Annotated in this window: 43 protein-coding genes and 3 tRNA genes (2 of these 46 running past the window's edge); 22 read left to right on the plus strand and 24 right to left on the minus strand. The window is 49.0% G+C overall.

Features of this window, described 5'->3' with window-relative positions; all coding sequences use genetic code 11:
• On the minus strand, nucleotides 1-474 hold the start of the coding sequence (locus BM202_RS27215; protein ID WP_093832163.1) for an aldo/keto reductase. 495 nt of this gene lie to the left of the window's left edge; 474 of the gene's 969 nt are visible here — the first part of the coding sequence; its start codon is at nucleotides 472-474; its stop codon lies off the left edge, out of view.
• Nucleotides 475-564: 90 nt separating this feature from the next.
• Between BM202_RS27215 and BM202_RS27220 the strand changes: the two genes are divergently transcribed.
• A complete protein-coding gene (locus BM202_RS27220) occupies nucleotides 565-909 on the plus strand; it encodes a winged helix-turn-helix transcriptional regulator (RefSeq protein ID WP_093832165.1) in 345 nt (114 codons plus the stop codon).
• A gap of 5 nt (nucleotides 910-914) precedes the next feature.
• On the opposite strand, the gene BM202_RS27225 is transcribed toward BM202_RS27220, so the two are convergent.
• The 4 genes from BM202_RS27225 to BM202_RS27240 form a co-directional block, all read right to left on the minus strand.
• Nucleotides 915-3,338, minus strand: coding sequence for a TonB-dependent receptor (locus tag BM202_RS27225; RefSeq protein ID WP_093832167.1), 2,424 nt, complete (start codon nucleotides 3,336-3,338; stop codon nucleotides 915-917).
• Complete coding sequence (locus BM202_RS27230; protein ID WP_093832169.1) at nucleotides 3,316-4,665, minus strand: HTTM domain-containing protein; 1,350 nt, start codon at nucleotides 4,663-4,665, stop codon at nucleotides 3,316-3,318. Before BM202_RS27230 ends, BM202_RS27225 begins: the two co-directional genes overlap by 23 nt.
• 124 nt (nucleotides 4,666-4,789) lie before the next feature.
• Nucleotides 4,790-5,950, minus strand: a complete 1,161-nt coding sequence (locus BM202_RS27235) for an imelysin family protein (protein WP_093832171.1) — start codon at nucleotides 5,948-5,950, stop codon at nucleotides 4,790-4,792.
• 111 nt (nucleotides 5,951-6,061) lie between these two features.
• Complete coding sequence (locus tag BM202_RS27240) at nucleotides 6,062-7,225, minus strand: DUF4856 domain-containing protein (RefSeq protein WP_093832173.1); 1,164 nt, start codon at nucleotides 7,223-7,225, stop codon at nucleotides 6,062-6,064.
• A gap of 418 nt (nucleotides 7,226-7,643) precedes the next feature.
• On the opposite strand from BM202_RS27240, the gene BM202_RS27245 reads away from it, so the two are divergent.
• The 4 genes from BM202_RS27245 (at nucleotide 7,644) to BM202_RS27260 (ending at nucleotide 12,091) form a co-directional block, all read left to right on the plus strand.
• Nucleotides 7,644-8,081 carry a response regulator gene (locus BM202_RS27245; protein ID WP_093832175.1) on the plus strand — a complete coding sequence of 146 codons (438 nt, stop codon included), beginning with the start codon at nucleotides 7,644-7,646 and terminating at the stop codon, nucleotides 8,079-8,081.
• Between the two features lie 100 nt (nucleotides 8,082-8,181).
• Nucleotides 8,182-9,258 (plus strand): alpha/beta hydrolase, encoded by a 1,077-nt coding sequence (locus tag BM202_RS27250; RefSeq protein WP_093832177.1) that lies wholly within the window; start codon nucleotides 8,182-8,184, stop codon nucleotides 9,256-9,258.
• 7 nt (nucleotides 9,259-9,265) lie between these two features.
• Nucleotides 9,266-10,741: a leucyl aminopeptidase family protein gene (locus BM202_RS27255; RefSeq protein WP_093832179.1), complete on the plus strand. Its 1,476-nt coding sequence runs from the start codon at nucleotides 9,266-9,268 to the stop codon at nucleotides 10,739-10,741.
• A 138-nt stretch (nucleotides 10,742-10,879) separates the two neighbouring features.
• Nucleotides 10,880-12,091, plus strand: coding sequence for an ATP-grasp domain-containing protein (locus tag BM202_RS27260; protein WP_093832181.1), 1,212 nt, complete (start codon nucleotides 10,880-10,882; stop codon nucleotides 12,089-12,091).
• 49 nt (nucleotides 12,092-12,140) lie between these two features.
• On the opposite strand, the gene BM202_RS27265 is transcribed toward BM202_RS27260, so the two are convergent.
• The 3 genes from BM202_RS27265 to BM202_RS27275 all read right to left on the minus strand — a co-directional run bounded on the left by BM202_RS27265 (nucleotide 12,141) and on the right by BM202_RS27275 (nucleotide 16,636).
• Nucleotides 12,141-12,419: a hypothetical protein gene (locus BM202_RS27265; RefSeq protein ID WP_093832183.1), complete on the minus strand. Its 279-nt coding sequence runs from the start codon at nucleotides 12,417-12,419 to the stop codon at nucleotides 12,141-12,143.
• A gap of 98 nt (nucleotides 12,420-12,517) precedes the next feature.
• Nucleotides 12,518-15,100 (minus strand): bifunctional glycoside hydrolase family 9 protein/polysaccharide deacetylase, encoded by a 2,583-nt coding sequence (locus tag BM202_RS27270; RefSeq protein ID WP_093832260.1) that lies wholly within the window; start codon nucleotides 15,098-15,100, stop codon nucleotides 12,518-12,520.
• Nucleotides 15,101-15,265: 165 nt separating this feature from the next.
• The gene (locus BM202_RS27275) at nucleotides 15,266-16,636 is read right to left on the minus strand and encodes a neutral/alkaline non-lysosomal ceramidase N-terminal domain-containing protein (protein ID WP_093832184.1); all 1,371 of its coding nucleotides are present in this window, start codon (nucleotides 16,634-16,636) and stop codon (nucleotides 15,266-15,268) included.
• A 522-nt stretch (nucleotides 16,637-17,158) separates the two neighbouring features.
• Between BM202_RS27275 and BM202_RS27280 the strand changes: the two genes are divergently transcribed.
• The 5 genes from BM202_RS27280 to BM202_RS27300 all read left to right on the plus strand — a co-directional run bounded on the left by BM202_RS27280 (nucleotide 17,159) and on the right by BM202_RS27300 (nucleotide 23,869).
• Nucleotides 17,159-17,653: a DUF4126 family protein gene (locus BM202_RS27280; RefSeq protein ID WP_093832262.1), complete on the plus strand. Its 495-nt coding sequence runs from the start codon at nucleotides 17,159-17,161 to the stop codon at nucleotides 17,651-17,653.
• A 210-nt stretch (nucleotides 17,654-17,863) separates the two neighbouring features.
• Nucleotides 17,864-20,320 (plus strand): bifunctional aspartate kinase/homoserine dehydrogenase I, encoded by a 2,457-nt coding sequence (thrA, locus tag BM202_RS27285; protein ID WP_093832186.1) that lies wholly within the window; start codon nucleotides 17,864-17,866, stop codon nucleotides 20,318-20,320.
• A gap of 27 nt (nucleotides 20,321-20,347) precedes the next feature.
• Entirely contained in the window at nucleotides 20,348-21,022 is a 675-nt protein-coding gene (locus BM202_RS27290) for a putative polyvalent protein kinase domain-containing protein (protein WP_093832188.1), read from the plus strand.
• Nucleotides 21,023-21,136: 114 nt separating this feature from the next.
• Nucleotides 21,137-22,741: an McrB family protein gene (locus BM202_RS27295; RefSeq protein ID WP_093832190.1), complete on the plus strand. Its 1,605-nt coding sequence runs from the start codon at nucleotides 21,137-21,139 to the stop codon at nucleotides 22,739-22,741.
• A 96-nt stretch (nucleotides 22,742-22,837) separates the two neighbouring features.
• Complete coding sequence (locus tag BM202_RS27300; protein WP_093832264.1) at nucleotides 22,838-23,869, plus strand: galactitol-1-phosphate 5-dehydrogenase; 1,032 nt, start codon at nucleotides 22,838-22,840, stop codon at nucleotides 23,867-23,869.
• Here BM202_RS27300 and BM202_RS27305 read toward each other — a convergent pair whose 3' ends face one another.
• Both BM202_RS27305 and BM202_RS36790 read right to left on the minus strand, forming a co-directional pair.
• Nucleotides 23,870-25,252: a DUF4932 domain-containing protein gene (locus BM202_RS27305; protein WP_245776799.1), complete on the minus strand. Its 1,383-nt coding sequence runs from the start codon at nucleotides 25,250-25,252 to the stop codon at nucleotides 23,870-23,872.
• Nucleotides 25,253-25,814: 562 nt separating this feature from the next.
• Nucleotides 25,815-26,183, minus strand: coding sequence for a hypothetical protein (locus BM202_RS36790; RefSeq protein ID WP_143100769.1), 369 nt, complete (start codon nucleotides 26,181-26,183; stop codon nucleotides 25,815-25,817).
• Nucleotides 26,184-26,339: 156 nt separating this feature from the next.
• Here BM202_RS36790 and BM202_RS27310 point away from each other — a divergent pair, with 156 nt between their 5' ends.
• Nucleotides 26,340-27,416 carry a Gfo/Idh/MocA family protein gene (locus BM202_RS27310; protein ID WP_093832192.1) on the plus strand — a complete coding sequence of 359 codons (1,077 nt, stop codon included), beginning with the start codon at nucleotides 26,340-26,342 and terminating at the stop codon, nucleotides 27,414-27,416.
• A 101-nt stretch (nucleotides 27,417-27,517) separates the two neighbouring features.
• On the opposite strand, the gene BM202_RS27315 is transcribed toward BM202_RS27310, so the two are convergent.
• Nucleotides 27,518-28,828, minus strand: coding sequence for a RagB/SusD family nutrient uptake outer membrane protein (locus tag BM202_RS27315; RefSeq protein ID WP_093832194.1), 1,311 nt, complete (start codon nucleotides 28,826-28,828; stop codon nucleotides 27,518-27,520).
• Nucleotides 28,829-28,919: 91 nt separating this feature from the next.
• Nucleotides 28,920-32,060, minus strand: a complete 3,141-nt coding sequence (locus BM202_RS27320) for a SusC/RagA family TonB-linked outer membrane protein (RefSeq protein ID WP_093832196.1) — start codon at nucleotides 32,058-32,060, stop codon at nucleotides 28,920-28,922.
• Between the two features lie 213 nt (nucleotides 32,061-32,273).
• On the opposite strand from BM202_RS27320, the gene BM202_RS27325 reads away from it, so the two are divergent.
• Nucleotides 32,274-34,499: a S9 family peptidase gene (locus BM202_RS27325; RefSeq protein ID WP_093832198.1), complete on the plus strand. Its 2,226-nt coding sequence runs from the start codon at nucleotides 32,274-32,276 to the stop codon at nucleotides 34,497-34,499.
• 45 nt (nucleotides 34,500-34,544) lie between these two features.
• Here the strand turns inward: BM202_RS27325 and ruvA are convergent, their stop codons facing one another.
• The 5 genes from ruvA to BM202_RS27350 form a co-directional block, all read right to left on the minus strand.
• Nucleotides 34,545-35,135, minus strand: a complete 591-nt coding sequence (gene ruvA, locus BM202_RS27330; RefSeq protein WP_093832200.1) for a Holliday junction branch migration protein RuvA — start codon at nucleotides 35,133-35,135, stop codon at nucleotides 34,545-34,547.
• A gap of 123 nt (nucleotides 35,136-35,258) precedes the next feature.
• Nucleotides 35,259-36,878 (minus strand): lytic transglycosylase domain-containing protein, encoded by a 1,620-nt coding sequence (locus BM202_RS27335; RefSeq protein WP_093832202.1) that lies wholly within the window; start codon nucleotides 36,876-36,878, stop codon nucleotides 35,259-35,261.
• 76 nt (nucleotides 36,879-36,954) lie between these two features.
• Nucleotides 36,955-38,379, minus strand: coding sequence for an Asp-tRNA(Asn)/Glu-tRNA(Gln) amidotransferase subunit GatA (gene gatA / locus BM202_RS27340; RefSeq protein ID WP_093832204.1), 1,425 nt, complete (start codon nucleotides 38,377-38,379; stop codon nucleotides 36,955-36,957).
• Nucleotides 38,380-38,517: 138 nt separating this feature from the next.
• Nucleotides 38,518-38,724, minus strand: a complete 207-nt coding sequence (locus tag BM202_RS27345; RefSeq protein WP_093832206.1) for a Sec-independent protein translocase subunit TatA/TatB — start codon at nucleotides 38,722-38,724, stop codon at nucleotides 38,518-38,520.
• Between the two features lie 173 nt (nucleotides 38,725-38,897).
• The gene (locus tag BM202_RS27350; protein WP_093832268.1) at nucleotides 38,898-39,359 is read right to left on the minus strand and encodes a YkvA family protein; all 462 of its coding nucleotides are present in this window, start codon (nucleotides 39,357-39,359) and stop codon (nucleotides 38,898-38,900) included.
• A gap of 193 nt (nucleotides 39,360-39,552) precedes the next feature.
• On the opposite strand from BM202_RS27350, the gene mdh reads away from it, so the two are divergent.
• Nucleotides 39,553-40,494 carry a malate dehydrogenase gene (gene mdh / locus BM202_RS27355; RefSeq protein WP_093832208.1) on the plus strand — a complete coding sequence of 314 codons (942 nt, stop codon included), beginning with the start codon at nucleotides 39,553-39,555 and terminating at the stop codon, nucleotides 40,492-40,494.
• Between the two features lie 141 nt (nucleotides 40,495-40,635).
• The gene (locus tag BM202_RS27360; protein ID WP_093832210.1) at nucleotides 40,636-41,082 is read left to right on the plus strand and encodes a DUF2846 domain-containing protein; all 447 of its coding nucleotides are present in this window, start codon (nucleotides 40,636-40,638) and stop codon (nucleotides 41,080-41,082) included.
• A 71-nt stretch (nucleotides 41,083-41,153) separates the two neighbouring features.
• Here the strand turns inward: BM202_RS27360 and BM202_RS27365 are convergent, their stop codons facing one another.
• The 7 genes from BM202_RS27365 to BM202_RS27395 form a co-directional block, all read right to left on the minus strand.
• Nucleotides 41,154-42,572 (minus strand): hypothetical protein, encoded by a 1,419-nt coding sequence (locus BM202_RS27365; RefSeq protein ID WP_093832212.1) that lies wholly within the window; start codon nucleotides 42,570-42,572, stop codon nucleotides 41,154-41,156.
• A gap of 231 nt (nucleotides 42,573-42,803) precedes the next feature.
• The gene (locus BM202_RS27370) at nucleotides 42,804-45,953 is read right to left on the minus strand and encodes an efflux RND transporter permease subunit (RefSeq protein ID WP_093832214.1); all 3,150 of its coding nucleotides are present in this window, start codon (nucleotides 45,951-45,953) and stop codon (nucleotides 42,804-42,806) included.
• A gap of 102 nt (nucleotides 45,954-46,055) precedes the next feature.
• The gene (locus BM202_RS27375; RefSeq protein ID WP_093832216.1) at nucleotides 46,056-47,159 is read right to left on the minus strand and encodes an efflux RND transporter periplasmic adaptor subunit; all 1,104 of its coding nucleotides are present in this window, start codon (nucleotides 47,157-47,159) and stop codon (nucleotides 46,056-46,058) included.
• A gap of 9 nt (nucleotides 47,160-47,168) precedes the next feature.
• Nucleotides 47,169-48,536 (minus strand): TolC family protein, encoded by a 1,368-nt coding sequence (locus BM202_RS27380; RefSeq protein ID WP_093832218.1) that lies wholly within the window; start codon nucleotides 48,534-48,536, stop codon nucleotides 47,169-47,171.
• Between the two features lie 40 nt (nucleotides 48,537-48,576).
• A complete protein-coding gene (locus tag BM202_RS27385; protein WP_093832220.1) occupies nucleotides 48,577-49,206 on the minus strand; it encodes a TetR/AcrR family transcriptional regulator in 630 nt (209 codons plus the stop codon).
• A gap of 163 nt (nucleotides 49,207-49,369) precedes the next feature.
• Complete coding sequence (locus BM202_RS27390; RefSeq protein ID WP_093832222.1) at nucleotides 49,370-51,847, minus strand: zinc-dependent metalloprotease; 2,478 nt, start codon at nucleotides 51,845-51,847, stop codon at nucleotides 49,370-49,372.
• A gap of 138 nt (nucleotides 51,848-51,985) precedes the next feature.
• A complete protein-coding gene (locus tag BM202_RS27395; RefSeq protein ID WP_093832224.1) occupies nucleotides 51,986-52,495 on the minus strand; it encodes a DUF4293 domain-containing protein in 510 nt (169 codons plus the stop codon).
• 93 nt (nucleotides 52,496-52,588) lie between these two features.
• Here BM202_RS27395 and mnmD point away from each other — a divergent pair, with 93 nt between their 5' ends.
• The 8 genes from mnmD to tuf form a co-directional block, all read left to right on the plus strand.
• Nucleotides 52,589-53,254, plus strand: coding sequence for a tRNA (5-methylaminomethyl-2-thiouridine)(34)-methyltransferase MnmC2 (gene mnmD / locus BM202_RS27400; protein ID WP_093832226.1), 666 nt, complete (start codon nucleotides 52,589-52,591; stop codon nucleotides 53,252-53,254).
• Nucleotides 53,255-53,367: 113 nt separating this feature from the next.
• Nucleotides 53,368-53,961 carry a thioredoxin family protein gene (locus BM202_RS27405; RefSeq protein WP_093832228.1) on the plus strand — a complete coding sequence of 198 codons (594 nt, stop codon included), beginning with the start codon at nucleotides 53,368-53,370 and terminating at the stop codon, nucleotides 53,959-53,961.
• Nucleotides 53,962-54,078: 117 nt separating this feature from the next.
• Nucleotides 54,079-56,100: a M13 family metallopeptidase gene (locus BM202_RS27410; RefSeq protein WP_093832230.1), complete on the plus strand. Its 2,022-nt coding sequence runs from the start codon at nucleotides 54,079-54,081 to the stop codon at nucleotides 56,098-56,100.
• 153 nt (nucleotides 56,101-56,253) lie between these two features.
• Entirely contained in the window at nucleotides 56,254-56,787 is a 534-nt protein-coding gene (locus tag BM202_RS27415; RefSeq protein ID WP_093832232.1) for a hypothetical protein, read from the plus strand.
• Nucleotides 56,788-57,006: 219 nt separating this feature from the next.
• Nucleotides 57,007-57,089: transfer RNA gene (locus tag BM202_RS27420), tRNA-Tyr, on the plus strand.
• Nucleotides 57,090-57,163: 74 nt separating this feature from the next.
• A tRNA-Gly gene (locus tag BM202_RS27425) sits at nucleotides 57,164-57,236 on the plus strand.
• Nucleotides 57,237-57,310: 74 nt separating this feature from the next.
• Nucleotides 57,311-57,382, plus strand: a tRNA-Thr gene (locus tag BM202_RS27430).
• A 138-nt stretch (nucleotides 57,383-57,520) separates the two neighbouring features.
• Nucleotides 57,521-57,671: the start of an elongation factor Tu gene (gene tuf / locus BM202_RS27435; protein ID WP_093832234.1), read on the plus strand. Its footprint extends 1,037 nt past the window's final position; only the first 151 of its 1,188 coding nucleotides appear in the window; the start codon lies at nucleotides 57,521-57,523; its stop codon lies off the right edge, out of view.

Genomic DNA, 57,671 nt, shown 5'->3' on the forward strand with positions numbered 1-57,671 from the left:
AAAATTGGCTAAACCTGTGTATAGAACTTTGCCCGCTGTAACTACATCTTCCAGACCACGAACGGTTTCTTCTAATGGCGTCACACCGTCATCAAAATGCGGGATATACAGGTCGATGTAATCCGTCTTCAGGCGTTTTAAGCTGCCCTCTATTGCCTGGCGCATGGCTTTGCGGTGGTTACCGGCATTGGCTAGCGACGGAGTAGCTTGGCTGCTGCGGGTGTACTTGGTACAAATAATAAAATCGTGTCGTTTGTGCTCCGTAAATCTGCCAATAGTTTCTTCCGCTTCGCCAAATTGGTACTGGTCAGATACGTCGATAAAGTTTCCACCGGCATCTGCATAAGCCGAGAGTATCTGGAGTGCGTCATGGGCGGCAGTGCCATAACCCCGACGGTCGCCCAACTGCGAACCGCCCATTATCAGCTCACTAGCTGGTAAACCGGTCTGTGTTCCGAATAATTTATAGTTCATAGTACAAAGGACAGCAGTAAGCTATGCCTAGTCAAGTACGGCTAAATTCAGCCGTATCTGATAGACGTTCAGATAACCTATCTTTGTCGAATGTACGAGAGAAAGTTACCCGTCAACCTCGACTGCGGCCTCCACCTGTTTATGGAAGTGATGAATGGGAAGTGGAAGATCAATCTCATTTGGTGCATTCATTCGGGCATCAGGCGGCCCGGCGAATTACAGCGCAAAATTCCTAAAGCATCGCGGAGATTGTTAGATACCCAATTAAACCAGCTGGTCGAGCATGGTATCCTTTTCAAAAGTCGTTTTGATCAATTGCCTTTAAAGGTAGAATACACGCTTACGCCACTGGGCCAAACCCTGATACCCATCATTGAGTTGACAGCCCAATGGGGGGAAGACCATCGTGGTGTACTAGAGCCGCTGTTTACCTAGGCATTTCACAACTTTACCTGCACTGTCAGATAAACGCTACGTCCGTCGGAGGGGAGGATGCCGGGACCGGGGTAACCGGTGGCGCGTCGGGTGAAATAAGGGGTGTTCGCGAGGTTGTTCAGACTACCTTCCAGCCGAAAGCGTGAGAATTGGTAGGAGAGACTGGCGTCCAAAATCGTGTAGGCCGGAATCAGACCGATAACCGCCGAAACTCCGCCATCCGTCGCGTTGCTGGCGTCGGAAAACTGATTCGACAGATACGTGTATTGAAACGATGCTTTCAGGTTTTTGTAGCCTAGCCGGACGCCACTTTTCAGATTTATATTCGGTACAAATTCGACCTGATTGCCTACGACTCCGGCAATTTCGCTGGCTTTGTAGGTGGAATGAATTAAGGCTACGTTGGCAAACAGGACACCGCTCAGGTTGGTGTTTAGTGGATTCGCCAGTCGCAGAAAATCGGCCTCTGCGTAGGATTCCAGACCCATAATGACAGCCTGCCCAATGTTGCCCCGACGCCGGAGAACGCGGTCGTTCACATCGTAAAATTGTACTTCGCCAATGCGGTTGTTGTAGTTGAGGTAAAAGGCGCTGACGTCGAAATTATACAGTGTGGTTTGCGTGCTACGTATCCCCAGGTCGATGGAATACCCTTTTTCATCCTGCAAATTCGGGTCGATCACCGACGATGGGTTGGCAATCCGCATATCGCTGAACGTAATGGAGCGGTAATTCTGCGAAATATTGCCGTAAACATCCAACTGCGTCGTCGGTTTGTAGCTGATGCCTAATCCACCCAGAACAAACTGACGCCCGTTGGTGCGGTACTCGTTGGTCCGGATGGAATTGATAATATTTCCGGCCAGGTCGCGCGTAATGGTGCCGTAGAAACCATCGGCTGTTGTGTGAATGTACTCGAAGCGGACACCGGGCGTGAAGGACAGTTTATCGCCAACGTAGAGAATATTCTCGGCAAACAGTGATACGTTCCGGTTCGGGAACTGATAGTCGGACGCTATGGCTTGAGCGTCGTCGATGAAATTGAAATCAGCGTCTTTTCCCGTGCTCCCCAGACCCTGTATACTGTGGTTGTAGCCATGATAATAGCGACCACCAACCAGCAAAACAGCCTGTTGTTTGCCAATCGAATAGCGTTTCAAATACCGGGCTTCGGCACCGTAGTTCTGAAAGTCGCCTTTAATCAGGTCTCGCTCGCTATTGTCATCGATACTGGCTACGCGGTTGGGCCGGAAACCCAGCGAATACCGATATGCATACAGCCCAAACACCCGCAGATTGAACTCATTATTGGCGTTGAATTTATGATCGAAATGCAGGGCGGGCATCGTCCAGTTCACCTTGAACCAGTTTCGTTCCCGATTGCTCTGCCGGGGATCTTCCCGAAACATGGCATCAGTTAGGCCACCCGGTTGCTGGGCCAGGTAGCTCATCTGGGTTATGTCGAATCCCAGCGTTGTATTTTCCGAGAAACGGTAGTCAATATCGGCGAAGGCCGTGTAATTGGTAAAGTGCGAATTGGGTCGCCAGCCGTCACCTTTTTTGTACTGAAAGAACGTGTAGTAGCTCAACTTGCCCACCGTGCCACTTGCGCTGGTGAACGCATTGTAAAAACCAAATGACCCGACGGTTTGCCGGGCAATGAGTTCAAACTTGCGATTGGCTACGGGCTTCTTCATGACAAAGTTGAGCAATCCACCAAACTGCGTACCGTACTGGAGCGAGGCCGCACCCCGCACAATCTGAATCCGGCCAACGGCTTCGGTAGGTGGCGTGTAATAACTTTCGGGGTAGCCTAAGGCGTCGGCACTGATGTCATAACCGTTTTGTCGCACGTTGAAGTTTGACGAGCGGTTGGGGTCGAGGCCGCGCCCGCCAATGCTGAGTTGCAGGCCAGCGCCTTCATTTTCCCAGATATTCAGACCCGCGACACGAGCGTAAATCTGGCGGGCATTGTTGGTCGATAGGTTTGCCACCAACTGGTCGGGAATAATCACTTCTGATTTTTTACCCTCGTAAATTCCCATACTTTCAACTCCCCGCATCCGGGTGAAGCCAAAATCAGACTGTTTATCTGTAACGGTTACTTCATCCAGCGTTTCGAGCCGACCCGCTAACCGAAGCACTACGTATTGATCGCGTCCTGAAACAGTTGTTGTGTACTTTGCTGCCTTGAAATCGGGCGAACTCGTATGCAATACGTATTGTCCATCGGGCAGATTAGCAAACACGAACTTACCCAGGCTATCGGTTGTAGCGGTACGCTTTCCATCGTTCAAATAGACGGTGCAGCCCTTCACGGCCGCGCTGTCATGACGAGCCTGCACGGTGCCCGAAAGCTGATGTTGCGCTGAAATCGCCGTTGAGAAAAGGCAAAAAAGAAAAAGACTAAAAACCGTAAATTTTGTCATCGAAAGAGGTGATCCATGTTTTGGGCGCAAACGATTCCTGTTCACTCGCCAGATTAATGTCAGGAGAAATTAAGGGTTTCCCCAGCCGACCATTGAGCGCTACGTACGAATCGACATACACCTCCGGATTGTGATACCCATGCTGAGCATAGTAATCCCGGAGTAAGTGCGCATATTGAAGCAGCATATCGGGCTGTGTCGACATCATTTTTTCCTGCAATGGGGTCAGGAATTCGGTGTTGTTGACAATGGTCCGGTGTCCCAGATTGTCTTTGACCGTAAACTGTGCGTAGCCCGCTTTCTCCATCAACATGACCCGCCATGAAAACCGGTAGCCCTGCTCGGTCCAGAATAGTTCGCCCGGATAGAGCAGGTAACGGAAGGGAAACAGTAATTGAATGATAAAGAAAACGACGAATACGACACGTATCAAATTCGCTATAATGGGTTGATACGTATAGGCACGGTGCGCCAGTAGAAAGGTTGTTGGAATGGATAGCCAGTTGCTTATTTGCCGAATGACAGCCAGGTGAAAGTTTGCGGAGAAAAAGATCAGGGCTGTCAAGATCATAACGTAGGGAAACATGCCAATCGGAAACAGCAACGCTGTCAGTCCGTGAAAAACAATGACTGCTACGTAGGCCCAGGGGCGCGTTGGGCGATTCCAGAGCAGAAATGGAATGCTCAAATCATACAGACAGCCAAACCAACTGAACGCATAGGGTATCCGGTGATCATTAAATAGAAAGCCAACAACGGGAAGATCGTTGTGTGCTGGTAGCCAGATACGTAGTGGCATGGCATTCAGTAACCAGTCGCTGTTAAGTTTGGCTAAGCCCGCAAACACATACAACAGCGCCACAAACAGTTTCAACGAGTCAATGCACCAGGCCGGAATCTGACCGGCGAGCAGCGTACGACGGCGAAAGGCATCTACCGAGAAGTACGTATTGGCGGGTAGGAAAATCAGCAGCAAACAAACCATACTCGTGAAATAGTAATGGTTCAGATACGTGCTTTTGTCGATGAGTTCAATGTACGTAAAACTCACAAACAAGCTTACAATCGCAACTCGGTAGAAAAGCCCGATGGCAACCAGCAGTGCCGAAAGCCCACAAACAGCAAACAACACATAGGTGTATGAACCCAGTGGATGCACAAAGTCAAACCCGTAGAACGGGAAAAAATAGCGTGGTTTAATATACAATTCCTCAATCCAGCCCCTACTCCAGAAACGAACAATGCTCCCGAAGAGCATCAGTCCGAATAGGAGTCTGAATACAGCCAGGGGAGCTGCCGAAGTGGTTTTGCGAAAATAGGCCAGCATAGCAGGAGATTTACGGTTTATGGCGGTCCGTCGCTACGGTGGGCTGACGCATCCATATTGCTCGCGTCAGCCCACCGTAGCGACGGACCGCCATAAACCGAATACCATAAACCGTAAACAGTAGTTAATCCCCGTCGTTGTCGGTGTAGGTGATCGTGATGCTCATGACGGTTGTCATATCAACCTTCAGCATCCGTACGGCTTTTTGCATTTGGGTGTACACCAGAACTACGGCGGCATCGTTGGTTTTTATTTCGTCGGATAAATTGGGTTTCAACGTAGTAAGCTGCTGATTGACAGCCTCAAACTGCTTGTTGATAATGTCTACCAGCGACGCACCGGTGCTACTGTCTTTGGCGCCTAACGAGTTCAGGTATGTTTTCAGGCTTGGCCCTTCCTGGCCCGTCTTTACGCCTTTACCATTGAAAAAGTCAACCGTGGCCTGATGCGCCGTTTTGGCCAGCGTTAATGCCAGGTCTTTCTTATAATACGCTTCGACTTTATCGGGCGAAACGGTGCCATTGCTCATAGCGCCCGACGGAATGCCGAACTTCCCGGAGCGGAGATAGCGCTCATAATTAAGCACGTAGCCATTGACTAATTTCGATGTTGAACAACCCGCGTTCAAGGCGGTGCAGTTGATGAACGTATCACGGTAACCACCGGTGGTCCAGGCGGTATACACCGACGAGAATTGCGTATTCATCTGCGTTGTCAGCCGTTTGAGGTAGGCTAGGCGTTTGGCTGCATCGGCCGCCGTAGTGTAACGTGCTACGATGGCATCATCGGTGGTGCCGAGACCATTAATAAAGTAATCCAGTGCTGGAAACCCTTGTTTGGGGTAAGAAGCCGGTACGTCAAACGCGCCTGTTCCGGCTGTAACATAGGCTTCAATTCCCGTAACGTCGGTAGGGTAGATATTGAAGAAATTACGGAGCGTATTCTGTTCCGCCGGACCAACATCAAATAATTCAACTTTTTGCCATTCGGTATAGGCATCGACCCAGGCTTGCCGAAAATCGGTCAAAGAGGCTTTGTCGGGTTTTACGGCAAACGCATCCGATTTGGTCAGCATCAGGTCAAACTTCGTTTTGAAATTCGCGTAGCTGGGTACGATGATGTTGTCGGCGATATTCGTCAGCATCGCTTTACGATCGCTACTTGCCTGATCGGCTGGATTGGTGGGTGTCGGTGCGGGCGTATCAGGACTGTTGCCTCCGCAAGCCCATAAGGCCCCTACGAATGCGCAGGCAAAACCGATTTGTTTCCACTTGAATTGTGCCATGATGTAAAAAGGGACAGAGCGATACGTAATGTACCGCTCTGCGTACCCTGATAATGAGTTTAAAGTTGATTCTACAGAAATCGCAGGAACAACAGAATCTAAATTTGTCGCTTATAACGTGAACTTCGCTTTAATAGCGGCAGAAGCGGTATTTATTTTATCATTCGTCAATCCCCAGAAACCATTCGGCGCACCAATCAGACCGGCGAGAATCGTATCCGAGAAGGCCGCATCGGCTTTGTTCAACGTAGCGTAACGCAGGCTATAAATAAAGCCGAGCCCTTCGCCCATAGCGTGCGCACGGGCTGCATCTGTGGTCCCCGTTTTCCATTTGTCAAGATAGCCCAGAGCTGCACCGGAAATAGCCCGTTCCATGGCCAGGTGAATGAAAGCCGCCTGCGTTTTCAACGTAGCCATATCATTATTGACAATAGCTGCCCGTCCTTTTAGCAGAGCCGCATGGATTTTTGGGAAATCGGTCTTGTTGTATTCCCATAGGTAAGAACCAATAAAGCTTTCGCCCGATGACGTAGCAGTTGCTTTGGCGCCATAGACCGGATTGGCGGTGAGAATCCCATAAATCTCATCCCAGTTTTGCTCAAGCTGCGTATACTTTTTGCCAGCAACCAGTGTCGTATTGTCCAGTGCCAGGTTTTTGTCGCTTAGCAGAACATTGCCAATGTAATCGACCTGAAACGCGCCGATTAAGCCTTTTTGAATAATCTGAGCGTATTCAATTCCTTTTTCATCAACCAGATACGTTCCTAGCTTACCTGCTTTACCTTCCGAAGCGGTGGCTGATACCGATTTGCTGGCTGTGGCAATTGCCGGGAAAGAAGCTTCAATAGTGGCCCGTTCTTTTTCGGCATCAGTTGCCGATAGAGACGAGGCCGTTACGTTCCGCAACTGCACCCCCGACGTGTTCAGCGAAGCAAGTGTGCCGGAGAACGGGCTGCCTGTATTCGCAAACATATTTTTCAGGACAGTAGCGTCCAATGTAGCACCCGTACCAACAGCCGTGCCGTTGTATGTATTGATAGATCGGAAAATTAACAGCCGGTTGGCGCCATTCGTCAGGTCAACGGTTTTGGCACCTGCATCATCCACAAAAAAATTGGCATACGTAGTGGTATCCGTCAGTTTTGTGTAGTCGACTGACTTACGAAGTTGCGGAGTAACGGTGGTTGGGTTTTCGTCGTTGTTGTTACAGGCTGATAGGCTGACAGCGAGTAGCGCAACGGGTACCAGTCGAGTAAATAGTGAAGAAGTAAACATCTATGGGATTGGCTATATTATTTCCTGCAAATGTAAGCGGTATTTAGACTAATTATAAAATACTCTTTGCCTTTATTTTATTAATTTATTTATAAGCTGCTGTTCCTTAATTGGTTGAATCTGTTTGGCTTTTGCTGATAAGCGGTACTAAACTTCTTAAAAGATCGTTAACTTACTATTAAATGTAGGGATGATTGTTTGGCATAACCGTTAAAGTAGTTTATATTTGAGTACATCTACACGCTTCCTCACCATTGATTTATTAACTAATCCGATACATTGGTCTGGTTCATTAAATTGGTGACTGTTCATTTAATTAACCTGTCCGCCCTACAATTTTTCTCGCCAGTTACACCGTAGCCAGTCGGTGATTTAATGCCTCGCTTTGTTCTTCATCCACCTGTAACGTTTCCTTGTCATGGCTTTTCACTCGCTTGCTGGCAGTAAGCTACCTACTACGTCTACCGTCTGGGTAGTTGATGATGATGAAGATGATCGACTCTTCATTCGATCGGCTTTTGACGAAACGCAACAGCCCATTAATGTGCTGACACTTAACGACGGTGATCAGCTATTGCCAACTCTGGCTGATTGTGACGAACTACCCCGGCTAATTTTGCTGGACATCAATATGGTACGGCAGAACGGCTTTGAAACCCTCGCTCAACTACGTAGCACACCGACGTTTGCGCATCTGCCCGTTGTTATGCTGACAACCTCATCCGATAGTTCGGATTGCCGCCAGAGCCTGGCGCTAGGTGCTAATCAATGCCTGACCAAACCGTCCAACTACAGGCAACTGGTGACGCTGGTTAAGAAATTAAGTGAACAATGGGAGTTGGTTGAAGTTGCCTAGCGTTATCACTATATCGTTTATCTGAAGGCGTAGCTCGCCATTTCCTGCTTATTTTGCATCAAATCTGAACCATCTTCCCCCGGTATCAGATTGATGACGTATGTTTTCATCACTACGTTTAGAATTGACTACCTCACCTCATGATGATCGCCCGGTCTTCGTGTCGGGTAATTTTTGTGACTGGCTACCCGATCTGGATTCATTCCGGATGCAATCTGTCGGGCCGGGGGCGTATGTATATGAGTTTCCCAAAGACATTACGCTGCCTGAAACGCTGGAATATAAATACACAAGGGGTGGGTGGGATCAGGTCGAGCTGGATGCGTCGGGCGAGAGCATGGGGAATCGAACCGTATCGCATTCGGTGCATTCAAAACGGGACCATGTACCCCACTGGCGGTGGTATGGAATGCCCTTTAATCCATCGTATTTGCCCAAAATAGAACTATTGGGCGATGACTTCAAAGTACCCCGAGTTAACCAGACGCGCCGGGTTCATGTGCTGCTTCCGCACGACTATGCTACGTCGGGAAAACGGTATCCCGTTCTGTATTTACACGATGGGCAGAATCTGTTTGGGGGTGGCGTTGGCTACGGAAGCTGGGAGGTTGATCAGAAAATGGCCATATTGGCTTCCAGGCAGCATCATGAAGTCATCCTGGTGTCGATCGATCACACCAATGAGGAACGAATTCGGGAGTTTACACTCACTCGCACGCGTGCGGGTAATGGCCGGGGGCAGTATTATCTGGACTTTATCCACAAAACGCTGAAACCCCTGGTTGATAAACGCTTTAGAACGTTGTCGGATGCGGCTCACACGGGTATTGGGGGAAGTTCGCTGGGTGGATTGATCAGCATTTACGCGGGCCTTCTGCATCCTGATGTGTTTGGTCGGTTGATGATTTTCTCGCCGTCGCTCTGGATTTCACCTAATATTTACTTCGACGCCATTCGCTTTCAGGCACCGGTACCCATGAAAATTTATGCGTATGGGGGGGAGAAAGAGTCAAGTTATATGGTGCCTGGTATTCAACGTTTCAGGGATGCTCTGGCGCGTCAGCAGTACGGAGGTAATCCCATTGATGTTCACCTGTCTGTCGATCCAACCGGCCTGCATCAGGAAGCCCACTGGAGTCACGAATTTCCCACAGCGGTGGAGTGGTTATTTTATTAAAAATCTCATGAACATTACTCTGAACACACAACCAGTCTCCGGCGGAGACTTGATTATACCGGTTGTACAAACCGATACGTTGGCCGATCAACTGAGCAGCCTCGCTCCGAAGCTGGGTCTAGCGGAATCGGTGTTACAGCGCGACTTCAAAGCCGATGCTAAAGAAACACTGGTTTTATATAGCCCGGAGGGGACAAAAACGTACTTGCTGGGTTTGGGTGCCGATCCAAAAGAAATGGATTGGTTACGTACGTTCCGAAAGCTGTTTTTCGAACAGAAAAGTAAATTGCCCGAACAGCTTGGCATTGACTTGACGGCTGTCGACGGCTCACTCATTGAAGCCGTTGTGCTGGGCGTTCGCGGGGGCGGGTACGACCTGAAACTTTACCAGACGGATAAACCCGATGGTCCGGTTTTCTTTTCTGAAACTGGCGCCTTGACGCTCTACGTAACGACTGAGCAAGAAGTAGTTGCACAGGAGGCACTGACGCGCGCCGAAGCTATTGCCCAAACACAACGGCAAATGCTGGATTTGATGAATGCGCCCGCTAACTACAAAAATCCGGAAACCCTGGCCGAATGGGCCGCAGCCTCTGGCGAACAATACGAGTATGACGTTACGGTGCTCGATTATGCTGAACTGGAAAAACAAGGGCTGGGTGCACTGCTGAGTGTTAGTCAGGGGAGTGATGAACCACCTGTGCTGATCATTGCTGAGTATAAGCCCGAAGGCATTGATGATCTGATGACCGTTGGCCTGGTTGGTAAGGGTGTTACGTTCGATACGGGGGGTATTTCGATTAAAACATCGAACAATATGCACCTTATGAAAAGCGATATGGGTGGAGCTGCGGCTGTGCTTGGCACGCTGGAAGTGGCGGCAAAACTGCAACTGCCTATTCACCTGGTCGGAATTGTTCCGTCAACAGAAAACTCAATAGATGGCCGCTCGACAAAACCCGGTGATGTCATTACGTCCTACATTGGAAAGACCATCGAAATCATCGATACCGATGCCGAAGGGCGGGTTATTCTGGCTGATGGATTAGGCTACATGGTTCGTAATTTTCAGCCCGACGTATTGATTGACCTGGCTACGTTAACAGGGAGTGTAATTGCGACGTTAGGTTACCACGCAGCGGGTATGTTCACGCAGAACGATACGTTAGCCGAGGACCTTACCAAAGCCGCCAACCAAACCGGGGAACAACTCTGGCGACTTCCGCTGTGGGATGATTACCGTGAAGACATCAAATCGGACGTAGCGGACGTGAAAAATTTTAGTGGAAAACCGATAGCGGGGGCCATCAGTGCGGCTAAGTTCTTGGAAGTATTTACGGAGAAACATCCGGCCTGGGCGCACCTGGATATTGCCGGAATGGCCTTTGCTGACACTGAATTTGGGTCGCAAAAAAACGCAACAGGATTTGGCATTCGGTTGTTAATAGCGTATTTACGTGCGTTAATCGCCAACAACCGATAAGGAAAACTCGCCTTTTGATCTTTTGGCCTTATCTTTTTGGGAGAAATATAAATAGGTATGCAGTTTCTGATTTACGACGGTCCATCGATACATTGATACGCCGTGAACCAGAGACTGTAACCCAAAACCACCCTTCCTATGAGTCAATTATCTTTTTTGTGCATTGCTACCTTTTTCAAAGGGCATGATTTCATGCGCGCCTGTAAAGAGTTGGGCAATACCGTTTATCTGATGACCGACCAGAAACTGGCTAATGAAGCCTGGCCCAGGGAAGCCATCGATGAAATGTTCTTTCTGCCATCGCCGAGCAATTCAGCGATCGATTTGGATCAAATGATAGTGGGCCTGGCTCACGCGATGCGTTCCCGAAAAATTGACCGGGTGGTTGCTTTAGATGACTTCGACGTGGAGAAAGGGGCGCTCATTCGGGAAACGTTTCGTATTGACGGAATGGGCCAGACGACCTCCCGGTATTTCCGTGATAAGCTGGCCATGCGCATGCGTGCCGCTGCGGCCGGTATTCGGGTCCCGGCTTTTAGTCCGGTTTTCAATGACGAAGCGGTTACGGCTTTTCTGCAAGTGACCGAAGCGCCCTGGTTGATCAAACCCCGTTCAGAAGCCTCGGCAACGGGCATTCGAAAAGTGCATTCCCTGGAAGAAGCCTGGTCGGCCATTCATTTGTTGGGCGACAATCGGCATAATTACCTCATCGAAACGTTTCAGCCTGGAAAAGTCTATCACGTTGATGCGCTGTCGGTTGATGGTAAAGCTGTTTTTACGCGGGTTAGCCAATACCTGGCGACGCCTATGGAAGTAGCCCATGGGGGAGGAGTATTTCGCACGGGTACGTTGCCACTCGATACGCCCGAAACCGATGCGCTGCATCAGATTAACGATCAGGTTTTAGAAGCTTTCGGCATGCGCTACAGTGCCTCGCATTCCGAGTACATCCGGGGTGATCACGACGGCGAACTGTATTTTCTGGAAACTGCTTCCCGTGTGGGCGGAGCGCACATTGCCGAGATGGTTGAGGCCGCGTCGGGGGTGAGTCTCTGGAAGGAGTGGGCCAAGCTCGAAATTGCCGTTGCGCGTAAAGAACACTACGTGCCACCCGTTGACAACAGAGGACACGCTGGGCTGATTGTGTCGCTGGCGCGTCAGCAATGGCCTGATCTATCTGTATTTACTGATTCTGAAATTTACTGGCGCATCAACCGCGAGTACCACGTTGGGCTGATTGTTCGGGCTGAAGATCGCACCCGCATTCTGGATCTGCTGGACGATTACATGCACCGGATTTACCAGGAGTTTCATGCATCGGCACCACTGCCCGAAAAGCCAACGAATTAACTATATCCACGGGCTGAAGCCGAACACGGCCCGGCCCGTGGATACGTAATTACAAACTATCCTTTTTTGTCTTACCAATCGGCACCGACACGCCAAAGGCTCTTGGATCGGTGGGTGGTTGGGTTTTGCGCTTTTTGTTGTCGTTACGTGGCGGAACAGGTGTAACAGGCATTTGTGCCGTCATGCCTGGACCCGAAGTAGGTGAATCAACGCCTGGAATCGCCACCTGCTTTTGAACAGGTGCCTCGGTGGTTTTTGACGAATCGCTTTGAGCGAAACAAATAGAGCCGGATAAGCTCATGGCGAGTAAAAACAGGGCCTGGCGCATATGCAAAGATCGTTCGTTGAGTAAGCAAACGCCAGTTAAATTACGGGTCGTCTACATCTCTATCAACCTGCTTTCGGGCGTAAGGTTTCAAGTTAATTTCACAGCTCGTCAACGCACACCAGTCGATAGGATTTTTGCTGTAATTCGATCAGTAACTCATCCAGGTGATCGTAGAGTTTATCGGTCCGGTTGGGGGCCGTGCCAATGTGCATCAGCAAGATAAATCCGTTTAATCCAGCCGGCTTTTGCTGTTCATACGTCCGGATGGATTTCAGAATAGTTGCACTGCTGCGATAGTTCCCGTCCTGGGGTGTTGTGTAATCAGCATGGCTCAACGTACCGGGTGTGTAGTTGATGAGTTGAACTCCTTCGGCTTTTGTCCAGGCTGCAATGCTGTCATTATACCATTCGTAGGGGGGCAGAAATAGTTTTGCATCGCTACGTTGCCGACCAACACGGGAAAGTGCTACGTAGTTCGCGGTCAAATCGGCCGTAAACTGTTCGTGGCTGACGAGCAGGCTATCACGTTTCGTCCAATCGCAGTACAACAAATGCTGGTCGGAGTGGGGGCCGATGTAATGTCCCTCCCGAACTAATTGACGGATAATTGGGGCAAAGGCCGGGTTTCGCAGAAAACGACCGGTCAGAAAAAACGAAGCCCGGACATTATACTTCCGCAACGTTCGGGCAATAGTTGGGCCACCATCGGCAAACTCGTCGCCCGTGAAAACCAGGGCAAATCGTCGAGCCGTCGTGTCGCCCCGAATTTTAGCGCCTTTGACGTATGATGATTTTGGGTCAGTAGCTTTCGACGAAGTCAATTTCTTGACGGGGCGATTGATCTTTTTGGGCAATGAAACGCTACGTGTGGGCGACAGGCGCTCCGCCTGTTTAGCCGCCAGCAGATAAACGAGCGATGCTGTGCCGTCCATTGTTGGTTCGTTGGTACTGTAGTCACCGTAATCGTCGTGATAAACCGCTACGTTGCTTTGAAAGGCCGCATATTCGTCGGGTTCGTGGAGTGTAATGCCAATCAGTTTGCTGTAGATGCTACCGCGTACGGGTCCGTCAACCAGGCCGCCGTCGATGGGGTAATTTTTCAGGTGCGTGAACGCCGAATGCGGATCAGAGGGCGTATCTTCCTGGGCAGGCAGACCATATACGAAACTCGTTCCCCAGGGGTTACAACCGAACAGCCAGTCGAAATTGGCCTGTTCAAGAGCCGCGTACTGATTGTCGTTGGTGAGCTGCCGGTACCAGAAACACTGCGTCGCAAAGGACGTAGTGAGGTTGTTGCTACACCAGATGAACGGGACGCCCCGGTAAAACGCATTCTGTCGTGCCCGTTGCCAAATGGTCTCAATCCCTGACTTGTAGAAATCAGTAACGGTTTTTCGATTAGCGCCGGTTAGCTTTTTCGCTAGTTCAGCGTGGCCGATATTGACGAACGGATACCACTGATAATGCCGCGCCGTATCGTTCAGCATCCAGGGCGTTACGGGCTCTTTTCGGGCAAAATCCAGCGCGGTTTTCTGCTGGGTTAGCGCCTGTTTTCCCGTTGTGCCTGCTACGTTAAGTTGCTCGACAGTGGCCAGTTCCATGTCGTCGATGTAGTTGTCTTCTTCGTAGAAATATGGTGCCCGGCCCGGCGCTGTCTGACAATTGCCGGGTTTCTGCAACCCGAGCTTATATGCCGACTGCGCCCGTTTCCGGAGTCGCGCTACGTAGCTTTGGTCAACATAGTCAGGCTGACGAGTGCGCAATAGCTGATAGCCAAGTGCCAAAGCACTACTCACTTTGCCCGCCGTAGAGGCTACCCCCGTTGCTCTATTTTTGTATTTGAACATGCCCTGCGGCTGACCCGTAGCGAAATAAACCGGCCGCTCATACCCCTTGCCATATAGGCTGTCCAGTTTGGGAATGCGCATGGCTGAATGATCGCGGTCGTCGCCGAGCTGATTGAATAGCCAGTCATCGGTGGGATGCATTTTCAATAACCAATCGAGTCCCCAGCGAGCTTCGTCGAGCACATCGGGTTGCCCGTTTTTCCCTTCCAGACCATTGGTTTGATACGTATCGCCGAAGGCACTGGGGAAATCACGTAGCGCAGCCAGCAGGTGGTAGGTAGCATTGGCTGAGGTGGTTACGTACTGCAAATAATCGGATGCATCGTGCCAGCCGCCCACTACGTCGATGTGCGTACTGTCGGGCATGGGGCCGTACAGTGAGTAACCGTCGTGCGTGTGGCAGGAATCGTTCAGAAACGGATTGAATCCGCTACGTTGCTGGCGCATATAACGCAGACAAAAATCAGCCGCGCCTTTGTAAACATCCTCGTCAATCCGGAAGCCAGGCGACCGGGTGCCGTCGCTGGTGCGAAGGTAATAACGGCCCGGTTTTTGAATTGCCGAGAAGTCAAGCCGGTACGTTTGCCGAAATGGGCCGTATTCGCCAAACGCTTGTCCAACTGGTAGCTGCTTAACGTCCTGATTCGTCTGCTCATCAATAAGCTGAAAACTAGTCACCGTTTGCGCCGTCAGACTTCCCCACACCGCTATCTTGGGACTATTCGGCCGATAGCCCAGTAGATTAATTCGAATAACGGCCGACGGCTCGTCATGAATCGTAAGCGCCAGTGAGCTGATTAGTAAAGCTATGATTAACAGCGAGCGAACAAGCATGACTTTAGGAGCCAGATGTAAAAAAGGAAATCTTAGTTGCAGCGTCATTGGTAAAAATGACGCCATAAAATAGGTACGAATTATAAAATCAATACGTCGGAAATTGCATAAATGAAAATACTATACCTGGTGTAAAATGTACTCTTACTGCCAACATTCTTTCCCCTACAATTTCTCCATCAAGCCCGTCATCATTTCCTTGAAATAATCACCGTTGTAGGGGCCAAACCAGTTCATGTCGCGGGTTTCGTAGGTCGTGCGGTTGTAATATTTGTCGGGGGTAACATAGCCGATATAGCCGCCGTCGAAACTGGTTACCATGAGATTAAATCCTTTTTTAGCGGCTGCGGGCTTGAGGTCGACGGCCAGTTCGCCCGAGAAATCACAGGGTGTGCCAAGCAAAACGGTCTTGCCGATACGTAGTGCTTTCAAGTCCGAGGGATAATCGCCATAGATGGCGTAGAAAAGCCACGGCCGCACGCGCCAATTGCCAATTACTCGGGGGTTCGGTTCGCGCAGCCCTAGCGGTAACGTTAACATTTCCAGCGTACTGTCGGCCTGCATCTGGATTTTTGGCACTGTCCGTTCGATACGTAGCGCCAGGTCGCCCGCATAATTGCGGATTTCCTGCCAGTCGGTTTTGCCTCGTGCCTGTGGGCCGGTACTACCAACGGCACCCGCCAGAAATACCGCGAAATCGGCTGATTTCTTCTCTAAACGATCCACCAGTGAGCCAGGATAATCCCGGCTGAGGTAGGCGTCCATATCATCCTCAAAAAGGGTAGCATGGCCTGAAAATGAGCATAGTAGTGCTGATTCGCCTGCTAATCCGGGCCGGGAAATCTTCCTGAGTTTCAGCAGTTTGATATTTCCCTCTAGTGGCCCTGTTGGCCCTGAGAAACCAATGCGATTGTAAATATGATCGCTGGCGTCGGTTTGGCCGTAACCCACCTGAACGGGAGCCATATTAGTCTGGGCATCGCGAAGAGCATTCAATACCCCGTTGGTGATACGTGTCACAATGTCGGCTTTATAGCCACCGGCAATCAACTGCCCCACCAGCCCCGGTGCCCAGGCACCAACGCTGTTGTGCGAGTGAATAGCGCCCATATACACGTTCTCCCAGCGAAGGCCAACTTCGGGTAAGCGCTTTTTGAGTTCTTCGGCTACGGTTGGGGGCGTAATGAGCAAATCCAGACCCACTACGGCAACCTTCGTGCCGCCATTGTCGAGGACGATGGCCCGCGCGTAGATCGAGTCGCTCACAATGTGCCAGTGCTTACCACGCCGGGCACCGTAGCCGCCCGTGGCTGTCGTGTAGGGAGGGGTTATGTTCACTTTCGCCCAGCCTGCCTTAATGGGCGCTTTGGCCAATGGAGGAGTAGGAAGTTGAGCCAGCCGCTGTTTCGTTTGTGTATAGTAAGGCATTTGCTGGTACGGTGTCTCATCGACTGGAGCCAGACTAACGGCCAGAAACAGAAGGATAAAGACAACCAGTCCCAGCAGGACTTTCAGGAAAATACGGAGGAATTTCATAACAGCTTGACGCGGGCGAATTTTAGGCGCAAGCAACGAAAAAACCACCGGATCAGGAAGAGAGACCACAATATAAGTGGCCTTTTGTCGCGGGTATTTGCCTGCGCCAGACTACAAAAAAAGGCACCGGAGAAAATCTCCGATGCCTTCCATCACCCTTCCGGTTTCCCGGCCTCCCTATTGTATTTTTCTATATAAGAAATGGCGTCTTATCAATCGACACCAGTTCGTTTAGTAATGTCTCATTACATGCTGTCCGGCTTTCCCATTACCTCTTCATAATGCAGAAATAAAACCCGGCTAAATGCCTGGCATTTTGCAGGCTATTTGATCTACTTACGCTGTAAATAGAAAATTAGATTCATTTTCTATAATAAAATGTGTATCAGCTTTTCAGGGCTGTGGCTATCATCAGGCGCAGGGTAGGTCATGCGACTCCGGAGACGGTGAAAACAGGTCGCTATTGTAGCGAACAAATGGGGCTAAACGACGTTGAAGGTCATGACACTCAACGATACTATTATGATTCGAACATACCTAAAAGCTTTCCAGATTGGTGTTATTGCTGGCATGCGTACCATGACAGCCCCTGCTTTGGTTAGCTATAAATTGTCGCGGACAACCCCTAATCCGTTACCCGATTCAAAACTTCATTTTTTGACCTCACCCAAGGCGACAAACGTATTAGCGGTTATGGCGGCCGGTGAATTAGTCGGTGATAAGCTTCCTCAGGCGGGTGATCGCATTGGATTTCCCCAGATACTGGGCCGAATTGGGGCTGGCGCTGTGTGTGGCGCTGCGATAGTCGAAGCCGATGAAAAGCCAACGGCCTACGGAGCGGTTTTAGGGGCGTTGGGAGCCACGGCCGGTTCCTTTGCTTTTTTCTACCTGCGCCAATGGTTAACCCATGAAAAAGATCTTCCCGATCCAGTGGTCGCTCTGGCCGAAGATGCGCTGGCAATCGGCGCGGGTTTGCTGATTGTAAATGATGGCGAGTTTTGGGAAATAGCATCTTAGCCGATTTAAAAAAATCAGCAGTATCAGAAAAGGCGCACTACAAGGTGCGCCTTTTCTGGTTAAACCGCCCGGAAATCTCCTCATACTGTTATCTTTGCCTTCCCAAAACTACCCTCATCAACCGCTTCAACAAGTTGCAAAGAGTGATTGATTCGAATTGGCCGTACGCCCATTCGCTCATTCACTTATTCACTCATTCGCTCACTACCAATGCAGGTTCTTAAATTTGGCGGCACCTCGGTCGGGTCCGTAGAAAGTATAAAGAAGGTTCTTCAAATCATTGAAAATCATCGCTCAAACGGTGATCAGATAGCGGTTGTCTTTTCGGCGATGGGTGGTGTCACGAACCAGCTTATTGAAATCGGCCGCATGGCCATTACCGGCGAAACCGACTATATGGAACTGGTTCGGCGGATTGAAGATCGCCATTTCAACGTAGTGAAAGCCCTGATTCCCATCAAGGAACAGAGCAAGGTTTTTGCCCACGTCCGCGGCATTATCAATGAACTGGAAGATTTACTACGAGGGGTGTCGCTCATTCGTGAACTGACGCTACGTACCCACGACCTGATTACCAGCTTTGGCGAACGGTTATCCACAACGGTCATCACCGAATGTGCAAAAAGTCGCGGTATTCCAGCTCAGTTTTGTGATGCACGTACCCTCATTAAAACGGATGCGCAGTTCGGTCAGGCCGAAGTAAATTATACCCTGACAAATCAACTGATTCAGGACTATTTTTTAAAATCGACTGATCTACAGATGATTACGGGCTTTATTGGTTCGACGGAGAAAAACGAAACGACAACGCTCGGCCGGGGTGGTTCGGACTACACGGCTTCGATTGTTGGGGCTGCCTTGAATGCGGAACGTATCGACATCTGGACTGACGTAGATGGCATGATGACTGCCGATCCGCGCAAGGTGCCCAATGCGTTCAATATTCCGACCATTACGTATGCCGAAGCAATGGAATTGAGCCACTTTGGCGCCAAAGTGATTTATCCACCGAGCCTGCAACCTGCTTTCGCCCGGAACATTCCGTTTCGCGTACTAAATACGTTCAATCCCACCCATGAAGGCACCGTCGTTAGTCGCACTGCCGAACGGCGTCAATACACGATAACGGGTATTTCGAGCATCGACGACATCGCCCTTGTGAACGTGCAGGGATCGGGTATGATTGGCGTGGCGGGCGTATCGGCCAAATTGTTTGGCGTGCTGGCGGCTCACAAAATCAGCGTCATTCTGATTTCACAGGCCTCGTCGGAGCACTCGATCTGCTTTGCCATTGACCCGCGTGGAGCCGAGAATGTGAAGGCTATTCTGGATGCTGAATTTGCTACCGAAATTGCGCACGGTCATATCGATAATATTGCCATCGAGCGCGATCTGTCGGTCATTGCTACCGTGGGGGAGGGCATGAAGAAAAGCTCTGGTATTGCCGGAAAACTGTTTTCGGTACTAGGCAAAAACGGGGTCAATATTGTGGCCGTAGCACAGGGATCGTCGGAGATCAATATATCGGTGGTTATCAACAAAAATAACCTATCAAAAGCTCTTAACTCGCTGCACAACATCTTCTTCCAGTCCGAAGCGCGGGTTTTGAACCTGTATCTGGTGGGCACGGGATTGATTGGTAAAACATTGCTGAAGCAGATTTTTGACCAGTCGGAATACCTACGCTCGGAGAAGCTGCTGAAAGTGTGTGTCGTGGGCATGACGAATACCAAGAAGATGGTGCTCGACCCGAAAGGCATCTCGCTGGACGACTGGCGAGAGCGTTTATTGGCTGAGGGTGTCACGACGTCATTACCGGCTTTTGTCGAGAAAATCAAGGATTATAACCTGCCGAACTCGGTATTCATCGACTGCACGTCGGATAAAGACATTGTGCAGTTTTACGAATCGCTGCTGGATGCGAATATCTCGGTCGTAACCCCTAACAAAGTGGCTAACTCCGGGCCGTATGCCGAATACCGAAGGCTGCAACGTACCGCGCTGAACCGGGGTGTCAAGTTCCTGTATGAGACTAATGTAGGGGCGGGTTTACCCATTATCAACACGGTGCAGGGCCTAATGACTTCCGGTGACCGCTTTCTGAAAATCGAAGCGATTTTGTCCGGTACGTTGTCGTTCATTTTCAATACGTTCCGACCGGGCACATCCTTCGCTGACGTAGTGCGCGAAGCCAAAGAGAAAGGATACACTGAACCTGATCCCCGCGATGATTTGAGTGGGCTGGACGTAGCCCGAAAAATTCTGATTCTGGCGCGCGAAGCCGGTTTTCCATTGGAACCCGAAGACGTAACGATCACGAATTTGTTGCCACAATCGTGTCTGGATGCGCCAACGATTCCCGCGTTTTTCGAGGAGCTGGAACGTAACAATGCCTATTTCGAAAACCTGCTTGCGGAAGCGCACGAGCGTGGCGAAAAACTACGGTTTGTGGCCAGTTTCGAGAACAACAAAGCAACGATCGGCTTGCGGCCCGTGGATGCTGACCATCCCTTCTATCAACTAACCGGCGCCGACAACATCGTTTCGTTCACGACGGAGCGTTATAAAGACCGTCCGCTGGTTATCAAAGGGCCGGGCGCTGGCGCTGAAGTCACAGCCTCGGGCGTATTCGCCGACGTAGTAAGTATCGGGAGTTATTTGGCGTAGGTATCAGCTAAGAACCAACCCTAGTTTATGTCTGTTAACGAAGAAACAGGATTTGCATCAGATGGACGAGAACGTTACATACCTCAACGAGTACCACCGGCAGCAGAGCAAAAAAATGATCAGGAAAGTCTCCGAGCAGCCCTTGATGTCATTGCAGGAGTGCATCGAGCAAGCAAAGCGGCTCAAGGAGCAGCCCCTCAAAACCGAGCCGAAAAAACAGTTTTAGATCGTGCTTTACGGGTAGGAGAAGAAAAGCTACTCCGAAAATGGGCGATTGCGAATGCGAAAATGCTGCCCGATGAGCCATTCACCGATGCGTGGCAAGCTCAGGGTGGCGAAGGTGGAGCAGAGCATCAGGTTTATGTTCAACTGGGTGTTTATTATAAACGTAATAATCTGAACTACTACGGAACTTGGCTTAGTTATCTGCACAATCTTCTACTTCATAATTGGCTCTTTCCTGAGACAGGCTACACATTCCTGGGGCTAATGGAAGTTGATGGTTATCTGCAATCTGTCGTGAGTCAAAAGGCGTTACGTGGAATAAGAGGTGCTACACCTAATGAAGTAGCAGCCTATATGCTTCCGCTTGATTTTGTATCTCTTCAAAACAGCGACTATATCAACATAAATTTTGGGATTATTGTCGGTGATTTACACCATCGTAATGTGTTAGTGAGAGAGAGGATGGAGAATTATTAGTTTTCGATCCGGTTATCTATTTACAGTAATCTATAAATACAGGAGAGAAGATAGTTAACAGCTTTAAAACGCTGAAAAGTTCGTAAATTCGTAAACGATAAATTTCCTTTTCCTGTGCTAACTGATACCCCTCAACAACCTCTGATTGAACGTATTCGAGACATCGATCACCCCGAAGCGATTCGGCGTTTCTTTGGGTTGTTGAAGGAGTTAATTGATATTGTTAATCTGCCCAACGGTGACGCCCGGCTGGCATTTACGGTACGTCAGGAGAAAACGTCCATCATTGCAAACATTAATTTCTTTCAGGCGCTACGTATTCAGAAGCCACGTCGCGGTGAAGTCGAATATCACCTGACCATCAAGAAATCCTGTTACGATCGGCTAAAAAACATTGAGGAGTGGGTTTTTGAACCGCTCACCGAAAAGTCAGATTATCTGGCCGTTATCATTGGTCAGTCGAGTGTTCATTTGCTAGCCAATCCCACGCTGCACACCTGTTGGGAAGACTGCCTGCTCGAACTTGTTGAGAGTAACAAACGAGGTCCACACTCAGCACGACACAATGCTGATGTGTATCGGGCAGCCGAAGATGATGCTTTTCAGAGCGAAGTAATCAGACTGGCTGATGACCCAACGCTTGGGGACCGAATTCTTAATGGATACAATGTCGAGGAGCCGGAAGGTGAATATACAACTGAACCGGAACTGCCGAATCAGCCTCATAATCTGATTTTATTCGGTCCGCCGGGAACTGGGAAAACGTTCGCCTTGCAACCCTATTTACGCGGGAAGAATGCCCGGCCTGGATTGGCCAGCCTGATTACATTTCATCCGTCCTATAGCTACGAAGAATTTGTGGAAGGCATTCGTCCGGAAGTGATGAACGGCCAGATTACGTACAAAATCAACAAAGGGATTTTTTACAAGGCTTGCCTATCTGCGATTCAGAAAGCAGGGTATGGCACATTGGCTGATTGCCTGCATGATAGCCCGGAAAATCGTAGTCAGAAATTAAAAAAAGCGCCCCCGCATTACCTGCTTATTGATGAGGTCAATCGGGCCAATGTTGCCAGCGTTTTTGGGGATTTGATTACGTTGCTTGAAACCGATAAGCGACTTGGGGCGGAGAACGAACTCTGGTTGACGTTGCCCTACTCACGAGAGTCATTTGGAGTCCCGCTGAATCTGTTTGTTATCGCGACAATGAACACCACCGACCGATCTATTGCCCTGCTGGACATTGCACTACGTCGACGGTTTTCGTTCCGCGAGATGTTGCCTGATCCAACAATGTTGAGTACGATTGATGGCGTAGATTTGGCTCAGTTGCTGCGAACGATCAATGAACGTATCGAGTACCTGCTCGATCGCGACCACCAGATCGGTCACGCCTATTTGACCAATATCGAAACGCACGCTGATCTTTGTACTGCCTTTCGTGACCGGATTATTCCGCTCTTGCAGGAGTATTTCTTTAACGAATGGCCTAAAATTCAGCTAGTTCTGGGAGACAATCCTGCCTGGGGCAAAGAACCTGACCATCGGCTGGTGTGGGTCAAAAAGAAATATACAGCTGGCGCTGCCAGTAAACTGTTCGGCGAAATGCCCGACTCAATCGATGAGGTCATCACCTACGAAATCAATCCGAATCTCCAGCAAGGTGAATTCGAACAGATTCCTGCTGAAGCGTTTATAAAGATTTATCAGAAGGTGTAAGTAGAGCGGGTGGAAACCCGCTTTTGGTATCAAAACATGCTGTCACAGCACTTAAAAGCGGGTACCCACGGCAACAGCCGCCCGCCCGCATTACATATGAAAGCACTCGTTCTCACTGAATACAATCATTTCGATTTACAGGACGTACCGCAGCCGACCATTCGGCCTAATGAGGTACTGGTACGTGTACAAGCTGTCGGTATCTGTGGGTCCGACGTTCACGGGATGGATGGCAGCAGCGGTCGACGTATTCCGCCCATCGTGATGGGACACGAAGCGAGTGGCATCATTGCCGAAGTGGGCAGCGACGTACGCGGCTGGACAACTGGCGACCGCGTTACGTTCGACTCGACAGTCTACGTACTCGACGACTGGTACAGCCGTCGGGGACAGTATAATCTTAGTGATGGCCGCGAAGTTGTAGGTGTTTCGACTCCCGATTTCAAGCGGCAAGGGGCGTTTGCCGAGTTTGTAGCTGTTCCCCAGCATATTCTCTACGCCATTCCCGACAACGTTACATTTACACAGGCAGCTCTGGTTGAGCCGGTAGCGGTGGCGCTCCACGCGTTAAGTCTGACACCCATTCAGGTTAATGATTCCGCGGTAGTTGTTGGGTCCGGGATGATTGGTTTATTCGTCATTCAGGCGTTGAAACTAGCGGGCTGCGGCACTATTATTGCCATTGACCTGGACGACGACCGGCTGGCCCTTGCCCAGAAACTTGGTGCAACGCATACCATCAATGCCCGGTCAGGTGACGTAGCGAAACAGGTTCAGGAACTCACTCATGGGCGCGGGGCGGATGTGTCGTTTGAAGTCGTTGGCGCAGGACCAACCGTCAAAACGGCTATCGAATGTGTCCGAAAAGGAGCAACCGTTACGTTGGTGGGCAACCTGGCGCCAACCGTCGAGATTCCATTGCAGGCTGTTGTAACCCGACAGCTGAGGTTACAAGGCTCCTGCGCCATCAACGGCGAATACGAAGCTGCACTGGCCCTGATTTCGTCGGGCCGTATCAATGTTGAAGCGATTCTAAGCGCCGAAGTGCCGCTTGATGAAGGTGCTGACTGGTTTAAGCGATTGTATGCGAAAGAGAAAGGGCTGATTAAAGTGGTATTGAAGCCTTAATTATTGATTCGCTGCCCAGGCTATAATCGCCGGGTATAAATCGGCAACGGTTTGGCCCGGTTTTCTTGTTTGGTACATTCGCAGTAACGCCTGATCAAACTCCTTAAATCGGCGAAACCCTCGCCTGTCGACCATATCCTTTTCAATATCACCCCTGAGTGTTTCAGCGGTTTTTGGGTCGAATATATCATTATAAAGAAGCGTCACGAGCCCATAGTTCATGTATTCTTCAAAACAGGAAAGGTCATTACTGTAAATAGCTGCTGGTTTGTTGGGATCGGCCCAATCGGCTAAGTTTTTAAAGGCTACTGCAATGTCTTTTGTATATTTCTCGGCTTCAGGATTAAGGTAACTATGATTTAATTCGGTGAAGGCGATTGTCATACGTTTTCCTTTCGCAATGTTGAGAGGTTGCTTTTTCGCGGTCGTGCTAACGAACGGGAAGTCGATATGCATTTGCGCTTCCGCGAAGCCATTATCCTCAAATTTATTGGCCGATTGATTCCAGCCCACCAGGGGCGAAAATAGCACTTTTACCGCCGAATAATGAGTGGTTGGGAACTGTTTCTCCAGCCAGGCTTTCATCGTGGCTACGTCCACATTTTGGCGAAAGTCTTCAACCAAACTTTTATAATAGGGCGTATGCTGTTGGTAGAAAGTTCGGAAATTCGATCTTTTTGCAAAGTTCTCCAGGAGGGGAATGTAGGGTACTAACTCATTCACTTCTCCCCAACTAACCCGGTCATAAACTCCACCGTTGATCAGTTTTTCACCATCGAATCGGTAGGCGTAACTGTCCATTTTTAGGTTGTAATAATTGCCCTCGGATTTAGCCAATAGAGAATCAATACTACGTACTGCCGGATGGTTTTTGAAAGGAGAAAAGTGAGCGATGACGGCGGGGTAATAATTCGTTTCTTTGAAAATAGCAGGTGTTTTTCCATAATTGGTCAACGCAAAAACGACGTTGATCAACTCATAAACCTCAGGTATTTCTATGCTGGTTTTACCTTCGTTCGCTTTTTTGTAAGCATCATTAAAAACAGCAGCCTTGACAAGTTTATGGCTGGTAAGAAAGCATGTTACTGTATCGTGTTGCGCTTCGCGGATAATCTGGCAAATCGTCGTAATACCACGCTGGAGCGTCATGGAAATGGAATCTTTTTCTGATACAAAAGCCAACCGTGATGTCGCTTGCTCTAAACCGAAGCTGTAGGAAAAAGAAGTAGGCAAACCGTTTACGCCATTGAAATTACCTCGTTCGTTGCCGATATACATCATCAGTCGATTACTCGTTGCCCGGACAGTTGGAATCAATTTGGACTGCGATAATGCATTACTTATGGATGCGAAAATCAATAGATAAGTTAAGGTTGCCTTCATCTAAAGTAAGAACGTCGGAATGTTCTGCATTTTAATGAAAAAGCTCGTATTGTTGCCAAAATTTAATGCAGAGCTTTAACAAAGTTTTGAACTTTATCAAAGCTGGTTTAACCCGAAACTGTTATTGAGCTGGGGTGTATTGAGAGACTCGATCGCCTGTTTGCAATTCGAGCAAATTATCTTTCAGTATGGTGATTGTAGCTCCGGGATTAGGTGCACATTTGACGTTTGGGCAGGATGAAAATTCACTATACTTTAGAATCACACCGGTTCGTTCAAAACGGCTACCAGAACAACAAGGTGCTGACGTAGTTATTCCATTTCGCTGGTAAACAAGGCTACCCTCTGGATGATATTCGATTGTGTAATACGCATCCGTATCATACATAACCCACGTTGTATCGTTTACACCGCGGGTCTGGAGCAGGTGCCAGCGCTTATACAGTAAATCTGATGGGCCAATAGAGCTATCGTTCCGGCAGGCAGTGATCAAAACTAAGAGAAGAAGGAAAACGCTAGACTGTTTTTTCATGGTATTTAAGTCAATCAAGTACGTATTGACTCATGGATATGGTTCATAGACTACAGTTGCGTAGTTCTGATACAGGACCAACTGCGAGGTGTTTAACGAAACGATTTTCCACGAGTTACCGTAAGAAACACAACTGGCCCCTACACAAGTGCCATTAGGCGTTCGGTCAGGTATTGGAATAGAGACTACATCGACCAGATCTAACGTATTCCCTTTACGATTGAAACGAGAAGGAGAACAACAGGGGTCATACTTTCCATCATCGCCATAAAGAATCGTTCCGTTCGATTTAAATGTAACGATTGCCCACGCATCGGTTGGTGATACCATAACCGGATTCCCTGTTGCATATTGCACTTGCGTTATTTTCCATTTACGATACAGTAAATCGATGGGCACAGTCTCGTTGTCTCTTCGACAGCTGAAGCCAATGGCGATTAGTATAATTATCCCTGATATTCTGCCTTTCATATCGGCGATCTGTCTTTTATTTGATCATTTATTGAGTAGAAGATTCCATTCCAGAGCATTTCGTTGGAATACGTTTAATTAACTATGCCAACTCCCCTCCGCATCGCCATTATTGGCCCCGGCAAAGTGGCCCATTTACACGCCCAGGCCGTTTTACAAACTCCCGATACAGAATTAGTTGCCGTTTATGGGCGGACGTATCAGAAAGCGGAAGATTTCGCCAATCAATACAACATCCGGGCTTACAGTGATGTCTACGATATGGTGGACCGCGAAAACGTAGACCTATGCCTTGTCTGTACCACGCATCCCGCCCACCGCGAGCCGACGGTTGCCGCGCTCGACGCAGGCTCACACGTATTGGTTGAGAAGCCACTGGCGTCGTCGCTCGAAGATTGTGATGCGATGATCGAAGCGGCCAAACGTAATAATCGGTACTTGGGCGTAATCAGCCAACGACGGTTTTATGCGCCGAGTCAACGTATTCGCCAGGCCATTGATTCGGGAAAGATTGGAAGTCCCGTGTTAGGTACCATTCAGATGCTCGGCTGGCGCAGTGAAGAATATTATCAAAGTGATGCCTGGCGTGGTACCTGGGCCGATGAGGGTGGTGGCGTATTGGTCAACCAGTCACCTCACCAGCTGGATTTGCTGCTCTGGTATATGGGCGAAGTGGACGAAGTATACGGCGTCTGGCGAAACCTGAATCACCCGTACATTGAGGTTGATGACACCGCGCTGGCCATCGTAAAATTTAAAAATGGCGGCTTGGGAAACATCATAGTCAGTAATTCGCAGAAGCCAGGCATTTTCGGGAAAGTCCACGTTCATGGGCAAAATGGGGCATCGGTGGGCGTTCAGACTGATGGTGGCGCGTTGTTTATTGCGGGCATGTCGACCATCACCGACCCGCCCGTCAATGATCTCTGGACCGTACCAGGTGAAGAAAACCTGCTGGCCGAATTCGTCGCCGAAGACACCGCCTTCTTCAACACCATTGACGCGACTGTGTATTATTTCGGTCTGCAAATCGCCGAATTTCGCGATGCTATCCGCGAAAATCGTCCACCCAACGTAACTGGCGAAGATGGCCGTAAAGTGGTAGCGCTTTTCCAGGCCATTTATGAATCAACCCGAACAGGGTTGCCCGTGAAGATGTAACAAAAAGTGAGCAAAAGGAAGAGGGGGAGTAGAGGGAAGAAAGGAGCTGATTACCCCATTTTTCTCCCTCTACTCCCCCTCTTCACTTTACTTTCTTTTTACTAATTCGCTGGGTCCTGTGGCGTAGCGGTGTTATTGTTACGTTCCGTTAGCGGATACGGGAAGAAGTTCCGATTCCGCTCGGCACCAGTTGCACCCGGACCGGGTCGGTTGAATCGACGACTGTCTTCTAATCGAAAACCCTGATACGCTAGTTCAATCTGGCGATTCCGGTAAATCTCCGTCAAAATAGCGTCGGCGGTTTGCGAACCAGCATAGGCGGGAAGACCGGCCCCGAGGCCAAATGCATCTGTCGTTTTCGTTAACACTCTGTTTAACTGCGCTATGGCATTGGCCAGATCACCTTTTCGGGCGTAGGCTTCCGCCTGAATTAGTATCACTTCACCCGGTAAATAAACTGGAATGGCTGCGTTATTGGCTGTATAATAGGCCGTCGCGATTACAGGAGCTACGGCTGTATTTGTGCTGGGCTTCGTCAGAAAGGCGATCCGCTTATCGGCTGAACTGGGCGCCAACGCACCGGTCAGTCCGAGGTTTGCATTAGTAGGTTGAAATACGTTCAGGTTGCCAAACGTATATTCGAACAGCGGATTACGGGTGTTGTCGTCGAAATTGAAAACCGATCTTTTCGTCAGATCAACTTTGGCCGCAGCCGTAATCGCTTTGTCGTAATCACCAGAAAAGAGAGCGTATCGAGCAATTAGTGCCTGAATCGTATTCGGAATATCGACACCCGTAACAGCCTTACTTGTAAAGTTAGCCGAGACGGGCGCGGTTGCCAGTTGCGTAGCCGCTGCTTCGAGTGTGGTAATGGCTTCCTTAAATACCTGTGCCCGAGGGACAAACGGTACGTTGTTGCCCGTCGTAATGGGCGACTGCTCGAAAAACAGCCCCAACGTACCGAGCGATAAAGCCCGGAATATAGACGCATAGGCGACGATACCGCTTTTCGTACCCGCATCTGTCAACACGCCTGAATTGGTCAGAATCAGTTCTGCGTTGGACCTCACTAAATGGCTCTGTGTCCAGAGATTACGCACGACACCATTTGTATTGGTAACATTGCCCGCTCCCGTAGCCAGATTCGCTTCATCAAGATTGCCTACGTTTAATACAAACTCCTCGCGGGTCGTCAGGCCTGCACCGGCAGCACTGGCATAGAGGACACTCAAGGCTCCTCCTGTGGTGTAGCGATATTGCAGCCCATTACAGAGTGTCAGTAATCCATCTCCATCGGGCGAACTAACCGCCTGCGTCTGACTGATAGTACTGGGGTTTAGATATTCCTTGTTGCAGGCGACCTGCGTGAGAAGCAAGCCTGACAGGATTGTTGGTATGAGGATTTTTTTCATGGATATGTAAGTCGTAAGTCATTAGCCGTCAGCCGATAGCTAATAGTGTAGAAACCACTTAGAGCTATTGACTTGCGACTATCGACTGTTTTTAAAATGTCGCAGCTAGTTTAAACTGATACGTACGGGGGATTGGGACGTTACCAAAGTCGATACCACGTAGCAGATCATTGTTACCACCGGCATTGGTTTCGGGATCGAAACCGGTGTATTTATCCCACGAATACAAATTACGGCCAACAGCCGACACCGTCAGACGACTAAGCCCCTTAATGAACTGAGGTAGTGTATAGCTAAGCGAAACCTCCCGCAATTTGGTGTATGAACCCGGATCAACCCGGAATTCCTGCGTGTTGTACACCCCGAAAATGTAACCGCGTTTGAGCGTACCCCGCAACTCCTGCTCAGCGTAGTCGCCCAGGCCAACACCCTGCCGGGTGCGTTTGTCAGCGTTGAACACATCAACTCCCTGAACCATATCCAGGAGCACATGCAACGTCAGCTTTTTGTAGGCTAGGTTTGTGCTGAATGAACCAGTCCATTTCGGATTGGGATTCCCAATGAGGAGGTTAGCTAATGGTTTGGTTACGTCCAGTGTACCATCCGAATTACGGGCAGGCACGTAGCTAATGGAGCCGTTGTCCTGCGAGGAAGCCCGTTCTGATTGAGGAAACCCTGAAGGAGAAAGTATCAGTGAGCCATCGGCGTTACGAGCATATCCTGTGCCATAGAAAACGCCAACTGGCTGACCCACGATCAGGTTGCCTGGCGTACCCGATGCCGACGATGCGTCAGGGTTGATGATCGGCTGACCGCCCAAATCAAGTACTTTATTGCGGTTATGGTTGTAAATGACCGTAAAGTCCCAGTTCAGGTTTTTGGTTTTGATTGGATTTACGTCCAGAACGACTTCAAATCCTTTGTTTTCCATTGCCCCTACGTTATTCACGATGCTGGTGCCGCCTGTAGTTGGGGCTAATGTTCGGTTTACGACCAGATCGCTGATTTTCTGTTGATAGGCGGTTACACCCAGCCCAATTCGGCCATTCAGGAATGCCAAATCAAGACCACCTTCGAATTCGGCCATGCGCTCAGGCTTCACGTCGGGATTTGCCAGCTGTGTACCCGGCACAACCGTGTTTTTTCCAAGAAAGCCTACCGGACTAAACTGGTAGAAACGGGCATATGAACCAATACCCGATAGGTTACCGGCTTCACCGTAGCTGGCCCGTAGTTTCAGGCTATTGAACGCATTGCTGAACGATAGATTCTTCCAGAATTCAAGATCCGATACGATAAACGAACCGCTTACTTTGGGGTAATACTGATTGGTTTGCGTTGGCGAGAATTTCGACGACTGATCGCGCCGAACGGCCCCGGTAATAAATGCCAGATTCCGGAAGCCCAACGTAGCCTGAGCAAAGGCGCCACTCAAACTGAATCGATCCAGATCATAACGTACCTGATACGTCGTGTTGCTGGCTCCGCTAACAGTTTCAATCAAAGGGACCAGATTCTGACCACTATTGATCGAGTAATCGGCCTGATAATACTGATAGCTGTAGCCAATGGCTGCGTTTAGCTTGAACTTATCACTGAATTGCCGCTCATATTGCGCGTTCAGATCGTTGTTGAATTGCAGAACCTGATTGGTGGCAGTTGCCGCAAATCCACCCGGATAGCGGGCGGCTGGCAAACCGGCAACTGCCTGATACGGATACGGACGAATGTAGTTTTTACCAAACTGCGAGTAGGCATCAACGCCAACGATGTAGTCAATGCTCAGGCCTTTCAGGGGAGTCAGGTTTAACTGAAGACTGTTAATTGTGCGACTCACCGACTGCGAAAACTTCATGTCTTCAATGGTCGACAATGGATTTACGCGCGTTGGCTCAACGGCTTGCAGGTTTCCAGCGGCATCGCGTTTGGTGATGTCGTAGATATTGTTGGTGATATTGACCGAGTTGATAGGGCTGTAGAATACGTTGCCATTGGCTTTCTCGTTGGAGAAACTATTCGCGTAACTCAAACCCACCGATATCTTGGCCCAGTTCGTCAGCCGTTGATCAACGCGGGCGCGGAGGTTATACCGTGTAAAGTCGGTGTCTTTGATTATCCCCTGATTCTTCAAATAGCCAAACGATACGTAGTATTGTGTGTTATCTCGTCCACCTGAAATAGACAGATTGTTATCCGTACCGTAGCCAGTCCGGAAAATCTGATCAAAATAGTTGTAGCGCTGTACATCCACTAAGTTAGTGGCCAACTGCGACGTAGTACCATCCCGGTAAATTCCGGTTGTAGTTGTGCCTGGGTTGGCTGCAACCTGAGCGTCCGAAACAACCCCGATGGGATACAATCGGAGGGAAGCAAAGCCAAACTGTTTACCATACGTATTGATCGGAACGCCTTTGCGCAGTTCATTGATGTTGAACGAAGTCGAGAACGTCACCTGCGCTTTGCCACTCTGACCGCGTTTTGTCGTGATAATAACTACACCATTGGCAGCCCGCGAACCATATTGAGCAGCCGCAGCCGCCCCGTTTATTACGTTCAACGTAGCAATATCGTCGGGGTTAATATCCGATAGGCGATTCTGGCCCACGTTGGCATTTCCTGCATCGTTCGCTAGGGCAAGCTGCGATACGTTGGTACTGGCATTGCTCACAATTACACCATCCACTACGTAGAGCGGGTCCGATGAACCAACCAATGACTTGATCCCACGTAGCCGAATGCTAATGCCACCCGCCGGATCGCCGGAGTTTTGCGTGATCTGCGCCCCCGGTACTTTACCTTGTAATGAGTTGATAAGGTTACCGGAGCCACTTTGCTGTAGATCGCTTGCTTTAATTGTACTAATGGCGTTTCCTAATTCGCGCTTGGGCGCCGACAGCGTTGAACCGGTTACGACGACTTCGTCAAGGTTGGTTGTGGCTGCCGCCAATGCAGCATTGGCCGTAACCTGGTCGGCATTCCCCAAGGTAATAGATTGACGTAGTGTTTCGTAGCCAATAGCTGAGAAGGCCAGCGTTACAGGGCCAGGCTTTAGCGTTACAGTCAGGGTATAATCGCCGTCGGCATCGGTCGTGGTGCCGAGCGTCGTGCCAACAACCGCGACGGTTGTGCCGGGAAGCGACTGTTTTTCGGGGTCCGTTACGTGGCCCTTAATTGTGAAACGTGTACTTTGCGCAACTGCATTTGTACAAAGTAACAAGGTTAGCCAGAGCATCCACAAGTGATGAAGACGTCGACTAACTAGTACGTACCTGTTGTCCATAGGTCTGTAGAAGAAAGTGGTAGGTAATAAAAAAATTAAAGATAATTTAATCTGAAATATAAGTATAAAACTCTGCCTGGCCCATCAGTCAGGCTTGGTTGTGCTACAAATGCTAAAACACCATTTTTTAGTAAATTTGAATCTTCGATAAGTCCCATATACTTCATGATCAATCGTAATCAAATTGGATGGCTGGTGAGCAGTTTCGTCCTGATCGCTCATCTGGCTACTGCACAGCAAGCTAAACAACGCTACGCCAGTCTTCAGCAGGCCGTTTTTTCGGGTGGTCAGCTCAGCGGGTCGGCGGGACCACGTAGCGTTAACTGGATTGAGGGTGGTACTAAGTTTTCCTTTCTTGATGGGCAGCGTACGATAAAAACGCTGTCACCAAAGGACCAGAAAGAAGAGATTGTTTTTGATGGAAGCCATTTGAAATTTCCCGGTACGGAGAAAGCCTTTGACTATGAGTCATTTCAATGGTCCAGAGATTCAAAGAATATACTTTTCCAAACTAATTTTCGTAAGGTGTACCGCCATTCAGGTATATCCGATTACTACGTGTATGCCGTCGCCGACAAGAGTTTGAAACTCGTTGCCAGGGATGCCCAAACTGCCGAACTCGCGCCTGATGGGGGCAAAGTGGGGTATGAGCGGGGTGGAAATCTGTTCGTGTTTGATTTTGCGACCCAGAAGGAGACGCAACTCACCGACGATGCCAAACCTGCCTTTATGAACGGGCGTTTTGGCTGGGTTTATGAGGAAGAATTTGGATTGGCGCAAGCCTGGGATTGGTCGCCCGATAGCAAGTTTATTTCCTTCTGGCAGTCTGATGAACGGCAAGTGCCGATGTACAAGCTGACCGATTATAAAGGGTTCGATGAGAAATTCGATTCGCTACCGTATCCGCGCGTTGGTGACGCAAACCCGATCGTCCGCATCGGTGTCATCGAAATTGCCAACAAGGCAAAACAATGGATAAAGGTTGACCTGGGAGATGGCTATATTCCGCGCGTTTACTGGACGTCGCAGGAAGGACAAATTGCACTGATGCATCTAAACCGCAAACAGAATCACCTGCGTCTGTTTATGGCGAACGCACGTACGGGCGAGGCTCGCCAGATCATGGAAGAAAAATCGAACACCTGGGTGGATGTCTTCGACTTCTTTGCGGGCCTCAATCACCTGATTCACTTTCCGGCGGGTGTTCAGGAGTTTTACTGGGTATCGGATCGCGACGGATTTGCGCATCTATACCGTTACGATTATTCGGGGAAACTGCTCAACGCGGTCACGAGCGGAAAATGGGAGGTAACTTATGTTCACCACATCGATACGAAGGCAAAGAAAGTTTATTTCACCTCGACCGAAGCGTCGCCACTGGAATGGCAGTTGTTTGTAGCAGATGTAGACGGCAAAAATAAACGCCGATTAACGTCGGTACCTGGTAAACATACGGTCAATTTTTCGCCCAACGGTCAGTATTTTATTGACAAATATTCGAACATATCAACACCTACGCAGGTCGAATTGCGCGATACAAAGGGTCAGCTTATCAAGGCATTAGAAACGAATAAACGAGTGATGGACTACGTTGCCAGTCACGATTACGCTCCTAAAGAACTCGCCAACTTTACTACGTCTGATGGTCAACAAATAGATATTTCCATTATCAAACCCCTGGATTTCAATCCGTCCCGGAAGTATCCTGTTGTCGTTGATATTTACGGTGGACCGGGGGCGCAATCGGTCTACAATGAATTTGCAACTTCCGGCTGGCACCAGTGGCTGGCACAGACAGGATACGTAGTGGTTAGTGTCAATAACCGGGGAAGTGGGGGCTATGGCCGTGATTTTGAAAAAGTTGTTTATGAGAAACTGGGTAAGTACGAAAGTCAGGATTTTGTCGAAACGGCAGCTTATCTGGCAAAACAACCGTGGGTAAATGGTAGTCGTATAGCCATTAGGGGGCATAGTTATGGTGGGTATATGAGCAGCTACACCATGCTGACGCATCCGGGTGTATTCAAAGTGTCGCTGGTAGGCGCACCCGTAACGGACTGGCGGCTTTATGATTCCATTTACACGGAGCGCTACATGGGTCTTTTGCCGGAAAACGAGGCCAAATATAAAGCTAGTGCTGTATCACCTTACGCAAAAAATCTGGCGGGAAAGATGTTCGTTGCCCATTCAACGATGGACGAAAATGTACACGTTCGTAATACGTTTCAGTTGATGAATGCGTTTGAAGATGCAGGTAAAGATGCCGATTTGCGTATTTATCCACCTGGTGCACACGGCGTAGCCTACAGCCCAGGCACACAGTTGCTACTCTTTCAGCAGTATACTACGTATCTGGAGACGTATTTGAAAGGCAAAACAGTTGAGAATTAAAAATGGAAGAGGTGACAGGTTCAAAACCTGTCACCTCTTCCATTTTTAACGTAGTGCCCGCCGAATTACATCTTCGACAGATAGCGTCGGATCGGCTTTTAAGGCATCGTCGACACTTTTTTCGGCGGTTACTCTGGGGAATCCCAGGGCTACTAATGCAGCCAGTGACTCCTCCCGCACGGGGTTGGCGGCTGGTTGTTGACGGTAACTTGGGCCGTCTGGTACAACGCCCGCTTTTTTCATTTTGTCGCGCAATTCGAGAATGATACGTTGAGCGGTTTTGGCACCAATTCCCTTGATGGCCTGCACGGCCCGGACATTCTCGCCCAGAATCGCCAGGCGAAGGTCACCCGGTTGCATAGCGGAGAGCATACCCAGCGCGGTGTTTGGACCAACGCCCGAGACGCCAATTAAATCCAGAAACAAGGCTTTTTCGTCGGCATTGGCAAAGCCGTAAAGCGCCTGCAAATCTTCCCGAAACAGATGGTGGATGAACAGTTTAATCCGGTCGCCACCACCGGGAAGTACTGAATATGTCTGAAGTGATATATGAATTGAGTAGCCTACGCCGTGCACATCAATAATGGCGTGAGTAGGTTCTTTGAAGGTCAGAATTCCATCTAAATAGGCAATCATTCGACTGTTGGAAAAGCTTGTTTTTAAGGTACTTATATAGAGTAAAGATACGAAAAACCCACGACTTTTCTGAGTGAAAGTCGTGGGTTAAACGCAGATGAAATGACGCGTTCTGGTGCCAAATTAGCCCACAATCAGTTTTTGTCCTGGGCGGAGAGCATTGCTGCGAATGTGGTTCATTTTCTTGAGCTGGTCAATTGACAGACCACCGTAGCGTTGTGCAATGTTCCATAACGTATCGCCATCCTGCACGCGATGGTACCGTGGCTTGTACCGTTTCGTTTTCGCAATCGCCACCTCTTTTTTGTGGCCTTTAGCCGTTCCCTGATCGGCTAACCGCTCAGTACGGGTTTCATCCGCTTCCTTCAGGATGATTATTTTTTGGTTGGGCTGAAGCGTAATTGAGCGCAGGTGATTCCAGCGCTTCAAATCGTAGACTTCAACGTTGTAGCGCTCCGCAATCTCATTCAGATTGTCTTTCTTTTTGACGACGTAGATTTGCTTTTTGGGCTTGCGCATCACCACCGTTTCCAGATCCTCTTCGGGCTCGTCAGCTGATTCGGCTTCAGCGAGTCGCGCAACTATTTTCTCTGAGCCGCCTGCTTTCGCAGTTTTAGCTAATATCTGCGTAGCAAGCGCTTCTTCTTTGCCAATGTTAGCTAATGGATTACTACTCAACGCGGCCCAGGTTCCCAATGAGTCGGCTCCATAACGAACGTCTTCGGCAGTAGCCAGTAAAATGTGTTCCATGTTACCCGGTACCCGACTGGCTGAGTCCAGAATCGCTCGGCGGTGGCTGGCAAAATAAGTGTACTGCTGGCGGGGTACCCGTAACGGATAGCGGTTTGTGAAAGGAGGTAAAATCGTTGTGGTGATGGCCGGATTCATTTTCTGTAGATCGGCCAGGTCCATTGTACTGTGTTTGGCAAACGTTTCGAGATTGAAGTAGCCTGTAATCTGGATCGTATCCATTGGTATTGGAGACTGGAATGTCTCGCCAAAAATGCCGTGATCGCTGGCATGATTCATCAGGTACGTAAACGCTACAAACTGAGGAACATAGCCACGGGTTTCTTTAGGCAAGGCATCATAAATCGCGTAGTATGAATCGCCCCCTGACCGACGCATAGCCCGTTTAACCGCTCCTGGTCCGCAATTATAGGCCGCCATTGTTAATTCCCAGTCACCAAAAATAGCGTACAGGTCGCGGAGATATTTGCAGGCCGCTTCAGTCGCTTTAACGGGGTCCATACGTTCGTCTACATAGTCGTCCTGATAGAGCTTCAAATCCCGACCCGTACCGGGCATAATTTGCCAAAGGCCACCAGCGCCCGAGTGCGAAACAGCACGTGGGGTTAGCGAAGATTCAACAATAGAGAGGTATTTTAACTCGTCGGGTAAGTTGTATTCCGATAGCATCCGCTCATAAAGGGGGAAGAAAAGCGGCATACGTTCGAGCATCAATTTGATCAGGCTCGGCTTCCGGAAGGTGAAATAATCTACGTAGGACTGGACGGCTTTGTGGTAATTCAGTGGAATGTCTTTCTGCAACTTGGTCAACCGTTCGCGGAGTACACTATCAGGAACGGTATTGACGGCTATAACGGTATCTTGTTTGAGCGTTGGTGCGTTGGGCAATTGTGGTTCAGGTCGGGGTGTACTTTCGGCGCGAGCCACCATCGTCAGGCCCAGCATCATGCTCATCAGGCCTAGTTTTAAGAGGGCGAGGTTCAGATACTTCATGCAGTTCTCGGTTTGGTTCGTTACGTTTTAATGTAGTTGTGACGTATGCCTGGCCAGGAAACATACATCCCATTTCTTATATATTTTTTGCCAGGGCCACTAACGCCCCTTCGGCAAAAGGAGGGGCCATCAATTGTAAGCCAATTGGCAGGCCGTTGGCATCGGTTCCATTAGGGATCGATATAGCCGGATAGCCCACTACGTTAGCCTGCACCGTGAAAATATCGGCAAGGTACATTTGCAGTGGATCGTCCGTTTTCTCCCCCAGCCGGAACGCCGGAGTGGGCGTAGTAGGGGAAAGTAAAAAATCATATTTCTCAAAAACACGCTCGGTTTCCTGGCGAATTAGCCGCCGGACCTGCTGCGCTTTGGTATAATAGGCATCATAATAGCTGGCACTGAGTGCAAATGTGCCGAGCAGAATCCGCCGACGTACTTCTGCCCCAAATCCTTCGGTACGGCTTTTTTTGTACAACGACAAAAGATCCATTACTGATGTACCATCCCCCTGACTACGATATCCGTACCGTACTCCGTCAAAACGCGACAGATTCGATGAGGCTTCGGCAGTGGTCAAAATATAATACGTAGGGAGTAAATAGTTGATAAGCGATAAGTCAACGGGTTCTACTATATGACCAGCGGCTCGCAACTCATTAAGGGTAAGCTGAGTAGCGTCTCGAATGCTTTTGTCTACACCCGCGCTCTCAACGCCATCGCGAAGATATGCAATACGTAAAGGTCTGTCGGGTAGGGTAGCGGAGGTGTAGGAAGCGACCGGCTGGCTCGATACGGTGCTATCAAATTCATCAGGTCCAGCCATGATCTCGAGCAGCAATGCCGCATCGTTGGCATTGTTAGCAATGGGGCCGATACAATCGAATGAGGATGCGTAGGCAATAAGTCCCCAACGACTAATACGTCCGTAGGTTGGTTTCAATCCCACTACACCGCAAAAAGCGGCTGGTTGTCGAACCGAGCCGCCGGTGTCAGAACCAATACTAGCCAGACAAAGACCCGCCTGTACCGCTACAGCAGAGCCGCCACTCGACCCACCCGGTACCCGATCAGGATCGACTGCGTTGCGAACGGGACCAAAGGCCGAGTTCTCGTTCGAGGAACCCATGGCAAACTCATCGCAGTTTTGCCGACCAATGATAATGACATCTTCGTCCAGCAACCGTTGTATGGCTGTCGCAGTAAATTGGGCGGTAAAGTTTTCCAGAATCCGGCTTCCGGCCCGAACGCTGTGTCCAGCGTAACTCAGTACGTCTTTGATACCAATAATCATACCAGCCAGTCGTCCGGCTGTACCCGCTGCCAGTTTTTGGTCAACAGCTTCGGCTTGTTGTCGGGCTTCGTCGGCGTAGACTTCGGTAAAAACGTTCAGGTGTTGGTTTTCGTCAATACGAGCCAGATATTGATCCACCAATTGAAGGCAGGTAATCGTGCCGGTTTTAAGATCGGCTTGAACGGAGGAGAAGTTACGGTAGATTATCAAAATAAAAAACAGTTGCTGTCATTCCGGTGGTCTGGCCTATCAACTCCGCACCCTGTTCGGAAAGACAAACTAATAAAAACAGACAATCAGGCAGCTCCCGGAAGGAGCTGCCTGATTGTCTGTCACGAACAAACTCGATTATTTCGTATCGGTCTCTTTCAGGCCGTCTTCGATATTTTCGCGAACGTCTTTTGTGGCGTCTTTAAACTCTTTGATGCCTTTTCCAAGGCCCCGTGCGAGTTCGGGGATTTTTTTAGCGCCGAACAACAGGAGCAATGCCAGGAAGATAAGGATCATTTCCTGACTGCCCAAACCCAAAATTGCAAAAATGCTTGCCAATACCATGGTTTCTGGAATTTGAATGTATGCAAAAATAACAAAACTCTCTCGTACAATCTATTAAAACGTACTGAAACTTACGTAGTAATAGCCAATTTGGTTTTCAGTTTACGGTATTTGGTTTGTCACTCTATAACCGTAAACCACTTACTGTAAACTTTAACCTCATTCAATTCTACTCACCCAATTTTAATCGTCTCACCTCGCCGAGGTACGTTCTCACCCGAACTGGTTGTGGTGGTTTCCCATTGACGAAATTTCTCAATGTCGTCCTTTATGCCGCTGAATAGCCAGAACATCAGCGCTATATCGTCCGTCAAGCCCACGATGGGCAAAAAATCAGGCAGGATGTCAATGGGTGAAACAAAATAGATCAATACGGCAATGATTCGGATCAGCGTTTTCCAGGGTAGTTCACGATATTGCCCTGATGCATAGGCTTTTAACAAGCGCGTGACAACACCTAACTGATCACGAAACGCTGAAATGTTTGCCCCTGACAAACCACCACTTTTTTCTACTGCGTCGCGAATTAATTGCAACAAACTCCGGGTATTTCGAGCATAGCGAACGGCTCCTATATTCGCCCGTTTAAAGAAAATTGAGGTTAGAATTCGTGAAATGAGATTGCTGTTTTTCATTAGTATTGTTTTTGCCGTTCTGGCTGGTGCCAGCATAACAAAGCAAAGGATGAGTAAAGTCTAACAATTTTTACTTCGAATAGTCTATTAACGGTAAATAGGTCCAGAAGTTTTATTCCAAACGCTGTTGGTTTGTCTTGAACCAGGGCCTTACTTTTGCGTCGCTTGTTAACCCTTTAATTCCGAATACCATATGAAAGTTACCGTAGTAGGTGCTGGGGCCGTTGGTGCCACCTGTGCCGACAACATTGTTCGTCGGGAACTCGCCCATGAAGTTGTGCTCCTGGACATCAAGGAAGGCATCAGCGAAGGCAAATCCCTCGATATGCTTCAGGCATCTACATTGCTCGACTGCGATATTAAACTGACGGGTTCTACCAATGATTATGAGAAAACAGCCGGTTCGGATGTTGTCGTCATCACGTCTGGGCTTCCCCGTAAGCCAGGTATGACGCGCGAAGACCTCATTGGCATCAATGCCGGTATCGTGAAAGGTGTGACAGAAAACATCCTGAAACATTCGCCCGACGCCATCTTTATCATTATCTCGAACCCGATGGATACGATGACGTATCTGGCGCTGAAGTCGTCGGGCTTGCCAAAAAATCGGGTCATTGGCTTAGGAGGTGCCCTGGATTCTGCTCGCTTCAAAACGTATCTGTCACTCGCTCTAAATTGCTCGCCTAACGACCTGCAAGCCTCCGTTATTGGTGGTCACGGCGATACAACCATGATCCCGCTGACACGGTTGGCCACGAAAGCAGGTGTTCCGGTAAGCCAGTTTCTGGACGAAGAAACACTGAAAAAAGTAGCTGCCGACACGATGGTGGGCGGTGCTACGTTGACAGGACTGATTGGAACGTCGGCCTGGTATGCGCCGGGTGCTGCTGGTGCCTACATGGTTGAGAGCATTCTTCGCGATCAGAAACGTATAATTCCGTCCTGCGTGTTGCTTGAAGGCGAATACGGCCAGTCGGATATTTGCCTGGGTGTACCGGTCGTTCTGGGACGTAATGGTTGGGAAGAAATCATTGATTACAAACTAACCGACGAAGAACAGGCGGCTTTCAACAAATCGGCCGATGCCGTTCGGAACATGAATGGTGTACTGAGCACGTTGAATATCGGCGTGTAACTACAGTATAGTCCAAAATAGATCAAAAACTGACCGTTCACAGACGGTCAGTTTTTTTCGTTAACGGTTACTAAGTCTTTTGTACGAACTACCTGGGTTGATAGCGATATTGCTTCACACATTTAACGACTCCTTTAATTTATGAAAATAGCGTCTTTATTTACCCTGCTTTGTTTATGTCTTATCAATTCGGCTTTCCGGAGCGATTCTATTCAAAAATTATCAACCGATGATTTCACAACTATCTATATCTACCGAGGTGGGCAATTTTACGCGTCGGCAATAAACTATAGTATCTACGTCAATGGCGAGAAAATCTGTAAACTCAGCAATAACAAATTCATAGAGTACAAAGTAAAGCCCGGCAAACTGGCCATAACAGCGCAGCGGGGTGGCATCGAAGTATTTAAACGGGAGACTGGGCTTGATCTGGATACCGAAGCCGGAAAGAAGTACTACGTTAAAGGGGATGTAAAATCGAGTCTTACCCGAACTCGTCTGGAGATGTCGGAAGTGACAGAGAATACCGCCAATCGTGATATGAAAGATATGACGGTTGACAAATGCCAGGAGACAATGACTAATTGAGGTGCCAATGTTTACATAAAAACTGCCCCGTCATACGATGACGGGGCAGTTTTTATGTAAACCCAGCAGTGTTAAATAAATACCTGATACTGCAATGTCAACTGCCCACGGCGACCTCCTGCCGAGAGTTTCGAGGTGCCTGACGATGGTTCATAATAAGGGCGGTTCTGGTAATCGAGTGTCAACTTACCATTATGGCCTTTGATGAGGTAATTAAGGCCAATATTGTAAACACCTAACGTATTGTTTACCCGCTGGTAGTTAGCGATTTGGGCTTGTACATAGGGCATTAGCGTTCCGTTGTCAGCGCCAAACAGGTCGCGTTTCATTAAGTAGCCAACTTGACCGTAGACCACGCTTCCCGTCCCGAACATAGGGAACGTGTTTCCCTGCGAGCCTCCCAACCCACCCGGACGTTGTGCCGCAACAATGTCACTTCCAGGATTCATCGCCCCATTGAAACGAATATAGTCTTTACCATAATCGGTGTGGAAATAGCCCAGATAAGCATTGACCGCTGTCCCCTTTTCTTTGTTCAATGGCATGTCCAGGAACGACGCAACCGACCACAGATTCATGTTCTGATAGACTGTATCGCCGGGAGCTGCTACATGTACCATCGCGTTTTTCTGCGTAATAAATCCGGCCTCAACGTTGAAAACTTTCTTCGCGCCCAGGTATGTACCAGTGTTATAGCCCGGTGCCTGATGAGACTCTTTATCGAAGAATTGCCACATAAATAAGCCCTGAAACTGTTTTTCATGGCCCTTTAGCGCAAAAATAGAATTGGGACCATAGGAAGGCAGTGCCGAGCCATTGGTTTGAATCGGGAATGGATCACTGAGCGCTACGCGGTAGTCGAGGTGACCGACCTGCCCACGAGCATAAACCGTCAATTTGCGGGAGAACTGGTCCGTCTGGTCAACCGTGGCCTGCGCAAAAACCGGTACGTCCATACTCATAATGGTGGCTACGCTGGGTGCACTGAAGCGTGAAAGGCCATTAACGATAGTCAAGCCAGCACCAAGATTCAGGTAATTTTTGTTTTTAAAGACCAGGTACTCGGCAACGGCGTCGTGGAAGAACGCCTGCACTTTTCGCTGCGATGATGCCGTTTGACTAAATCCACCGTTCAGGTAGTTGAAATTGTTCATTCCGAACTGCAGGTACAGAAAAACATGGTCGCTGAGTTGACCAAACAGCTGAATCCGGGTCCGGCGCAGACCGATAGAAAACGTATTGTCTTTAGGAACGCCAATGACAGTTGTGCCTGGGTTGCTCTGATTGTATTGGAGCCAGGCCTGATTTAGAAAGGTAGCTTTAAAAAAGTGCGTTCCTGACTCGTTGAGATTATATTTCAACTCGTTCTTTTCTGCTACTGGTTTAGGTTTAGGAGCGGTTGTATCGACTGGCGTAATTTGTTGGGCAAGTGTGAGTTGAGCGGTCATCAACAAGGCACCTACCCAGACAGTTTTCGTAATTTTGGTCATGCTTACTGCTGTTTTTGGGATCGGCACAAAGGTATAACTGAGTGTGTCTGCCAGGATAAAAGATTGGTTGAAATGTAATTGGGCGTGAAGTTAATTTTCTGATAGTGAGAAATTTATAAATAGTAGAATAGATGAAAAGCGGCTTGTCCCATGGAACAAGCCGCTTTTCATCTATTCCACTGCTTATTCAAGCCAGGAAAATAGGGTCTGATGATACGTCTTAGCCCGTATTTATACTTCGGCTGGTTTAGTTGGCACAGGTTTATTTTTGTTTCCTGTCAACCGTCTATACAGGCGGCTAAACGCGTTGAATACGTTCTCGAACGTCAGATAAACGGTTGGTACCAGTACCAGCGTCAGTAAGAGAGAGCTAATCAATCCACCGATAATTACCCAGGCTAGTCCGTTTTTCGATTCCGACCCATCGCCCGTTGCCAGGGCCATTGGCAGCAGGCCAATAGCCATCGCGATGGTCGTCATCAGAATTGGTCGAATCCGTTCACGACCCGCTTCGACAAGTGCATCGATCGTGCTTTTTCCTTCCTCTTTCTGCGCATTGGCAAAGTCAACCAGCAGAATAGCGTTCTTCGCCACCAGACCGATCAGCATAATCATCCCCAACATAACGAAGAACGAGATGGCCTGTTCAGCCAGCGCCAGCGCCAGAAAGGCACCGATAACGGCCATCGGAATAGAAAACAGGACAACAAACGGCCGGAAGTACGAGTTGTAAAGCGCGACCATCAACAGATAAACAAACGTAATGGCCATGCCCAGTGCCAGCCCCAGACTGCCGAATGCATCGGATTGGCGCTCCAGATCACCTTTCAGCTTGTACGTTACGCCACCCGGTAATTGCTTCGTTTTGAGGATGTTGTCAATCTCCGTCCCGACTGTTCCGGTTGGGCGCCCTACTACGTTCGCATTGACAAATAATGACCCAACCCGATTGTAGCGAGTCAGTTGAGTAGCGCCCGTGCCCAGGGATAAATCCGCAATCTGTCGGATTTCGATGAGTTTTCCCCGAGAATCGGGTACCGTCAAGTTGCCAACGTCATCTTTATTCTGACGGTTAAACTTATTGAGTTCTACCCGAATATCGTAATCGCGGCTACCAACCCGGTATTTGCTGTCCGTATTTCCCGAAAAAGCCGTTTGTAACGTAGCGCCCACATTCGCAACGGAAACCCCATATTGCGCCATCTGGCGACGGTCGAGGTTTACTTTCAGCTCAGGTTTGGGATCATCGACTGCCAGTTCAACATCGGTGGTTCCGCTAACCGATTTGATCACCTGCTTTACAAGCGCGGCTGCCTGTTGTAAATCCTGCTGCGAATTACCCTGCAACAGAATCTGGATCGGGGCCGCGTTTGCTCCTCCTGTAATCGCCAACGGTGCCGATTTGACATTCAGGCCGGGCGTTTTCAAAATCTCCGCTTTTGTCTGAGCGGCAAACGTTTCAACCGAAATAGTACGTTCCTTCTTTGGCAGAATGGTGACCGTAATTTCGGCTTTGTGATAGGGTGTAGAGCCTAAACCGCCACCCGATGCCGAACTCGAATAACCGACGTTGCTGTTCACTTTCGTTACCAACTTGTTCTGCATCAATTGCTTTTCAATTTTCTGACAGATGCGGTTCGTTTCAGCCAGGCTGTTAAAAGGTTCGCCTTCAATCTGGATGATAAATTCACCCTGGTCACTTTGCGGGAAGAACGTAGTACCGATGAAGCCACCCGTCACGAGTCCGATAGACGCAACAAATAAGGCAATCGCTGTGAGGTATACCCAGCGTTTGTGAACCAGACTCCAGGCCAGTAGACGCGCGTAGCCATGCTTGAGCGAATCAAATTGGCCTTCAAACCACGACAGAAAACGCTTGCCGAGACCGGGGCCATTGAGGTCTGTTTCTTTGGCAAAACGCGAGGCCAGCAACGGCGTAATGGTGAACGACACGATCAACGACATGAGCGTTGAAAACACAACCACCAGCGAAAACTCCCGAATGATGTTCGCAATCAGGCCCTGCACAAATACGAGCGGTAGAAACACTACTACGTCCACCATGGTAATGGCCACGGCCGTAAAGCCAATTTCATTCCGACCATCGAGTGAGGCAGTACGTCGGTCTTTGCCCATTTCGAGGTGGCGGTAAATATTTTCCAGGACCACAATCGAGTCATCGACCAGAATACCAACCACTAGCGAAAGCGCCATCAAGGTCATCAGGTTGAGCGTGAAACCCAACAGATACATCGGCACGAACACCGAGATAATGGACGCAGGTACTGATACCATGACAATGAAGGCGTTACGTATGCTATGCAGAAATAACAACATCACCAGGGCGACCAGCACAACGGCAAACTCAAGGTCGAAAATAACTCCTTCAGCAGATGCCAGTGTATAGGTCGAGGAGTCGCTGGTAATCTCGAACTTCAGGCCAATGTTGGCATACTGTTTTTCGATACCACCCAGAATACCCCGCACCTGCTGGCTGATCGCCACGGCATTGGCATCGGTCTGTTTCTGAATGGAAATACCAACCGACTCGCGCCCGTTGATCCGGTTGATCGTCGTGGCATCGGCAATACCATCGGTAACGGTTGCTATGTCGCTCAGCACCACTTTCGTGCCATTGGCTGACGTCAACAAAGAGGCATTTCGAATCTGGTTTATGTCGGTAAACTTACCCGCCAGCCGAATCGCGTACTGGGCCTGATCGGTTTCAATCCGCCCGGTTGGGTAATCGAGGTTGGCCGAGGTAACGGCCTGCGTCACCTGCCCCAGCGAGAGGTTGTATAGTTTGAGTTTGTCTGGATCGACTCCGATGCGGATTTCGCGTCTGCGTCCGCCCGTGAGCGTTACCTGTCCGACGCCATCTACTTTGGTCAACTGCGTTCGAATCTGATCATCAACCAGATCATAGAGCTGAGTCGATCCCAGGTTGGCCCGTGCGCCCATCCGGATGACCGGTACGTCGTCTGTCGAGAATTTTTGCAGCGTTGGTGACTCAACTTCGTCCGGTAATTGCGAGAGAACCGCGTTTACTTTTCGCTGGGCATCCTGCAACGCCTGATTTGGGTCGGCATCAGAATTTAACTCTAACTGAATGATTGAGAGCCCTTCCTGACTGGTCGAGCTAATGTTTTTCAGATTTTCGAGCGACGAAACGGCATCTTCGAGTTTGCGGGTCACGGAGTTTTCGACTTCACCAGCCGCTGCGCCCGGATAAGTCGTGATGACCGTTACAACGGCTGCATCGAATTTAGGTAACAGGGTATAATTTAAGCTTTTATACGAAATAAAGCCTAAAATACCCAGGACAGTAAACGCCACCACAACCAGTGTCGGGCGTTTGATGGCTATCTCAGTTACTGACATGTATAGTTTGGTTTTTGGTATTCGGTTTACAGTATCTGGCTTGCAGTGAGTGACTAAGCGTCCGCCACCATGACCCGAATACTAAAACCGTCAGCCAGTTTGTTAAGGATTAACCGCCACTGACGTATCTGTTTGAGCCTGAGCAGGCTGGCTTTTACTCACTGTTACTTTAGCTCCGTTGGTCAGATTCAATTGACCATTGACAACAATGGGCTCGCCCTGTTTTAGCCCGTCGAGTACCTGATACAGATCGCCACTGTCGTAGCCAAGTCGAATCTTACGCAATCGCGCGATATTGTTCTGTACTACGTAGACACTCGCACTATCTGCACCACCCACCAGCGCCCGACGAGGAATGAATAAGCCCGCCAGACCATTTTTAAAGGTAAATCGAGCATTCGCCAATGTACCCGCCTTCAGCTGATTTTTACTGTTGTTATTCAGGTAGATTTCGACCGGATAATTGTGCAGATCATCGCCTTTAGGACTGATGTAGTGTATCGTTCCCGTAAACGTAACGCCCGGAAAAGCTTGCGCCGTAATGCTGGCTTTGTCGCCAAGCTGGAGTTGATAAACTGCCTGCTCCGGCACGTTGACCACCAGTTTTAGCTCCTGCAAATTAATGACCGATGCCAGCACGGCGCCAACCGCTACATACTCACCGTTTTCCACTTTTTTATCGTACACATACCCGCTGATCGGAGCGATAACGGCACCGTTGCCCAGCACCCGTTGCTGCTGTTTGGTATTCAACAAAGCTGTGGTGTACTGATCTTTATACTTCTGATACGCTTCCTGCGTTACGGCTCCACCTTTCAGCAGTCGTTCGTAACGTTCCATTTCACGTTTGGCATTTTCAACCGCCGTCTGGTTATTCTCCACTACAACGCCCTGCACGGGGTCCTCAATGTAACCGACCTGCTGCCCCTTTTTGACGAACGTACCCAGCACTAAATTGAAATTCTGGAGCTTACCACGTGTTTCGGCAATGATGTCGCCTTCGTTTCGGGCAGCCACCGTTCCCAGGAGCGAGAGTTTCTGGTCGAGACGCTCGTAGGAGACAGGCTGCACATCGACGACGGGTGTTGTCTGGAACTGTACGGACGACGTCTTGGCCGCATCAATATCTTTTTTGTTGCTTGCCAATCGGAAGCCAATCAGCGCGATCAGGCCAGCTACCGCACCTATAATGATAATTCGTTTCATGGTAACTGTTTATTTTTGGGTGACGTATTGAAGAATGGTTCCCTGCGAGTCTTCGTAATCTAATCGGGACTGATACAAGCTAATGAGCTTGTTGGCTAAATTGTTTTGAGCAGTGGTTAACGCGTCTTTGGAATCAATCAGCGTTACCGACGTAGCAATTCCTTCCTTGTATTCCAGTTCGGTAACGGTCAGAATTTTACGGGCCAGGTCGATGTTGTCGCGCTCCCGCTGAATGTCGGTCACCAGATTCTGGTAACTAACCTGTGCATTGCTGAGACTCAACTGAGCCGACTCGCGGGTTAGAATCTGCTGAAGACGTAGCGTTTCCAGGTTCAGCCGATTTTCGCGGTCACGGTATTTCCGCTGATTACCATCGAATGGCGTCCAGTTCAGCGTAAGGCCAATTGTTGAGCTTTTGAACCAGGGCTGGCTGCCATCAAGAAAGCTGAATGTCTGCCGTTGGGCATTGGTCGCATAGGTACCGTATAAACCCAGCGATGGATAATAACCCCGGTTGTTGGATTGACGATTCAGATCCTGCAACTGTGTATTTAAAACTAGCTGTCTGAAATCGGGCCGGTTCTCGAAAAAACGGCTATCCGCATTTGGGAGTTCACCCACCTGTAATTCTTTCTCGATCTCCAGGGGTTGAATCACCAGCGTTTCACTGAGCGGCATGCCCATCTGAAACTTCAACTGATTGATCGCCTGTTCGTAATTCCGGTTCGCCTGTTCCAACTGTGACTGTAGATTGTTTCGGTTCAATTGAATCCGACCAAAATCGATCTCGCGCGTGGTGCCGTTCTGCAAACGGACCCGCTCCTGCCGCAGTAATGTATCGGATGACGTTAAGTCGCGAATCGTCAGGCGCTTCTGTAAATCAATAACCAGTGTCTGATAATAGGCTCGTGCAATGTTGTAAGCTTGGGTTTGTTCCGCCTGCAACGTCGCCTGCGCCTGTACCTGAGTTGAAATTTTTGCGGCTTTCAGCGCAAGCCCAAACGATGGGTCGAAAAGCTTCTGATCGACCCGGCCCGTTAACGTAGCGCTATATTGCGTACCGAATTGCACGGGAAGAAAGGTGCCTGGTTGCCCGAAAAACTCGCCTGGTAGTAGCTGAACCGGGATTTTGACATTATCCAGCACTGATCCCGATATCCCAACCTGCGGCAGGTTTCGACCGATGACCTGCTGCGTTTGTGCTACTGAAATCTGCTCATTGATGCGGGAAATCTTAATCGTTGGATTGTTCGCCCGTGCATATTCAACACACTGCGCGAGGGTATAACCACCCGATGGTGCGCTCTGAGCGCTGGCCCAATTTGCCAGTAAGCTCAGCGTCAGCATCATCAGTGTAGTCTGCTTTATGCTTTTCATTAGTTCTGGGAATCTATTATATAGTGAAGCGGAAAAAGAGTTATAAGCTTTTTATAAATCGGCGGATGGCTCGTTCAAACAAGTGAGTGGGTTGCTTGAAGAGGGCCACCATGTTGGGATCTTCAACTTTCTCAAGCAGTTTGGCTCCCTGCTCTGGGCGAACATTGGTGATCACATTGATATAGCCCTGCATCAGGCAAAACCAGTTGAAAATCACTTCAGATATATTCTCTGTATCTGGACTGACTTCCCGAAACAGGCTCTCAATTTTCCGTTTGGCTTCCTGCATGCCCTCCCGGACCATCTCCCGTTGCTGCTCCATTCGTTCCGGGTTGTGCATCAGCCGAAACACTTCGGGCTGCTCGTGAGCAAACGTCCACTGGATCATCGACAGCTTGACAATTTTTTCCTCCGCACTCAACTCCATCGCCAGCGTGGCATCAAACGCCTTGCGGTTTGCAACATGCCCTTCCTTCACAATATTGAGCAGTACGTCCTCCTTGTTCTCAAAATGCTCGTAAACGATGGGGGCTGTGTAATCAATAGCATCGGCAATACTCCGAATCGTTACGGCATTCCAGTCTTTCTCTCGAGCGATCTGTCGGGCTGCGTCCAGAATACGTTGTCGGACTTCAGCCTTTTGTCGTGTTCTACGATCTATAACACTCATTATCTAACGTCTTACAAATTATCTAACAAAGGTAGATTTTATTTGTTTCGTTATACTCTGTTTTTGCTGAAATTTTTATAAATGGTCATTTATGAACGATAAAAGGCCGTTACATCACGATTGATATAACGGCCTTCCAGAAAAAATTACAATAATTGTTGTTTTACTTCCAGTCGCAGTCTGGCGATAACCATTCCTGGCCAGGGTCAATTGGTGCACCATCGGGGGGAGCTTGCGCACTCGACGGCCGCAGATCGGCCATGTTTCCTTCTGCCCGGCGAATCTGATCAGCAGCGAACAAATGATGAGCGGCCGTTTTCGGATTCGCGTTGGCTGCGTTGAGCTTGCCTTTTAACTGACTCAGTTTGAACGTAGCCAAGGCCCGTGCCTGAGGAGTTACGTCCTGATTGCCAGATAAGTCGATCAACTTCTGCAGAAACAACTTATCGGTCAAACGCTTTACCTCCGCCTGGTATCCATCGGCTGGATCAGCTTTATACCACGTAACATTGAGCAATTGATCGAGCATTGATTCCAAGCTCAGTTGTGCCGGGTCGATGGCCGATTGGGTCACTAATCGACTGACACGTTCAGGATTGAGCATCATCTGGAGCGTCATCCCGGCCGCAGCCTCAGGCGCTCCCATTGGGTCGAACGTAATGCCGGACCGACGTTTAAATACTTCGCGGGGGTTAGGGTCGTAGCGGAACGGGCGGGGCGGAATCAGGGACAATATTGGCTTTGGGAGCGCCAGAAAGGTTGGGTCAATTGTAGCGAGCAACGCATCCAGCGCCCGTTTCTGCTCCGGAGCGGGAACCGTCGACATCACCGGCTGACCATCACCCCGCAGCGCGTTTGTGTACGTTTGACCACCCACTACTTTGGCCGCCGATTCAACCTGATACCGGTGGAACATATACATTGGTACCAGCACTTCTTCGAGCGTTGCCATCGGTGTGCCAACCGGTATTTTCTTTTCCGAGAAATTGGCTAAGGCCATTTTCCGGACATCCGATACCCGTTTCAGTTCATCGACCGCATTGGCGCCATTGTCCCACAGGTGCGTGCCGGGGTGCGCTGAACCTTCGGGCCGGGCATCCTGATCGGTCAGGAACGTCAGGCCAGCTTTGTGCATGTCGGTCACGATTTTGTCCAGTGCCTGTTTTTCATCCGTTCCATTCGGAAATTGCTCGTAGCCGTAGCGAATGCTCCATTTGTCATAATCGCCAATGTTTTTGGCGTAGGCATCCGACAGGTCAATGCTGGCTCCTTTGATCTTGGCTACCATCGTTGGATAATCCATAACCGAAGCCCGGTTTTGCGTACTGGCGATGTAATTATGTGGCAGACCCAGCGTGTGCCCAACTTCGTGTGCGGCCAGTTGCCGTAACCGATCCAGCGACATTTGCATCATCGGGTCCGATGAGGGAGCGGCTGCACTGGCATAATCGCCTATTAACCCCTGCGCAATCAGATAATCCTGCCGGACACGTAGTGAACCCAGCGTAACCTTACCTTTAATGATCTCGCCGGTACGTGGATCGCTGATGCTGCCACCATACGACCACCCCCGCGTGGAACGGTGCACCCACTGTACAAGGTTATAGCGAACATCCATCGGATCGGCATCAGCCGGGAGCAGTTTTACCTGAAAGGCATTTTTATAGCCAGCCGCTTCAAACGCCTGATTCCACCAGGCCGTGCCTTCCATCAGCGCCGACCGAATGGGTTCGGGTGTTCCGGGGTCGATGTAGTAAATAATTGGCTTAACCGCTTCACTGACCGCTGCTGACGGGTCTTTTTTCTCCAGCCGGTGCCGCGAAATATAGCGTTTCATAATCGGTTGGCTAACGGGCGTCGCATAATCGAAATACTCGATGCCGCCGTAACCGATACGTGGGTCGAACAGCCGGGGTTTGTAGCCTGCATCCGGTAGCTGGACAAATGAATGATGCTGATGCATTGTCACGGCAGAAGGCGTTGGAACTACCTCACGTAGGTAAGCCCCTGGGTTGTCGCCTGTTAGCGTGATAATTGTTTCGAACTCGGTATTTTGTGGAAAGGCTTTGGTTCGAGGCAAATACATCGCACTACGTGCCGGATCGAATTTGAACGTGCCTTGTTTAGTGCGGGCGATGGCCTGCACGGCGCCAACGGCATCCTGCATCAGAAAAGGAGTGAGGTCCACTAATACTTTTCCACCCTCTTCCGCTACAATGTCAAATCCAGCATGAACCGATTTCGCGAAAGATTCCTCAACGGCTTTACGTTCTAGTACGTCATTCGTGATAGCGCGATAGGCGTAGTTTGATTCAATAAGCAAAACCTTCGGGCCGCTACGTTGAAATTTCACTACGTGCTCCTGGCCAAGTCGGCCCCGGTCCAGCCCGATGTCGTTAGAGCCAACGCCCTGTGCTAAAGTTGGGTAATAGAGAAACTCGGTATCGAACGTCGAGATTTCGAGCCAGATTTTGCCTTTTTTAGCATCCCAATAGTAGGTCATGAAACCGGGATTACGTTCCATACCTGTTGTGAACGTAGCAATACTGCTCGATGCGCCCGTTCCGGTAGGAGCTTGCGCCCTCAATTGATACGTAGTAATAAATAAAAAGTAGAGAAGTGTAAATAAGCGTTTTTTCATGTTGGCAGAGGTTGTATTTGACGCTCAAGATACGGGGAAAGAGCTTAAAAATTGATGGCTGATGTTTAGCCATAAAAAAACACGGCTAGTCAATCGCTTTGGTGATTGACTAGCCGTGTAGATTCCGTTGTTCAGTTGCTAACGTAATCGATCAGACCCGCGCACTAACTTTTCATCCCGACGAATGAATCGGTTGGCCAGCGCGTTGAAAACCAATGCGGCAATGATGGCATAAAAGCCAGTGAGAAACGTGCCCTGATCGGCGGGATTGCCGTAGACTTTTCCAGCGTAAAGCGTTTTATAAAGGATAATACCCATTATGGCGGTCAGCATGAGGGCATTGACGGCACATAATGCGGTTTGTGTCAGTCGGTTTTTGTACTGAAAAATGGCGTAGAATGATACCAATCCCACTAAAGCAATCAATAGGGCTAAATACCAGACGGTGTCAGCATACGTAGCTGGAGCAGTTTGTACTGGCAGGCCCGGTTGTGGTGTAACAATCTGTTCCTGTGTGTATTGCAATGCGGATAGGTGAGCCATTGCAGGCGATTGCGTGCCCGCTTTTTCCCAAATTGGATTAGCCAGCGCAAGGCACATGGCAACAGTAATAAGAAACAAAAATATTGTTTGAACGCGTTGGATCATTGGAGTTAATGTAAAATGAATACTGGATTAATGGGATGAGTTAATACGTTAGCCATTAATTGAGGGCAAAAATAGCCCAAAAACTGATAGATTATGAAAGCAGATGTTCGTCTGATGGTAACAGCCGACGGATCACATACGGTCGTCAATCAGACACTCAATAAAACATACCATTCTGTTCATGGAGCTTACCAGGAATCACAGCGGGTGTACATCGAATTAGGTCTATTGGCCGCCTTTGAAAAATTCGCTGACGATGAACTGCGTGTTTTTGAAATGGGCTTTGGTACAGGGCTCAATGCATTGCTAACAGCCCGCGAAGCACTGGATCATCAACGTCGGGTTGTATATACCACTGTTGATGCATTTCCATTAGCACTTGATCAGGCCCGCCAGCTTAACTACGATGAATTGTTTGGTACGTCCTTTCTGCCGGAACTCCATGAATCGCCCTGGCAGGAATCGATTACTGTAAATCCTTATTTTACGCTGCTTAAAATTGAAAGTCGGTTGCAGGAGTTGACTACAACCGATCGTTTCCACGTAATTTATTACGATGCCTTTGCGCCAACTGCTCAGCCCGAACTCTGGGAGCCCGAGATTTTTCAACAGCTGGCTGATTGGTTAGTACCAGGGGGCATGCTGACTACGTACTGTTCCAAGAGTTATGTGCAACGTAACATGCGGTCGGCTGGCTTGACTGTCGAAAAACACCCTGGTCCACTCGGGAAACGCGATATACTTAGGGCGATTAAGTAGACTAATGATGAGAATTACATATTTTAATCCCTAATACCAGCCGACTGACTTAATTTTCCGGGTTGCCGAGCGTTATCAATCAAACAATGAATGCTTCAACGACCTGAATACTTATGAACCGACTGTTCCTCTTTTTTTTCGCTTTTGTTTTGCTCACCATCAGCGCCTTTCGTACTACGTTGCCTACTGAGCGCTCGATCAGCAAGCCCACCGACGAACGCAAACACATTAACTGGCTGACTATTCAGGAAGCTTATGCCCTGACAAAGAAGAAGCCCAAGAAATTTGTCGTTGATGTGTATACAAACTGGTGCGGCTGGTGTAAAGTGATGGATCGAGAGACGTTTTCAAAACCAGCTATTGTTGACTACGTTAATGAAAATTTTTACCCCGTTCGGTTCAATGCGGAGCAAACTGCCGACGTGACGCTGGGTAAGGAGACATTCAAATATATTGGTGGTGGTAGCAGAGGGGTACACGAACTGGCTGCGGCTCTGTTGAAAAACCAGATGAGTTATCCGACAACAGTATTTCTGGACGAGAAATTCAATCTGATTCAACCCATTCCTGGTTATCTGGAGCCTCGTACGTTTCATCAGATTATCACATACTTTGGCAAGGATTATCATCAGAAAGAACCCTTCGATCAGTACAAGGCCGGCACCTACGCCAGAGAGTTCAGAACAGCCCTAACAGCGAATAAATAAAATTAACTTATGTAACGCGGGTGGAAATCCGCGCTTGGTAAGAGCCCAAGCGCGGATTTCCACCCGCGTTACTTATTATATTTGTAGCCTTTTATCAAGTACAACGATTTCAGATACATGAACAAACAACTGGCTTTTCTTTTTGCGACGACGGTGGCCGTCGGTTTTATGGCTGCCGATACACGCAAATTTATTGACCCTCAGAACATGGATATGTCTGTGAAACCGGGCGATAATTTTTACCAGTATGCGAACGGCAACTGGCTGAAACAGAATACTGTTCCAGCGTCCAAAACATCGTGGGGAAGCTTCAACGAACTACGGGAGAAGAGCCTTGATGCCATGAAGTCATTGCTCGATGATGCCGCCAAGACAACGACGAAAGGGCGGTTGTACCAAATGGTCGGCGATTATTATACGAGCGGAATGGATAGTGTTACGATTGAGAATCGAGGTTTTGAGCCCATCAAGCCCGAGCTTGCCCGTGTTGATAAGGTTAACAACAAACAGGCTTTTTTCGATGAACTTGCTTACCAGCGAACGCAAAGTAATGGTATGCTATTCGGGTTTTTCGTCGCACAGGATCGTAAGAATGTTAGTAAATATATGCCCCAGTTCAGTCAGGGCGGCACTACACTTCCTGATCGTGATTACTACCTGAAAAACGACGCACGTAGTGTGAAAATCCGGGATGCCTACCGCGATAATCTGACCAAAATGTTCACGCTGATTGGTGAAGAAGCGGCTCAGGCTGCCCAGCAGGCGGACGTAATTTTGAACTTCGAGACCGCATTGGCTAAAGCGCAGCTAGCTCGGGTTGAGTTACGCGATCCTTACAAGACCTACAATAAGCTTACGGTCGCCAGTTTTAACAAGCTGACACCCGGTATCAACTGGGCGGATCAATTGACGAAATTTGGCGCCAAAGGGCAGGATACCGTACTGGTGCAAAGTCCGGCGTTTTTCCGTTCGCTGGATAGTTTAGTGGCAGCCACACCTATTGAAGATTTGCGCACGTATATGCGCTGGAACATCCTGAAAGGCGCGGCTCCATACCTGAGCGATGCGTTTGTGAAACAGAGTTTTGCGTTTTCGAAAGTATTGACAGGTCAGAAAGAGCAGACGCCCCGCTGGCAACGTATCAGTGGCCTTATCGACAATTCGCTGGGTGATTTGCTAGGCCAGCTTTATGTACAGAGTTACTTCAAACCCGAGGCCAAGCAGCGCATGCTGACGTTAGTCGGGAATCTCGAAACGTCCTACAAAGAGCATATCAAAAATCTCGACTGGATGAGTGAGGAAACCAAGAAAAAAGCCCTCACTAAACTGCTGGCCTTCAAACGGAAAATTGGGTACCCGGATAAATGGAAAAACTATGAAGGCGTCACCATTGCGCGAAACGATTTCTATGGCAACGTGAAATCGGCGAGTAAGTGGTCGTACAACTACATGATTAACCGATTGGGTAAGCCGGTTGACAAGATGGAGTGGGGCATGACACCGCCAACAGTGAATGCCTATTATAATCCAGTCAACAACGAAATCGCTTTTCCGGCCGCTATTCTGCAATTTCCCTTCTTCGACTTCGAGGCCGACGATGCCATTAATTATGGCGGAATTGGAGCCGTAATTGGTCACGAAATGACCCACGGCTTCGATGATCAGGGACGACAATATGATTCTGATGGAACACTACGTGACTGGTGGACCAAAGCTGATGCTGATAATTTCAAAAAACGGGCTGATCAGGTAAAAGATCAATTCTTTGGATTTAAAGTGCTTGATTCGATCAAAGTAAATGGTCAGTTAACGCTGGGCGAAAATCTAGCCGATCTTGGTGGCCTGACTATTGCCTACGATGCTTTTAAAAAAACGGCTCAAGGTAAGTCGAGCGGCAAAAAAAGTATGATTGATGGCTTCACACCCGATCAGCGATTTTTTCTGTCGTGGGCGCAAGTCTGGCGAATTAACGTACTGCCAGAAACCCAGGCTCAATTGATCATGACCGACCCACACGCGCCGGGTCTTTATAGGTGCAATGGACCATTGTCAAATATAAATGCCTGGTATCAGGCGTTCAATGTTCAGCCCGGCGATAAAATGTATAAAAAGCCTGAGGATCGGATTAAGGTTTGGTAAACGAGATAACGCAGTAGAGAGCCGTGCTCAAGCAATTGGGTGCGGCTTTCTGTTTTACAATGCATACATAGTTTGCTTAACTTTCAGGGCGTTTTAGTACTACGCTTCTTATGAATTCATTCTCGAAAGCGTATAAAATTCCTTACCTGTTACATGAAAACATCTTATCTTTTTCTGGTATTGACTGCTATAGGGCTGTCGTGCCAGACCAAACCCAAACAGGAGACTGCCACTACGTCCATAGCCACAGAGGATAGTGCCTCGGCGTTGGCAAAACGTCCTGGTCCAGACACCCCAAGATCAGCGGCCGACCGGTTGGTGAGAGCCCTTTATTTCGAACACAACAAGAAAGAGAATCCATTTCAGGAGAAGAAAGATCGTACGTTGGTGGACCAGTTTTTTGCAAAACCCACCGCCGATCTGATCTGGAGCGATGCGTTGAAATCGGCCGGTAAAGTGAACCGATCAAAAATAAACCTTCTCTTTAATGCACCCGATGCAGCCGTCAAGAAAACCTGGGTGCTTCCTGCAATCGTAGGCGGTTCAAGAGCGATCGTGTACGTAACATTCGAAAACAAAGGCAAAGTTGAGGAAGTCAGGATTGACATGCAGCAGATTAGCGGTCGTTGGCGAATTACAGAGATGGTTTATCCTGACGGGAAACGGCTAACTCAATTACTACAATAGCGGATGCCTAAGCGAAATAGCTAACTACGTGTATTTTAAGCACAATAATGATAACTTTTCACTCATAGACTTTACAACCTATGGGCAAGGGAGTATCTCATTATAAAAGTGAACCATAAATTATTTTTAATTGATCTGTTGACAACGTCGCAAAAACGTGTAATTTTGCAACTCCAAACCGGAAAGGGGGCGGGAAATGTTCTTTTACTAGTGAATTTCGGGGAGTTTCCAGAGTGGCCAAATGGATCAGACTGTAAATCTGCTGGCGTACGCCTTCGGAGGTTCGAATCCTCCACTCCCCACAAAAAAGTCGCGAGTCGACAGGCAATAGTAAGTTTACAGTAAAGACTATTGACTGATGACTATCGACTCTCTTGCGGAAGTAGCTCAATTGGTAGAGCGATAGCCTTCCAAGCTATAGGTTGCGGGTTCGAGACCCGTCTTCCGCTCAATGGCACATGGCCCTTAGCTGACCATCGTTTTTAACGACTGAGTGCTAATGGCTAATGACTGGTTAAAGCAAGCCGTTATAGCTCAGTGGTAGAGCACTTCCTTGGTAAGGAAGAGGTCCGGGGTTCAAATCCCCGTAACGGCTCAGGACTTCGTGAAGAAGTCTTTTTGAGTTTTAAGCTAAAACGGCGTCAGACCTCAATAGGGTGATCTCGTTCGGCTTAATTGACGTTAAGCGAGTTCATCCAATAACAAAAACAGTTCACAATAGCGTTTTAAAAACATGGCAAAAGAGAATTTTGACCGCTCGAAACCGCACGTAAACATCGGTACGATTGGTCACGTTGACCACGGTAAAACGACGCTGACGGCTGCCATTACGAAAGTGCTGGCCGGAAAGGGTCTGGCCGCAATTCGGGACTTTTCCTCGATTG

It is taken from the genome of Spirosoma endophyticum, assembly GCF_900112365.1.
Taxonomy (GTDB): Bacteria; Bacteroidota; Bacteroidia; order Cytophagales; family Spirosomataceae; genus Spirosoma; species Spirosoma endophyticum.

What these genes read in the sequence shown, in the direction of transcription:
- BM202_RS27395 (WP_093832224.1), bottom strand. Translation starts at nt 52,495, where the DNA reads ATGATCCAACGCGTTCAAACAATATTTTTGTTTCTTATTACTGTTGCC.
- BM202_RS27260 (WP_093832181.1), top strand. Translation starts at nt 10,880, where the DNA reads ATGAGTCAATTATCTTTTTTGTGCATTGCTACCTTTTTCAAAGGGCAT.
- mdh (WP_093832208.1), top strand. Translation starts at nt 39,553, where the DNA reads ATGAAAGTTACCGTAGTAGGTGCTGGGGCCGTTGGTGCCACCTGTGCC.
- BM202_RS27240 (WP_093832173.1), bottom strand. Translation starts at nt 7,225, where the DNA reads ATGTTTACTTCTTCACTATTTACTCGACTGGTACCCGTTGCGCTACTC.
- BM202_RS27390 (WP_093832222.1), bottom strand. Translation starts at nt 51,847, where the DNA reads ATGAAAAAACGCTTATTTACACTTCTCTACTTTTTATTTATTACTACG.
- BM202_RS27235 (WP_093832171.1), bottom strand. Translation starts at nt 5,950, where the DNA reads ATGGCACAATTCAAGTGGAAACAAATCGGTTTTGCCTGCGCATTCGTA.
- BM202_RS27225 (WP_093832167.1), bottom strand. Translation starts at nt 3,338, where the DNA reads ATGACAAAATTTACGGTTTTTAGTCTTTTTCTTTTTTGCCTTTTCTCA.
- BM202_RS27290 (WP_093832188.1), top strand. Translation starts at nt 20,348, where the DNA reads ATGTCTGTTAACGAAGAAACAGGATTTGCATCAGATGGACGAGAACGT.
- BM202_RS27365 (WP_093832212.1), bottom strand. Translation starts at nt 42,572, where the DNA reads ATGACCAAAATTACGAAAACTGTCTGGGTAGGTGCCTTGTTGATGACC.
- BM202_RS27305 (WP_245776799.1), bottom strand. Translation starts at nt 25,252, where the DNA reads ATGAAGGCAACCTTAACTTATCTATTGATTTTCGCATCCATAAGTAAT.
- BM202_RS27415 (WP_093832232.1), top strand. Translation starts at nt 56,254, where the DNA reads ATGAAAACATCTTATCTTTTTCTGGTATTGACTGCTATAGGGCTGTCG.
- BM202_RS27265 (WP_093832183.1), bottom strand. Translation starts at nt 12,419, where the DNA reads ATGCGCCAGGCCCTGTTTTTACTCGCCATGAGCTTATCCGGCTCTATT.
- BM202_RS27250 (WP_093832177.1), top strand. Translation starts at nt 8,182, where the DNA reads ATGTTTTCATCACTACGTTTAGAATTGACTACCTCACCTCATGATGAT.
- BM202_RS27275 (WP_093832184.1), bottom strand. Translation starts at nt 16,636, where the DNA reads ATGAAATTCCTCCGTATTTTCCTGAAAGTCCTGCTGGGACTGGTTGTC.
- BM202_RS27245 (WP_093832175.1), top strand. Translation starts at nt 7,644, where the DNA reads ATGGCTTTTCACTCGCTTGCTGGCAGTAAGCTACCTACTACGTCTACC.
- BM202_RS27320 (WP_093832196.1), bottom strand. Translation starts at nt 32,060, where the DNA reads ATGCTCTGGCTAACCTTGTTACTTTGTACAAATGCAGTTGCGCAAAGT.
- BM202_RS27385 (WP_093832220.1), bottom strand. Translation starts at nt 49,206, where the DNA reads ATGAGTGTTATAGATCGTAGAACACGACAAAAGGCTGAAGTCCGACAA.
- BM202_RS27370 (WP_093832214.1), bottom strand. Translation starts at nt 45,953, where the DNA reads ATGTCAGTAACTGAGATAGCCATCAAACGCCCGACACTGGTTGTGGTG.
- BM202_RS27230 (WP_093832169.1), bottom strand. Translation starts at nt 4,665, where the DNA reads ATGCTGGCCTATTTTCGCAAAACCACTTCGGCAGCTCCCCTGGCTGTA.
- BM202_RS27410 (WP_093832230.1), top strand. Translation starts at nt 54,079, where the DNA reads ATGAACAAACAACTGGCTTTTCTTTTTGCGACGACGGTGGCCGTCGGT.
- BM202_RS27350 (WP_093832268.1), bottom strand. Translation starts at nt 39,359, where the DNA reads ATGAAAAACAGCAATCTCATTTCACGAATTCTAACCTCAATTTTCTTT.
- BM202_RS27220 (WP_093832165.1), top strand. Translation starts at nt 565, where the DNA reads ATGTACGAGAGAAAGTTACCCGTCAACCTCGACTGCGGCCTCCACCTG.
- mnmD (WP_093832226.1), top strand. Translation starts at nt 52,589, where the DNA reads ATGAAAGCAGATGTTCGTCTGATGGTAACAGCCGACGGATCACATACG.
- BM202_RS27310 (WP_093832192.1), top strand. Translation starts at nt 26,340, where the DNA reads ATGCCAACTCCCCTCCGCATCGCCATTATTGGCCCCGGCAAAGTGGCC.
- BM202_RS27270 (WP_093832260.1), bottom strand. Translation starts at nt 15,100, where the DNA reads ATGCTTGTTCGCTCGCTGTTAATCATAGCTTTACTAATCAGCTCACTG.
- BM202_RS27335 (WP_093832202.1), bottom strand. Translation starts at nt 36,878, where the DNA reads ATGAAGTATCTGAACCTCGCCCTCTTAAAACTAGGCCTGATGAGCATG.
- BM202_RS27315 (WP_093832194.1), bottom strand. Translation starts at nt 28,828, where the DNA reads ATGAAAAAAATCCTCATACCAACAATCCTGTCAGGCTTGCTTCTCACG.
- BM202_RS27345 (WP_093832206.1), bottom strand. Translation starts at nt 38,724, where the DNA reads ATGGTATTGGCAAGCATTTTTGCAATTTTGGGTTTGGGCAGTCAGGAA.
- BM202_RS27255 (WP_093832179.1), top strand. Translation starts at nt 9,266, where the DNA reads ATGAACATTACTCTGAACACACAACCAGTCTCCGGCGGAGACTTGATT.
- BM202_RS27280 (WP_093832262.1), top strand. Translation starts at nt 17,159, where the DNA reads ATGATTCGAACATACCTAAAAGCTTTCCAGATTGGTGTTATTGCTGGC.
- BM202_RS27360 (WP_093832210.1), top strand. Translation starts at nt 40,636, where the DNA reads ATGAAAATAGCGTCTTTATTTACCCTGCTTTGTTTATGTCTTATCAAT.
- BM202_RS27405 (WP_093832228.1), top strand. Translation starts at nt 53,368, where the DNA reads ATGAACCGACTGTTCCTCTTTTTTTTCGCTTTTGTTTTGCTCACCATC.
- BM202_RS27380 (WP_093832218.1), bottom strand. Translation starts at nt 48,536, where the DNA reads ATGAAAAGCATAAAGCAGACTACACTGATGATGCTGACGCTGAGCTTA.
- ruvA (WP_093832200.1), bottom strand. Translation starts at nt 35,135, where the DNA reads ATGATTGCCTATTTAGATGGAATTCTGACCTTCAAAGAACCTACTCAC.
- BM202_RS27325 (WP_093832198.1), top strand. Translation starts at nt 32,274, where the DNA reads ATGATCAATCGTAATCAAATTGGATGGCTGGTGAGCAGTTTCGTCCTG.
- thrA (WP_093832186.1), top strand. Translation starts at nt 17,864, where the DNA reads ATGCAGGTTCTTAAATTTGGCGGCACCTCGGTCGGGTCCGTAGAAAGT.
- BM202_RS27375 (WP_093832216.1), bottom strand. Translation starts at nt 47,159, where the DNA reads ATGAAACGAATTATCATTATAGGTGCGGTAGCTGGCCTGATCGCGCTG.
- BM202_RS27300 (WP_093832264.1), top strand. Translation starts at nt 22,838, where the DNA reads ATGAAAGCACTCGTTCTCACTGAATACAATCATTTCGATTTACAGGAC.